Genomic DNA, 57,481 nt, shown 5'->3' with positions numbered 1-57,481 from the left:
CCTCGGTGCCGTTGGCCGACCCGGCGTCGCGCACCACGACCTCGCCCGGTGTGCAGGCGACAATGGCGTGGCGGCGGCTGACCGCGGTGTCGGCGAGCACCACGGTGTTCGACGCATCCCGGCCGATCGAGATCGTTCCGGTCTCCGGGAGGGCGATGATCAGCCCGCCGTCGGGGCCCGCGACCCCTTCGAGCACCCGCCGTGGCTCCGGCGCCCGCGCGAGCTGACGGGCGGGGCCGAGGCACACGGTGGCGCCGGCCCGTACACCGGCCGCGGCGAGCCGGTCACCGGCTGCCGGACGCCTGCCGTCGACGCTGAGCTCGCCGGGGTCGGCGAGTTGCAGCCGCTCGGCCAGAGCCGCACGCAGATCGTCGACAGTGGCCGTCGGTGTGCAGCGGACGTGCAGGTCGGCCCGCCGGTCGCCGGCGACCACGGTCAGGGGAATCCACATGCGGCTTCTCTGGTACTGGTAGGAACGGACGGTCCCGACGGTACGTGCCGTCCGGCGTGTTCACCGCCGTCGCGATCTCGTCCGGGGTCGGTCGTTCGGATCGACACCGGACCGCCGATTCCCGACCGGCAGGAACCCGACAGAACGCCTGCCCGGCAACGAGTCCGGCACATGCCACAGTGGACTCATGCGGATCAATCTCCTCGGACCCGTCGAAGTGGTCCGCGACGGCCTGCCCCGGCCGGTTCCCGGGCTGCGCCGCAAGGCCGTCCTCGCCGTGCTGGCGCTGCGCCGCGGTGAGGTCGTCGGGCTGGAGCGGCTGGTGGACAGCGTGTGGGCGGCCGGTGCACCGTCCACGGTCGCGAACTCGTTGCAACAACACGTCTCCCACCTGCGGCATCTACTCGGCGACCGGGCCGCGATCGTGGCGCGGCCACCCGGCTACCTACTGCCGGCCGAGACGACCGAGACCGACGTGGCCGTGGCCGAGCGGCTGATCCGCGACGCCGCCGGCACCGTCGACCCGGCGACGCGAGCCGGACGGCTGCGGGCCGCGCTGGCACTGTGGCGGGGTGCGTCGCTCGCCGACGTGGCCGGGCTGCCGTGGCTCGACGGCCAGGCCCGCCGACTCGACGACCTGCGCCTGCGGACCCGCCGCGACCTGGCCGCGGCCGAACAGGAGATCGGCCACGACGCCGCCCTGCTGCCCGAGTTGGCCGAGTTGGCCGCCGTGCACCCGTTCGACGAGCAGCTGCACGGCCGGCTGATCCTGGCCCTCTACCGGGCCGGGCGGCAGGCCGACGCCCTCGGCGCCTACCAGCGGCTACGTGAACGGCTGCGCAGCGAACTGGGCATCGACCCGAGCCCGCCGCTCCGCGGGCTGGAGACGGCGATCCTGCGCCAGGACGCCACGCTGGCCCCGCCCGCCGAACCGGCCCCGCCCGCCGAACCGGCCCCGCCCGCCGCACCGCCGCGCACCGGCCGGGTGCCCGCGCAACTGCCCGCGGCCGTGTCCGCGTTCACCGGCCGCGACCATGAGCTGGGCCTTCTCGACGCCGCCCGGGACGATGCCGGGGACGACGCGATGGTGATCGCGGCGGTCTCCGGAAGCGGCGGCGTCGGCAAGACGACCCTGACCGTCCACTGGGCGCAGCGGGCCGCCGCGCGTTTCCCCGACGGTCAGCTCTACGTGAACCTGCGCGGCTTCGGCCCGGACGCCACCGCGGCCGACCCGGAACAGGTGGTGCGCGGGTTCCTCGACGCGTTCGGTGTGCCGCCGTCGTCGGTACCGGCCGGGTTCACCGCGCAGGCCGCCCTCTATCGCAGCCTGGTGGCCGGTCGGCGAGTGCTGGTCGTGCTGGACAACGCCCACGACGCCGCCCAGGTCCGACCACTGCTGCCCGGCTCACCCGGCTGCCTGGTGCTGATCACCAGCCGCAGCCTGCTCTCCCCGCTGATCGCCGCCGAGGGGGCGCTGCCGATCCCGCTGGACGCGCTCAGCACCGACCAGGCGCGGCTGCTGCTGACCCGCCGGCTGGGCGCGGCCCGGGTCGACGCGGAACCGGTCGCCGTCACCGAGATCATCACCCGCTGCGCCGGCCTGCCGCTGCCGCTGGTGATCGTCGCGGCCCGGGCCGCCACCCGTCCCAGGCTGGCCCTGAGCTCCCTCGCCGCCGAACTACGCGAGCACCGCGGCGACCTGACCGCCTTTGCCGGCGGCGACGACAACACCGACGTACGCGCGGTGCTGTCCTGGTCCTACCGGCGGCTCAGCGAACCGGCGGCCCGCCTCTTCCGGCTACTCGGTCTGCATCCCGGCCCGGACGCGGGGTCGGCCCACGCCGCCGCGCTCACCGGTGCGACCCCGGCCGTGACCCGCCGGCTGCTGGCCGAACTCGCCGAGGCCAGCCTGATCACCGAGACCACCGGCGACCGGTTCACCATGCACGACCTGCTGCGCGCGTACGCCGGTGAACTCGTCCGGGAACAGCCCGAGACCGACGCCCACCAGCGCCTTCTCGACCACCTGCTGCACTCGGTGCAGGCGTGCGGGCGGGTGCAGTACGGCGACTGGCAGAAACTCGACCTGCCTCCGACCGGTCCGGACGTTCCGGTGCGGAGGTTCACCGATCCGGCCGCCGCCAACGCCTGGTATGCCGTCGAGCAGCGGGTCCTGTCGGCCGCGATCACGCAGGCCGCGGCGACCGGCTTCGAGGGCCACGCGTGGCGACTCGCCTGGAGCCAGAGCCTGATCATGGAGGCACACGCGCTGTGGCGGGAGGCCGCCACGGTCCAGCGGATCGGCCTGGACGCGGCCACCCGCACCGGCGACCGGATCGGGCAGGCACACGCCGAACACGGCCTGGGCATGGCCTACTCGTGGCTGGGCCGCGACGAGGAGGCGTTGACCCACCTGAACCGGTCCCGGGACGCGTTCGCGGCCCTCGGCGACCGCTCCCACCAGGCGCAGGTCTGCTTCGGTGTCGGCCTGGTGTACGACCGGCGGGGCGACGACGCGGCGGCCCGCGACGAGTCGGTTCTCGCCCTACGCCTGTATCGCGACAGCGGCGACCGCCGTGGCCAGGCCATCGCACTGGGCAACATCGGCTGGTCGACGGCCCGGCTCGGTGACCTCGGTCCGGCGCTCGCCCACTGCCGGGAGTCGCTGGCCATCCATCAGGAGCTCGGCGACGTGCAGGGCATCGCCGGCTCCTGGGACAGTCTCGGCCTGGTCCACCAGCGTTCGGGCCGGTTCGACGAGGCCGCGACCTGCTACCGGGCGGCTCTCGAAATGTGGGTCCGGCTGGAGAACGAATTCCAGCGAGCCGACACCCTGACCCGCCTCGGTGACGTGCACGCCGCCGCGGCCGAGGTCGACGACGCCCGCGACTGCTGGGCACAGTCGCTGGCCATCCTGGAGGACCTCGAACACGCCGACGCCGACGCGGTCCGTAGCCGTCTCGCCCCGCCCCGGGTGATCACCCCGGGGCGCTGACGGTCCACTCCCAGCGGTACGTGCCCGCGTGCACCAGATACCGCGCAAGGGTGTCGGGGCCGCACGAGGCGGTGCCGAGCCCACGGTGGGCGGCGTCCAGGTGGATCACGGCTTCGGCGCGGGGTGTCAGCTCGTCGTGGTGCGCCGCCCGGTCCAGGTCGGCGGCGGTGAAGCGGGTGACGCTGACCTGCCGGGGCTCGTCCATGATCAGTTCCACCGGCGGGGTGTCCGGGCCGGTCAGGCGCAGCCGCCGGACCCCGTGCCGGCCGCCGCTCTCCTGCGGGCGCAGATAGGGGGTGAACGCGTCGTCGATCCGGCAGGTGTAGTCACCCACCGGACCACCGGCGTGGCGATCGGGGTAGGTGTCGCGAGGCCCGTGACCGAACCAGGACATCTCGTCGTATCCGGCTTTGAGCTGCAAGACCGTGCCGACCCGGGGCACGTCGTCGAGCCCTTCCGGAAGGACCACCTCTTCGCCGATCAGGATCACCGGCCCGATCCGCCGAGCGGTCAGGTGGTGCCGGACCGGCCCGGCCGTGGTCTCGTAAACGGCGTCGACGAGCGTCCGGTCCGCTTCCCGTTGGATCCCGGTCACCCGGCGCACGGCATCGGCCAGACCGAGCCGGAGCCAGCGTGCGGCCTGCCCACCGATCCGATCGTTGTCGGTCGGGGCCCGCCACAGACTCAAGCGGGGCGCGACGGCGAACGTCGGATGGATCAGCAGTCCGTCGTCGTCCACCTCGGCCGGCGTGCCGCCGCCGGTCGCGCCGGCTCGTGCTGTCAGCGGCCGCTTCTCCGGCCGGAGCCGCACCTGCGGGCGGGCGATCTCGGTACCGGCCGGTGCCCACGGCTGCTCCTGTCCGACGCTCACGCGCAGGGTCAGCCACTGTTCGCCGTCCGGGGTACCGGGCGCGGACGGGACCGGGATCTGCGTCGCCTGTCCCGGGCCGAGGGCCGGCAGCGTCATCGGCAGCAGCCCGCCGTTCAGCTCCCAGGCCGCCTGCAGCCGGCCGAGATCGCGGAAGGCGCTGCGGTTGACGATCCGCACCATGCCGTCCCCGGCGTCGGACAGCCGGATCGGCGAGGCCAGTTCCCGGTGCTCGGCCATCGCCGGTTTCGGGGTCCGGTCCGGGAAGACCAGGCCGTCGGCGCAGAACGTGCCGTCGTTGGGGCTGTCGCCGAAGTCTCCGCCGTACGCCCACCGATAGCCGGGTTCGGCCGCCCCGTCGCGCCAGTGCTCGCCCGCGGACGGGCCGGCCGGTCGGCCGTCGGCGAGCCGCTGCAGGATCCCGTGGTCCCAGAACTCCCAGATGAACCCGCCCTGCAGACCGGGGGTGGATTCGATGGCGGCCCAGTGGTCGGCCAGGGTGCCGTTGCTGTTGCCCATCGCGTGCGAGTACTCGCACATGATCAGTGGCCGGTTCTGATCACCGGAGCGGGCGTGCTCGACGATCTGAGCCAGCGACGGGTACATCGGGCAGACGATGTCACTGCCGGCCAGGCCGCCGGTCCAGTCGTCCTTGATCGCCCCTTCGTACTGCAACGGTCGGGTCGGGTCGGCGCGGCGCAGCCATCCGGCCGCCGCGTCGTGGTTGGCCCCGTAGTCGCTCTCGTTGCCCAGCGACCAGATGATCACACTGGGGTGGTTGCGGTCCCGGGACACCATCCGCGCCACCCGGTCGACGAACGCGGGCAGGTAGCGGACGTCGTCGGCGATCTCGTGGGCGTGATCGTGCGCCTCGATGTTCGCCTCGTCGACGACGTACAGCCCCAACTCGTCGGCGAGGTCGAGCAGCACCGGGTCGTTCGGGTAGTGCGAGGTGCGGATCGCGTTGAACCCGTACCGCTTCATCAGGACCAGGTCGGCCCGCATCTGCGCGGCGGTGACGGTGCGCCCGGTGCGGGGGTCGAAGTCGTGCCGGTTGACGCCGCGGATCATCACCCGCACGCCGTTGACCAACAGGTCCCGCCCGACGATCGTGACATCCCGAAAACCGATCCGGATCCGGGTACGGTCCAGCTCGGCCCCGTCGAAGTCGTGCAGGACGACGTCCAGCGTCGACAGCGACGGCGTCTCGTCCGACCACGGCACCACCGCCGGCACGACGGTCGAGAACCGTGGCTCGGCCCACCAGTCGGACACCCGGTCCACGTCGATCTGCTGCTGCTCGTGAGCGGTGTCCAGCGGCACCGGCCGGCCGTCGAGGGTGACGCTCACCCGCCAGCCGACGGGCAGCGTCCGGCCGGTACTCAGCACCCGCACGTCGACCCGCAGACTCCCGTCCCGGGCGGCGACGGTCCGCAGGTCACCCAGATACGTGGTGCCGGTGCTGTAGAGGAACACCGAACGGGTCAGTCCGGCGTGCCACCACTGGTCCTGGTCCTCGATCGCGGACGCGTCCGACCACTTGACCACGGTCAGCCGGACCGTGTTGGGCTCGCCCGGCCGTACCGCCGCGGTGATGTCGAATTCGGCGGCCAGGTGTGCGTCCTTGCTCCAGCCCACGTCGACGCCGTTGACCCGGGCGAGCAGCACGCTCTCGGCCGCGCCGACGTGCAGCACGATCCGGCGGCCGGCCCATGCGGCGGGCACGTCGACGTCGCGTTCGTAGACGCCTGTCGGGTTGTGCCCGGGTGGCGGCAGTGGTGCCCCGGGCCAGGGCATCGTCACGTTGGTGTAGTGCGGCAGGTCGGCGCCACCGGCCGGCTGCACGGTCCACGCGCCGGGCACCCGGATCTCGGTCCAGTCCGCGCCGGCGGCCTGCTCCGGGTGGTCGAGCAGCTGGAACCGCCAGGTGCCGTCGAGCGACCGGCGCCGGTCCGGTCCGTCCAGGTCGTGGCGGATCGCGTGGGCGGTGACCCGCCGCCATCCGGTGATCTCCGGGGTGTCCCAGATGCGCTCAGCCACGGCGCAACCGGAAGGTCTGCACCTCGAACGCGCGCAGCCCGAGCACGATCTCGTCGCCGTCGCGGGTGACGGGTTCGTCGACGGGCCGTTCGAGCAGGTCGGTCCGGACCGCTGCGGCCAGCCCGAACCCGGTCCGCAGCCGGCCCGAGGCGCGGGCGCCGAGCGACTCGTACAGGCGCACCACCACGTCACCGGAGCCGTCGTCGGCCAGTTTCACCGCCTCCACCACGATCGCGTCACCGGTGGTCTCGACCAGCGGCGCGACCGCCGCCGCACCGCTGACGGCACGCAAGGGCAGGTTCAGCGCGTACGCCTCGGCGATGGCGGTGGTGATGTCGGCGCCCGGCACGATCGCGTACGTGAACGTGTGCCGGCCCTGGTCGGCGTCCGGGTCGGGGCTGCGCGGGGCACGGAGCAGGCTCAGCCGTACCGTCGTCGTGGTCCCGCCGTTGATCCTGGTCTCCCGGCGCGAATCGTGGCCGTAGGTGGAATCGGTCAGCAGCGCCACCCCGTAACCGGGTTCGCCGGTGTGGATCCACCGGTGCCCGCTGACCTCGAAGCGGGCCGCGTCCCAGCCGGTGTTGGTGTGGGTGGGCCGGTAGACGTGACCGAATTGGATCTCCGCCGCCACCCGGTCCGCGTGCACGTCGAACGGGAACGCCGCCTTCAGGAACTTCTCCCGCTCATGCCAGTCGGCGTCGGTGACGATGTCGACGCGCCGGCTGCCGGCGGTGAGCCGGATCGTCTGGGTGATGGTGGACTCGCCGTGGCTGCGGACCACCCGGACCGCGGCCAGCAGCGGACCGGCGTCGGTGAGCGTCACCTCGTCGGCCTTGTCCAGGTCGGTCCACTGCCGCGCGTAGTGGCGTTCGACGTCCCACGCGTCCCACTGGCTCGGCCGATCGGGGTGGATCTGTAGCAGGTTGCCGGGGCCGGCCAGGGCCTCCCGCCCGGTACCGCCGTCACGGACCGAGCGGATCAGTCCGGCCTCGTCGATCACGACCCGGACCAGGCCGTTATCCAGGACGAACCCGGCAGCGTCACGCTCGGCGGTCACCGGAGTGTCGGCGAACAGGCCCGCGGTGGGCGTGGCCGCGGCCGACGCCGCCACGTCGGCCGCGACCGCCCACCCGCCACCGGACAGCTGCTGTGCCTGCTCCGGCGCGGGCCCGTCGGCGATGACCGCGACCTCGCGGCGTGGCCGGGGGCTGGTGTTGAGCAGCAGACGGCCATGGTCACCGCCGATCGCCGCGGCCGCGGCGTGGATCAGCGCGTCGAGTTCACCGGCGACCCGGGCGTAGGTCGCCTCGGCCTCACGGTGCACCCAGGCGATCGAGCTGCCCGGCAGGATGTCGTGGAACTGGTGCAGCAGCACGGTCTTCCACAGCCGATCCAGGTCCTCGTACGGGTAGTCCGCCCCGGTCCGTACCGCCGCGGTCGCCGCCCACAACTCGGCCTCGCGCAGCAGGTGCTCGCTGCGCCGGTTGCCGGCTTTGGTCCGGGCCTGGCTGGTGTACGTCGCGCGGTGCAGTTCCAGGTACAGCTCGCCGGACCAGACCGGGGCGTCCGGATACTCGGCCTGCGCCTGAGCGAAGAACTCGTCGGGCGGCTCGATCACCACCCGGGGTGCGCCTTCGAGGTCGCGGAACCGGCGGGCGCGTTCCATCATCTCGCGGGTCGGGCCGCCACCGCCGTCACCGTGCCCGAACGGGGCGAGCGACCGGGTGGCCCGGCCCTTGTCGGTGAAGTTGCGGACCGCGTGGGCGAGCTCGTCCCCGGTCATCGCGGCGTTGTAGGTGTCGATCGGCGGGAAGTGCGTGAAGATCCGGGTCCCGTCGATGCCCTCCCACCAGAACGTGTGATGCGGCAGCGGGTTCGACTCGTTCCACGACAGCTTCTGGGTGAGGAACCACTCCATCCCGGCGAGCCGGGCCAGCTGCGGGTACGCACCGTTGTAGCCGAACGAGTCGGGCAGCCACACGCCTTTGGTCTCCACCCCGAACTCGTCGAGGAAGAACCGCTTGCCGTGCACGAGCTGCCGGGCCAGCGCCTCGCCGCCGGGCAGGTTGCCGTCGGCCTCCACCCACTGCCCGCCGACCGGAACCCACTGCCCGGCCGTGATCGCGTCGCGGATCCGCTGGTAGACGGCCGGATAGTGCTGTTTGACCCAGGCGTACTGCTGGGCCTGCGAGCAGGCGAAGATGAACTCCGGGTACTCCTGGGCCAGCGCTGTCACGTTGGCGAAGGTGCGTGACGTCTTGCGGATCGTCTCGCGCAGCGGCCACAGCCAGGCGCTGTCGATGTGCGCGTGCCCGACCGCGGACAGGGTGTGTGCGCTGGCGTGCGCCGGGCGGGCCAGCACCGGTTCCAGTGCGGCCCGCGCGGCCGGGGCGGCGACCGCGACCGGCTCGGCGTCCAGCAGGTCCAGGGCCTTCTCCAGCGCGCGCAGGATCTCGTGGCGGCGCGGGTCGGTGACGGCGAGTTCGAGCATCAGCTCGCGCAACACGCTCAGGTCCAGGCCCAGATGCCAGACCGCCTCGTCGAGGACGGCCAGGTCGGCGGCGGCGAACCGGTACAGCGGCCGGTCACCGGCGGTGAGCTTGTCGCCGAGCGGCGTCGGCTTGAACCCGTCGGCCAGGATGTCCGGGTTGGCCGCCGCCTCCAGCAGCAGATTCACCTGCGAAGACCCGGGCGGCGGTACGACGTACTGGTTCTGCGGGTTGATCGCCTTGATCGGTGTCCCGGCCGCGTCGTACACCAGTGCCTCGGCCTGATTGCCCGGCCAGTCACCGACGAAGCCGAGGTCGAAGACCGCCTCGACACGCCGGCCGGCCCAGCTCTGCGGGATCTCGCCCTCGGCCCGGAACCAGGTCGTCGACCACGGCCGACCCCACGGGCTGCCCAGTGCGAACGGCTGGTAGTCGGCGGTCAGCGCCTCGGCCACCGGGACCGGCTCGTCCGGCACGTGCCAGGCGGACAGCCGCAGCGGGATCCGCTCGCGGTACGCGGCCGGCAGCACCCGCTCCTGGAGCACCCGGTCGAGACGACGTTCGACCAGCTTCCGGTCGTCGTGCATGTACCCACTCCTAGCTCAGGTAGCCGAGTTGCGGCAGCTGGTTCTGGTATTCGTCGAGCAGGCGTCGGGCCACCGCGACCGAGTCGACCAGGGGGTGCACGGCGAAGGCCCGCAACGCCGCCTGCCGGCTGCCGGTGTTGGCCGCCTCGATGACCGCGCGCTCGACCGCCTTCACGCTGGCGACCAGTGCGGCCGCGTGATCCGGCAACGGGTCCACGACGGCGGCTCGGGCCCCGCCGGCCCCGACCGTGCAGGGCACCTCGATCACCGCGTCCTCGTCGAGGCCGGGCAGGGTGCCCTGGTTACGGACGTTCAGGATCAGGCTCGCCCGCTGGTCCAGGGCGATCGCCCGCATCAGTGCCAGCGCGATCTGTTCGTAGCCACCGGACTCCAGGTCGCTCTCGTCGCGGTCTCCGGCACCGGCCGCGTGCCGGTTCTCCGCCATGTAGGTGGTCTCCCGCTCCAGCAGGGTGGACTGCCAGGCGGACAGGGCGCCGGTGTCGCAGCCTGCCACCGTCCGGTAGAACCGGCTCTGCTGGTCGAGCAGGAACGATCCGCGGGTCTGCGCGGCGTCCCGGGTGGCGGCCACCCCCTCCCGGCCGAAGTAGTAGTAGTGCAGGTACTCGTTCGGGATGGCGCCGAGCGTGCGGATCCAGTCGGCGCCGAACAGCTTGCCCTCCTCCAGCGAGAGCAGCGCCGTGTCGTCGGCCAGCAGCCCGGGAAGCCGGTCGACGCCGTCCACCTCCACGCGCCGCAGCCAGCCGAGATGGTTGAGCCCGGCGTAGTCCAGCCGGACCGTCCGCGGGTCGGCGCCCAGCGCCCGCGCCACCCGCTTGCCGAGTCCGGACGGGGAGTCACAGATGCCGATCACCCGGTCGCCGAGGTGCCGGGACATGGCCTCGGTGACCATGCCGGCCGGGTTGGTGAAGTTGATGACCCACGCCTGCGGCGCGACCGCGGCGATCCGCTCGGCTATGTGCAGGGCGACCGGCAGGGTCCGCAGCCCGTACGCGACACCGCCGGCCCCGACAGTCTCCTGCCCGAGCACCCCCTCGGCGAGCGCGACCCGCTCGTCGATGACGCGGCCTTCGAGACCGTGCACCCGGATCGCGGAGAAGACGAAGTCGGCGTCGCGGATGGCGTCGTCGAGATCGGTGGTGGTGTCGACGACCGGGGCGTCGGGCACCCCCTCGGCCTGCTCGGCGAGCACCCGGCCGATCGCGGCCAGCCGCCCGGCGTCCAGGTCGTGCAGGGTGACCCGGGTGACCCGGCCGGGCTCGTGGTCGGCGAGCAGGGCCCGGTAGACCAGCGGAACCCGGAAACCACCACCGCCGAGGATCGTCAGTTTCATGTGGTGAGCACCTCCACGCCGGCCTCACGCAGGGCGGCACACGTCGTCGGGTCGGCGTCGTGGTTGGTGACCACGACGTTCAGATCGTCCGGACCGCAGATGCGCGCCACGCCGGAACCGGGGAACTTGGCCGCGTCGGCGACCAGCACCACCTGGTCACTGGCCGCGATCATGGCGCGTTTGATCGGGACCTGGATCACCGTCGTGTCCACGATCTGGCCGTCCGGCTTGATGCCGCTGGTGCCGAGGATGAGCCGGTCGGCGTGCACCTGGCGCAGGTTGTCCTCGGTGAGGAAGCCGACCACGCAGCGGTAGTCGCGGCGCACCACCCCGCCGAGCATGATCAGCTGCACGGTGGGGTCGTCGGCCAGCTCCTCCTGGACGGCGAGGCTGCTGGTGATGACCGTCAGCGAACGGCCGTGCAGCAGTTTCGCCACCTGGTGGGTGGTGGTGCCGACGTCCAGGAGCACGGTCTCGCCGTCCCTGATCAGCTCGGCGCAGCGCTGCGCGACGGCCTCCTTCTCCGCGGTGCGCACGGCGGCGACCTCGGCGAACGGATCGTCGGCGTCCTGCACCAGGGCGGCGCCGCCGTGCACCCGGCGCAGCAGGCCCTGATTGTCGAGCATCAGCAGGTCACGGCGGATCGTGGCCTGGCTGGCACCCAACCGGTCGGCGAGCGTGACCACCGACAGCGGGCCGTCGCGGAGGCCTCGCAAGATCAGATCGTGTCGTTGCTGCTGAAGCATGCCGTGAGCCTACACAGCAGATTCGATCATTTCCATGCTCACTTTTGATTGACTATTGATAAAAACGATCAGCTGCTCCACGATCGTGCTTACCTTTGCAGACATCAGCTCGAAACCTCGGGTCATCACCCCGGAAAGGAGCCGTCGTGGAAGCCTCCGGTCCCGCGTCCACTCCGGTCACCGATGTGTTCCTGTCCGGACTGCTGTTCGTGGACGTCGTCTTCAGCGGCCTGCCGAAAGCGCCGGCATCGGGCACCGAGACCTGGGCGACCGGCTTCGACACCGGACCCGGCGGCATCGCCAACCTCGCCGTCGCGGTCCGCCGCCTCGGGCTGCACACCACACTGGCCGCGGCATTCGGCGACGACTTCTACGGCGACTACTGCTGGGAGACCCTCAGCACCGGCGAGGACATCGACCTGTCCCGCTCACGCCGCTTCCCCGGCTGGCCGATGCCGGTGACCGCGGCCCTGGCCTACGACGGAGACCGCGCCCTGGTCACCCACGAGCAACCGGCACCGATCACCCTCAACGAGATGATCGGCGACCCGCCGGCCTGCCGCGCGGCGATGGTCCACCTCGGCCAGGACCCACCGCAGTGGCCGGCCCCGGTCGCCGCGGCCGGCGGGCTGGTCTTCGCCGACGTCGGCTGGGACCCGGCCGGCCGCTGGCCCGAAGAGCTGCTCGACCTGCTGCACCACTGCCACGCCTTCATGCCCAACGAGCACGAGGCGATGGCCTACACCCGAACCTCGACGCCGCAGGCGGCCCTGGCCCGGATCGCCGAACTCGTCCCCCTCGCCGTGGTCACCCGCGGCAGCCGGGGCGCCCTCGCGATCGACGCCACCACCGGCGAGGTCGCCGAAGTCCCCGGACTGCCCGTCGACGCCGTCGACACCACCGGCGCCGGCGACGTCTTCGGCGCGGCGATGATCGCCGCCACCCTCGCCGGACGGCCACTCGCCGACCGGCTCCGCTTCGCGAACCTCTGCGCCGCACTGTCCGTGCAGGGCCCGGGCGGCGCCAACTCGGCACCGGACCGGCCCCGGCTGCGGCACTGGTGGCAGACCGCCCCCCTTGATCTTCGACACGAGTACAGCTTCCTGGAATCCCTCTGACACTCCCCTCTGTTTGGAAGGAATCACCATGGCCCTTTCCCGACGCGACTTCCTCCGGTACGGCACCGCCGGTCTCGCCGCCGTGGCCGTCCCCGGACTCGCCGCCTGCACCTCCAGCACCGCCACCACCGGCTCGGCGGACACCGGGACCACCGCCCTCTGGTACTGGGGCGACGGCCTCAGCGACAAGGTGGTCGACGCCGCCAAGACCCAGTTCGCCTCGCAGACCACCCTGGAACCCACCAAGGTCGGCGGCGACTTCAAGCAGAAACTCACCACCACCCTGTCGTCCCGGCAGTTCGTCCCGGCCATCACCGGCATCAAGGGCGAGGACATGGCCAACTTCCGGGCCAACGCCGACCAGTTCGCCGACCTGAACGAGTACGGGTTCAAGGACCTGTCGTCGCAATACCTGGAGTGGAAGGTCAAGCAGGCCACCACCGCCGACGGCAAGGTCATCGGCTTCCCGATCGACATCGGCCCGACCGGCATGTTCTACCGTGAGGACGTCTTCGCCAAGGCCGGGCTGCCCACCGACCCGGCCGAGGTCAGCGCCAAGCTGAACAGCTGGGACGCCTTCTACGACGCGGCCGTCGCGGCCAAGGCCAAGGCCCCGGGCACCTTCCTGGTGATCAACGCGGGGGCCATCTTCAACCTGGTCATCGGACAGGGCACCAGGCGGTTCATCGACGAGAACAACACCTTCATCGGCGACCAGCCGCACGTGAAGGCCGCCTGGGACCTCGCGGTGAAGGCACACACCCTGGGCATCTCGGCCAAGATCGAGGACGGGTCCGCCGACTGGACCGCCGGGATCACCAAGGGCACCCTGCCGTCGATCATCGGCGCCGCGTGGGCGGGCATCGACATCCGCAACAACGCCGCCGACACCTCCGGCAAGTGGCGGGTCGCGGCCGCACCCGGCGGGCCGGGCAACTTCGGCGGCTCGTTCCTGGCCATCACCAAACAGGCCGCGAATCCGCAGCTCGCGTTCGACATCGTCAAGTGGATCCTCAGCCCGGACAACGCCGCCAAGAACTTCACCGACGCGTCGCTCTTCCCGGCCAGCCCGGCCACCTACACCTCGACCGCACTCACCGCCGGCGACGACTTCTTCGGCGGCCAGAAGACCATCGACGTCTTCGGCCCGGCCGCCCAGAAGATCCCGATCGCGTACGAGGCCGCCGCCGACGCCGCGGTCTCGGCCCCGTACTTCAACCAGCTCGGCAACGTCGAGCAGGGACAGAACGCCGACGAGGCGTGGGCCGCCGCGATCAAAGAGGCCAAGCAGATCGGCGAGCGACAGGGGGTGAAGTGACCGCACGCGCCCGGGCACTGCGGTCGGCCTGGCCGCAGTACCTGGCCATCTCACCGTTCTATCTGCTGTTCACGGTGTTCCTGCTCGGACCGACGCTGTTCTCGCTGTATCTGGCATTCCACCGCTGGGACGGCATCGGCGAGATGCAGTACGTCGGACTGGACCAGTTCCGGTTCCTGATCGAGGACCAGACGTTCTGGCTGTCGGTCCGCAACACCCTGATCATCTGGGTGCTGAGCACCGTACCGATGCTGTTGTTGGCCCTGGTGCTGGCGGCCCTGCTGAACAGCACCAAACGACTCGTCGGCTTCTACCGGGTGGCCCTGTTCATCCCGAACATCACCTCGGTCGTCGCGGTGGCCATCGTCTTCGGCGCGCTGTTCGCCACCAACTCCGGCCTGGTCAACATCACCCTGCAGGGCATCGGCCTGCCCGGCGTGCCGTGGCTGACCGATCCCTGGGCCATCAAGATCGTGATCGCGATGCTGATGACCTGGCAGTGGACCGGCTACAACGCGCTGATCTACCTCGCCGGCATGCAATCCATCCCGAGTGAGCTGTACGAGGCCGCGAAGATCGACGGCGCCGGGCCGGTCCGCGCGTTCTTCTCCGTCACCGTCCCGATGCTGCGTCCGATCATCCTGTTCACCGTGGTGGTCTCCACCATCACCGGCATGCAGAGCTTCACCGAACCGCAGGTGCTGTTCGGCAACAACTCGGCGGTCAACGCCAACTCCGGCGGCCCCGGACAGGCCGGCCTGACCATGGTCCTCTACTTCTATCGGACCGCGTTCGGGCAGAACGACTACGGATACGGCGCCGCCATCGCGTGGGCGGTGTTCCTCATCGTCATGGTGTTCACCATCCTGAACTGGCGCCTCGTCCAGCGCCGGGCCGACTGAGGGGGCGCTGTGCGCAAGATCCTGCTCCATGGCAGCCTGGGCGTGGCGGTACTGCTCTCGCTGTTCCCGTTCTACTGGACCGTGGTCATGGCCACGAACACCACCCAGGACGTGTTCCGCAACCCACCCAAGCTGACGATCGGTCCGCACCTGGCCGACAACGTACAGAAGGTGCTGCAGAGCGTCGACCTGATCGCGCCCATCGTGAACACCGTCCTGGTCGCCATCGCCACCACCGTCCTGGTGCTGTTCTTCGACTCGCTCGCGGCGTTCGCCTTCGCCAAGTACGACTTCCCCGGCCGCAAGGTGCTGTTCGGCCTGCTCCTGCTGATGTTCATGGTGCCCACCCAACTGGCCCTGATCCCGCAGTTCGTGATCATGGCCGAGCTCGGCTGGGTGGGCACCCTCAAGGCACTGGTCGTCCCGGCCGCGGCCAACGCCTTCGGCATCTTCTGGATGCGGCAGTACATCAGCAGCGCGGTGCCCGACGAGATGCTCGACGCCGCGAAACTCGACGGCGCCGGCTTCTTCCGGATCTACCGCAGCGTCATCCTGCCGGTGATCCGGCCCGGCCTGGCCTTCCTCGGCATCTTCACGTTCATCGCCGCCTGGAACGACTACGTCTGGCCCCTGATCGTCCTGCTCGACCCGAACAAGGTCACCCTCCAGGTGGCGCTCTCCCAGCTCAACGTCGGCCTCAAACAGGACTACTCGGTGCTGATGGCGGGCGCCCTGATCGGCGTACTCCCGCTGGTCGTGATGTTCGTGCTCTTCGCCCGCAACTTCATCGGCGACGCCGTCAAGGGCGCGGTCAAATAGCTCATCATCGCAGTTTGCGGCGGATCGTTAGCCTCGAAATTCAACCGGACGAGTGTGCACCACCTAGGACCGATTGAGGATCCGCAGATGGACACAGGTAAGCGGTCATGGTTTCGCAGGCGCCGTTCCGCAACACCCGCGCCGAGCCCAAGGGTTTTCGGCCCCGACAGCAATCCCGACGACGAGAGCCGCAGCGCGGTCGACGTGTGTTTCGTCTTCGACACCACCGGCTCCATGTCCGGCAAGATCAACGGCCTGATCACCTGCATGGTCGACTTCGTCGGCGAGCTCGCCGAGCTGCAGCTCAACTGGCAGATCACCACCGTGCCGTACGGTGACCTGACCGTCAGCGGCGACAAGGTCGTCGCGGACCTGCCGTTCGTGCGCAGCTACGACGACGCGGTCCGGCAGCTCCGTTCGATGCCCCGGTTCAGCGGTGGCAGCAACCGCGGCGAGTCCACCCTGGAAGCGGTGACCGCGGCGCTCGGCAAACCGTTCCGCCCCTACGCCGTACCGATCCTGGTCGTGCTGACCGACGAGCCGCCACTGACCGAGGATCTGACCGAGGCCGAGGTCGGGCAGCAGATCACGATCCGGGAGGCGATCTGCTTCGTCGCGTCGCCCGACCTGCCCGGCTACCGCCGGTGGGCCGAGGACAACGGCGGCCGCTGGTACCAGATCGACCAGCGCGTGGACACCACGCAGATCCTGGCCTACCTGCGTTCCCTGGTCCGCGAGCTACCCCAGGTGGCGCAGGAGGTGCACGAACTCGGCGGCGGCTCGGTCCGCCGCTACCTGCAGGTGAAAGCCGACCCCGGCGCAACCGACGACTGACGCATGCGTCACGGAGCATCCGCCGGCGGCCAGACCGGCTGCAGAACGTGCCAGTCCTGCGGATGCCGGCGGATGGCGTCGGTGAACACGTCGGCCAGTGCCTGCGTCATGGCCGCCGCCTGCACCCGCCGGCCCTCCACCGCCGGTGGCGCGACGATCTCCTCGTGCATGTGGACGAACAGGCCCCGGCCGCTGTACCAGAGACTCACCGGGATCAGGGCCGCACCGCTGGACAGCGCCAGCCGGGCCGGGCCGGGCGGCATCGTCGTGGCCCGGCCGTGCAACCGCACCGGCAGCCCACCTCCGGTGATGTCCCGGTCGGCGAGCAGGCAGACCACACCGCCCTCGGCCAGCCGCCGGCCCAGCGCGGGCACCGTGCGCCGCGGCTCGTCCACCGGCAGCACCTCGATGCCGACGGCGGCCCGGGCCGCGACGAACCGCTGGTACAGCGCCTCCGGACGTAACCGCTGGCCGACCGTGGTGATCGGATGCCCGAGTTCGGCGAGCGCGGCCCCGGCGAGATCCCAGTTCCCGCTGTGCGGCAGCGCCAGGATCGTGCCCCGGCCGGAACCGGGCGCCGGCAGCCGGTCCAGCCCTTCGAAGGTCACCGCCGGTCGGGCGCCGGACAGCTGGAAGAACTCCCGCCAGTACCGCAGGTAGGAGTGCACGCCCAGGCGCGCCAGCCGGCGGACCTCGGCGCTGTCCGGGTCGGCGCCGGTGACCTGGGCTAGGTTCGCGCGCAACTGCCGTACCCCCGAGGGCTGCCGTCGCCAGACGATCTCGGCGATCAGGTAGAACAGCGCCCGCGCCGGCCGGTCAGGCAGGCGGCTGACCGCCGCCCAGCCGATCCGGTACGGCCCCGCACCGTCCACGATCATCTGCTCCCCCGCCTGTCCGGTCCTGATCTGGGCAAGTGAAGGTTACGCTTACGACCCCCGCCGCAATCCACATAGGAGTGATCGTGCCGGACGATGACGCGCTCGACTCGACGGTCCCGCAGACCGCGCGGATCTGGAACTACCTGCTGGGTGGCACCGACAATTTCGCCGTCGACCGGGCGGTCGGTGAGCAGATCCTCGCCAGCCGGCCGGAACTGGCGGAAAACGCCCGCCTCAGCCGCGCCTACCTGATCCGGGCCGTGAAGTACCTGGCCGGCGAGGCCGGGATCCGGCAGTTCCTGGACATCGGCACCGGCCTGCCGGCGGCGAACAACACCCATCAGGTCGCGCAGTCGGTGGCGCCGTCCAGCCGGGTCGTGTACGTCGACAACGACCCGATGGTGCTGGCGCACGCGCGTACCCTGCTGGCCGGGACCTCCGAGGGCGCGATCACCTACATCGACGCCGACATGCACGACATGGACCTGGTGCTGCGTGAGGCGGGCCGCGCTCTCGACTTCAGCCGGCCGGTGGCGGTGCTGTTCATGGGCGTGCTCGGGCACGTCGAGGACGACGCCGTCGCGCAGGCCATCGTGCGTCGGGCGCTGGCCGCCGTCCCGTCCGGCAGCCATCTGGCCGTCTACGACGGCACCGACATCACCCCGGCCAACGTCGAGGCGGCCCGGATCTGGAACGAGTCGGCCGCCCAGCCCTACCATCTGCGCAGCCCGGCCCGGCTGGCACAGTTCTTCGACGGCCTGGAACTGGTCGAGCCCGGTGTCGTCCCGGTCACCCGCTGGCGGCCCGAGGACGACGCCCCGGAGATCGACCAGTTCTGCGCGGTGGGCCGCAAACCCTGATGCCGGCCCCGGTTCACAGGGTCCAGGCCCAGATGGTGCCGTCCCAATGACCGGAGACGACGGTCGGCCGACCGCCGAAGTAACCGAACGCGATGGCTTCGGCGGTCTTCTCCGGGCCGGTCAGACCACTGCCGTACGGCTGCCCGGCACCGAGATCCCAGAGGCGGACACCACTGTCGTCGCAGCCGGACACGGCGACGGTCCGCCCGGCCAGCTCACCGATCGCCATGGACTTGACGGCTTTCGGAAGGTCCATGAGCGTCTCCCCCGCGGGCCGCGCGGTGCTCAGATCCCATCTGCGCACCACGCCGTCCTCGCTGCCGGAGACGGCGACCGGCTTCCCTCCCACGGCGCCGACCGCCAGTGCCCCCACTTCCCTCTGGTGCGCACCGAGTCTGCCCACGAGGCGCTCGCCCTGCACGTCCCAGAGCGAGACGTCGCCGTCCTCGCAGCCGGTGACCGCGACGGTCCGCCCGTCGACGACGCCGACCGCGATGCTCCGGACCGGCGCGCCGAGCTTCGAGCCCATGACCTTTCCACTGAGTCTGGGGTTCGTGGGATCCCAGACCCGCACGGTCCGGTCGTGACAGGCGGACACGGCGACGGTCCGGCCCTCGACCGTGGTCAGCGCGACCCCGTTGATGCCGCCGGCGATCCCGTCGGTCGTGGGGGTGCTCCGCGGCGGATCGGCCGTCAGGTCCCAGATCCGCAGGGTGCCGTCGGTGCTCGCGGACACGGCCATCGTGCCGTGCAGGGCCAGGCCGTACACCTGCGACCGGTGCCCGGGAAGGGGATCGCTGCGGGCTTTCCCGGTGACCGGATCCCACAGTTGAATCCGGCCGTTCTCCCGCCCGACCACGGCCAACGGCTCGTCCCGCAGCATGCCGAGGGCGACCGACCAGACCGTCTCGCCCTTCGGGCTGAGCCGCCGGCCCCTCTCGTGGTACGAGGCGTCCGGCCCGAACATCACCGGCTCGGGTGACTCCGACGGCTCCGGCGTGCTCCGGCGGGTGACCTCGGGCTCGTACCGCCAGGCGGCAGCCGCGCCGGCAGCCCCGAGACCGATCACCGCGACCGTCCGCATCATCAGGCGCCGCGACAATCTCGGTCGCTGATGGTGATGGTGCACGTGGAATTCGGATCGGACATCGCCGTGGATGACCCCGGTGTTGGCGATCGCGCCCTGCTCGGCCCGGCCATCGCCGGATTCGGACACGGCCGACCCGGGTGGCGGCGTCTCGTCGACGGTCACGTCCGGGGCGTTCGGGAGACGCCCGTGTTGGCCACCGATCCCGGTCCCCTCGCGGTCGCATCTCCGGACCGATTCACCTGAGCGGTACGGCCGTCGCCGTACCCCTCGATCCCGGTGTTGGCCCGCCCGCCACCGGAGGCGTCCGCCGCACCGCTAGCGGCCACCCGATCCGCGGCCGCCGCCTGCCGTGCCGATGCGGGCGACCGCGACGCCGACCAGCCCGCGGCGAACGATCCCGCTGCGAGCACCGTGGTGCCGAAGAATCCGACGACCGTCACCCACCGGTCGGCGTTCGCCGGCCCTCGACCGGACAGGAACACCGCCCAGCCGCTCAGGGCCGCCACGAACAACACCGCCGCAGTGATCACCCATCGTCTACCGGACACCGCCGCATCATGGCCCGTCACCGCCGCCCGGGCAGCAGCCGGCCGCGACCTGCCGCAACCCGGCTTCACCTGCGGTTCCTACCCGCCTGCGGGGTAGACCGGACACCGTCTCGGGGCCGGGCTGTACCTCTATCGATGCCCTGGATTCCCTCTGCCGATACCACTCGACCCGGATTCCCGGGCCGGCCGTGCCGTACGGTCGGGTGCATGGTCCGAGCCACGCCGTTGACCTACCCTGGTGCCCTCGCCCTCCTCGGCCGCCACTCGCCGGTGATCGTCGAGGTGCTCGACCGGGTCGCCGGGGCGGGGATCCTGCTGGGTGCCGTCGTCCATCCTCCGGCGCTCGGTCTGGTCGACGGCAAGCAGGAGGCCGGCCGTCTGGTCAGGGATCTGTTGTCCCCCGCGCTGGAACGGGTCCGAGGCACACATGGGCGCGGCCGGCACGAACTGATCGCCGCCGCTCACACCACGATCGTGGTGGCCGCCCTCTTCGACGCGTTACGGCAGACGATCGGGCCGCTCTACGACGCGCTGGAGGTGACCGACGCCGAGAAGCTTCGGCTCGCGACCGCCCGCGGTGAGATGATCTCGCAGTCTGCCTGGGTCGATCAGCTCGCGGGTGCCGACCTACCCCTCCCGTCACCGGCCGCCGGTTTCGAGGAGAACCTGAACGACCGGCTCGCTCCGCAGGTGGCCGGGCTGACCGACGGTGCCCTCGCGTTCTTCGAAGGGCTCCGCGCCTGGCACACCGGGGCAGGTGACGTCGTGCCCCGGACCGTCGCCCGATGGCGTGAGCTCTACCGCGACCTCTACCTACGGCTGAGCTCGGACGTGCCGGAGTTCTTCGTCTGGGCCTCGTACGGCGAGCACGCCGCCACCCGCGACGAGCTGCGCCGGGTCAACCGACGACTGTCCGAGGTGCTCGATCGTACGTCCGAGGCGATGGGCCAACTGCACGACATCCTCGTCGCCGGCGCCACCATCGACCGGCCCCGGCGCGGCACCATCCGGGCCGCTCTGGCCCGGACCGCTTCCGCCGTACTCGACCAGCCGCTCCTGCGTTCGTCGAAGCCACCGGGTGGTGTGTCACTGCCGTCGGTCGCCGAGGGCTTCGTGACGCCGAGTTTCCGGTACGCGGTGGTGCACGGCCCGTCGGCGTCGGCCATGTCCCAGGAGCCGTGGTGGACCGACCGCCCGATCCGGGACGGGCTCGATGTCTTCCTTGCCGCATGCCTCGCCCACCCCGACTCGGCCCGGCTGCCGCTGGTCGTGCTGGGCCATCCGGGGGCCGGGAAGTCCCTGCTCAGCGAGATTCTGGCGGCTCGGCTGCCGAGCGAGCGGTTCGCCGTGGTCCCGGTGCAGCTGCGGCGGGTCAACGCCGACGACCGCTTGCTGGTTCAGGCCGAGACCGCGCTGCACGATGTCCTCCACGAGCAGATCTCCTGGGGTGCGCTGGCCCAGGAGTGCGCCGACGTGACCCGGGTGGTGATCCTCGACGGCTTCGACGAGCTCATCCAGGCGACCGGGACCACGCAGTCGAGTTATCTCACCGAGATCGCGCGATTCCAGGCCGAGGAACTGGCGCTGGGCCGATCGGTCGCGGTCATCGTGACTTCGCGGACGATCGTGCTGGACCGCGCACGGGTGCCGGACGGCTCGCTGGTGATCAAACTGGAGGAGTTCTCCGACCAGCAGATCGGGCAGTGGCTGACTGCGTGGAACCGTGCGAACGCCCGAACACCACGGTTCCGCAAACTCACCACCACCGAGATCCTGCGGCACGGTGGCCTGGCGCGGCAGCCTCTGCTACTCACGCTGTTGAGCATTTACCACGCGGACCCCTCGGCGGCTCGAATCGACGCCGACGGCATCTCCACGGCGACGCTCTATCGGATGCTCCTCGACAACTTCATCCACCGACAGGTCGCCGACAAACCCGGACGGCCGCCCGGCGAGGAGCAGCTCCCGCCACTCCTCGGCGAGGCCCGGTGGCGGCTGAGCATCGCCGCGTTCGCCATGTTCAACCGGCGCCGCCAGTACGTCGGCGACCAGGACCTGGAGCGGGACCTCGAGGTGTTCCTGGGCCGGAGACGCGACCTGGCACAGGGCTTCGACCGGCCGGCCGAACAGGCCCGGCAGACCGTGGCCGGCTTCTTCTTCGTACACGTCGCCCGGGCCGACGAGCACACCGAACACGCTCGTCGCACCTACGAGTTCCTGCACGCCACCTTCAGCGAATACCTCATCGCGGAGCGGGCTCTCATCCTGCTCGACGGGTACGCCCAGCGGCGCGAGCTGTACCGGTCGGACCCGTCCGCTCATGAGGCGCCGGACGACAGCATGCTGCGGGCGCTGCTCTCCTACCAGCCGCTGAGCCTCCGCCGGCCGATCGTGGAGTTCGCCCGTGGCCTCGTCACGCACCACCCGGTGTCCCGTCTCCCGGCGATGCGCGGGGCCACCCGGGCGCTGCTTGCACAGGCCCGTACCAGGGCCTTCGGCTGCCTCGTTTACGAACCGGTACCGCCGGACGTGGTCGACGGGGCCGCCGCCTACACCGCGAACCTGACGATCCTCGGAGTGCTGCTGGCCGACGACATGGTCGTGCTGGAGTCGCTCGCTCCACCGGATGCCGACGTCCGCCGGTGGTGGCGCTCGACCGTACGGCTGTGGCAGGCCGGGTTGGACGAGGAAGCGTGGGAGAGCTTGGAGAACACCTGCGGATCGGGCGGCTGACCCTCTCCACCAGCGTCCGCGACCGCAAGCAGATCAACGTCAGCGGCCTGGAACTGGCGCTCGGATCACTCCCATAACCACGGGCGCGGCCACCGGCCGCTCTCGTAGTCGCCGGCGACCCGCTGAAGCAACTGTCCGGTCCGATCCGCGTCGAGCACCTCGGCCCAGGCCGAGTCGAAGAGTCTCCGGTAGACCTCCACGTGGGACGGGTCGTCGAACCGGATCTCGTCGGTCATCATCTCGGCGTAGACCAGGTCGAGATCCACGATCAGGTAGTTGTGCGGGCAGTGACACCGGCGCTCGAACGGAAGTATCCCGATCCGCACCTGTGGTCGTCTGGCCAGCTCCGCCAGACGCCGAACCTGTCCCGCCATCGTCTCGAAGTCACCGACCGCGCGGTACAGGACGGACTCGTCAAGGATGACCATCAGTTCAGGTGGATCGGATCCGTCGAGGACGTTCTGCTGGCGTCGCAGCCGAATTTCCACCCGAAGGTCCGATTCGAACTTCTCGGGATCCTCCGGTGAGAAGTGGTCACCAACACTGCTGACCACCGACGTGGCATAGGCGGGCGTCTGGAGCAGACCCGGAACCACGCTCACCGCGTACTCCCGCAACTGCTCCGCATCGGACTCCATGCCGACGAGATCGACATAGGTCGACGACATGACCGTCCGATAGTCGTACCACCAGCCGCGGGCACGCGAGGCCTCGTTCCGGCGCACCACCTCCCGAATCGCCGTCTCGCCCATCCCGAGAAGCCGGGCGAGGGCGCGCAGGTCGACGGAGGTGATGCCGACGTCGCCGCTCTCGATCCGAGTGACTTTGGACAGCGACCACGACATCCGCTCGGCGACCTCCTGCTGGGTGATCCCGGATGCTTCACGGGCACGTCGCAGGTCGGCGCGCAGCATACGCGCGGCACGGATGGGACCCGGATCGCGCTTCACCACGTATCGAAGCTACTCGGCTCGAACGGCTCCCGGAAGGTCACCCGTCGCCGGTCATGGCGGCTGACCAGCATGCCGGTAGGTTTACGGGCACGGCTCGGCCAGCGATTCGGCGATCTCGGCGGCCAACCGGACCTCGGCCTCCAGCGGGCGGTCCGGGTCGATCGGCGGGATCGCCTCGGCGAGCGCCACCACCACCCGAGCGCACGCGGACGCGGTGGGGATACGCGCTCCGACGTGGACGGCCTGGCGCAGACCGAGGGCCAGCGAGCCGGTGATCAGCGCGAGCAGCCGGGACTGATCCAAGGCACGGAGCGCGGACTGCGTACCCAACGGAATGATGTCTTGATTGTGAAGGTTTGTCGGCAGGGATTGGATGCTCGCCGGCATCGCGTCGCGGCGGATCTCCGCGATCAGAGCGGTCGACGCCAGCTGAACCCCCTGCAGACCGTGCTGCCGGCCGGGCCCGGCGGCCAGCATCGGCGGGAGTCCGCCGTTGCGGACCGGGTCGACGAGCAGGTCCAGCTGGCGTTCGGCCAGGTTGCCGAGCTGCGCCAGGACCATGGTGAGGACGTCCGACGCGAAGGCGGCCGGCTGCCCGAAGAAGTTGCCGCCGTGCACCACCTTGTCGGCGGCCGGGAAGAACAGCGGGTTGTCGCTGACACCGGCCAGGTCGGCGGTGACCACACCGTCGACGTAGCGCAGCGCGTCCTCGGCCGCGCCGAGCAGCTGGGGTGTACAGCGGATCGAGTACGGCTCCTGCAACGGCCGCGTCCCGGACGGCGTCGTCCCGTCGAGTGTCACGCGCATCCGGGCCGCCACCGTGATCGCCCCGGCGTGGCCGTACGCGTCGAACAACCCCGCGTCGAGGAACTGCGGGTCACAGCCGAGCAGGTCGGCCAGCACACACGTGAGCAACTGGATCACCCGGTGCGAGGCGCGGATCCGATCGAGGGCGAGCGCGGCCGCGGCGGTGGTCAGTGAGGTGCCGTTGACCAGGGCGAGCGCGTCCCGGCCGTCCAGCGGCAGTGGTTCGAGCCCGGCCTGTTGGAGGGCTTGCGCGGCGGGGAGCCGCCGGCCGTGCAGGTAGGCGTCGCCCCGCCCGCGCAGGGCCTGCGCCGTGGCTCCCAGCGGAATGAGATCGCCGCTCGCGCCGACCGACCCCAGGCGTGGCATCGCCGGCGCGAACGTGGTGCCCAGCGCGGCCGCGAGCGCGTCGACGACGTGCGGCGACACGCCCGAGTCGCCCCGGGCCAGCGAGTGCGCACGGACCAGCATGGTGGCCCGGGCCAGATCGGGGTCGAGATCCGGCCCCTGACCGGCACCCAGATGGGCGAGCGTGTTGTCGGCCTGATCGCGCTGGTCGGCGCGGCCCGCGTAGCCCACCAGCGCCCCGAACCCGGTGGTCGCGCCGTAGACCGCCCGGTCGTCGCCGAGCACCTTGGCCAGGAAGACACGCCCGGCCGTCACCCGCTCGCGGACCGCCGGGCCGACCCGGACGGAGATCGGCTCGCGGGCGGCGCGCAGGTCCGCGATGCGTAACGGGGCCGCCAGATCCACCTCGATCGTCATGACCGCCGACGCTAATCACGACTTCTCAGAACCCTCTGAAATCGGGTCGGTAGCTTGCGGCGCATGACGCACGACTACCTCATCATCGGAGCCGGGCCGGCCGGCCTGCAGCTCGCCTCCCTGATGGAGCGCGACGGTCATGACTATCTGGTCCTGGAGGCCGGTGCCGCGCCGGGCACCTTCTTCACCCGCTATCCGCGGCATCGGACGCTGATCTCCATCAACAAGGTGTTCACCGGTTCCGACGATCCGGAGTTCAACCTGCGGTCGGACTGGAATTCGCTGCTCACCGACGACCCGGCGCTGGTTTTCAAGAACTACAGCCGCAGATATTTCCCGGATGCCGACGATCTGGTGCGCTATCTGGCCGATTTCGCGCACGGTCTCAACATCGTCTTCGGTACGCACGTCGACCGCATCTCCCACGCGGACGAGGTGTTCACCGTCGTGGCCGGCGACCGCTCGTGGCAGGCCCGCCGCATCGTCGTCGCCACCGGGGTGTCGCAGCTCTACGTGCCGCCGATCGAGGGCGCCGAACTGTGCGAACGTTACGACACGGTCAGCGTGAATCCGGCCGATTTCGAGAACCAGCGGGTGCTCATCATCGGCAAGGGGAACTCGGCCTTCGAGACCGCCGACGCCCTGGTCGAGACGGCGTCGACGATTCACGTGGCCGGGCCGCACTCGATTCGGCTGGCCTGGCAGACCCATTACGTCGGGCATCTGCGGGCGGTCAACAACAACTTCCTCGACACGTACCAGCTGAAGTCGCAGAACGCGGTGTTGGACGGCACCGTCGAACGGATCACCAGGCGCGACGACGGCGGTTTCCGGATCCTCTTCCGTTATGCCCGGACCGTCGAACGCCTGCGCGAGATCGACTACGACCGGATCATCCTGGCCACCGGTTTCCGGTTCGACGCGTCCATCTTCGACGATTCGGCCCGGCCCCGGCTCGTCATCAACGACCGGTTCCCGGCGCAGACCCCGGCATTCGAATCGGTCAACGTACCCGGCCTCTACTTCGCCGGCACGCTCTCCCAGCAGCGCGATTTCAAGAAGTCCACAAACGGCTTCATTCACGGTTTCCGGTACGGCGTACGCGCCCTCCACCGGATTCTGCGCAGCCGTCACCACGACATCCCGTGGCCGTCCACGCCCGTCGACGCCACCCCGGAGGCGATCACCGACGCGATCATCAGCCGCATCAACGTCACGTCCGCGTTGTGGCAGCAGTTCGCCGTACTGGCCGACGTGGTGACCGTGGCCGACGGTCGGGCCCACTACTACCAGGAGATCCCGGTCGCCCATCTCCAACCGGAGCCGCTCGCGTTCGTGGTCACTCTCGAATACGGGCCCGACCACGACCAGGTCGACCCGTTCGACATCGCCGTCCCGCGGATCGCCGAGAACGACGCCGCCACCGCCCACCTGGCCGGCTACCTGCATCCGGTGGTCCGGGCCCGCCGTGACGGCGAGGTGGTGGCCGTGCACCATCTGGCCGAGAACCTGGAGAACCACTGGGACATCCCGTCCGTGCATCAGGAGCCGCTGGCCCGGTTCATCAAGGGCCTGCTCTGACATGTGGCCCGCGCCGATCCTGGAACTGCTCGCCACCGGCGGCGACCGCCCGGTCTTCGAGGACGGCGACCGGGTGGTGACCGCGTCGCAGATGGACACGCTGGTTCGGCGGATCGCAGCGGGCCTGCGGCACCACGGTTTCGGACCGGGCCGCGGGGTCGCGCTGCGGCTCGGGATCAACGCCGAGGCCTTCGCGGCGACGATCGCGGCCTTCGCGGTCGGCGCACGGGTCTCCGGCATCCCGTCCGGGCTCGCCCCGGGCCGGGTGGATCATCTGCTGGAACGCGACGACGCCACCCTGATCGACGACACGACGGTGGCCGATCTGCTGACGTTCCCGCCGGCCGCGATCACCGCGGCCGGCCGGCCCACGGACGTCGCGCGGATCATCTACACGAGCGGGAGCACGGGCGACCCCAAGGGCTGCGCCCAGACGTACGCGGCGATGTCCGCCGCCTGGGCGCCGCACCCCGACCGCTGGCCGCCGGTGATCGCCGAGCTGGCCACCCGACTCGACCGCTACCTGGTCTTCGGTTCGCTGAGCAGCCAGGTCATGCTCGAGTACGGCATTCTCGCGCTCACCGCGGGCGGCACCCTGGTAGCCGCCCACCCGCCGTCGTTCCCGGACGCGTTCGTCCGGCACCGGGCCACCGCCAGCGTGATCACGGTCGGCAGACTGCACCAGCTGGTCCGCGCCCAGCGCGCCGCTCCGGTCGATCTGAGCAGCCTGAAGGCCCTGATGGTCTCCGGATCGCCGCTGGCCCCGGGACGGTTGCGGGAGGCGCTCGACGTCCTCGGCCCGGTCGTCTTCCATGGTTACGGCCAGACCGAGACCGGCATGATCTCGATGGCGTCGCCCGGCGAGCGGTTCGAGACGGTCGGCCGGCCTCCGGCGGTCACCGACGTCAAGATCAAGGACGGCGAGTTGTACGTGCGGACGCCCGCCCAGGCCGGTTGCTACTGGCAGGACCCCCGGGAGAGTGCCGAGGTCTTCGTGGACGGCTGGGTCCGTACCCGCGACCTGGCCGATCTCGACGACGACGGCTATCTGCACCTGCGTGGCCGCGCCCGCGACGTGATCATCGTCCAGGCCGTCCTGGTCTACGCCGGCCCGATCGAACGTGTGCTCGCCACCGACCGGGCCGTGGCCGAGGCGTATGTGATCGGCCGCCCCGACGACGAGACGGGCGAGGCCGTTCACGCTTTCGTGGTACCGGCCGCCGGGGCGGTCCCGGATCCGGCGCGGCTCCGTGACCTGGTCGGGGCGAACCTGGGCACGTCCTGCATCCCTCGGACGGTGACGGTGATCGACCGGGTCCCGCTGGCGCCGAGCGGCAAGCCCGACAAGGCCGCACTGGGCTCCTCCGCATGATCGGAAGCGCGCCAGGCGACCCGTACCGGCCAAATTCGGGGATCCGGTCAGCCCGGCGGCGGATGGCGTGCTATGTTCGTTGCGTTGCAGTTTTGATTTCCGTAGACGTTATCGACGCCTGATGGGTGATCTAAGCCCACCTAGGCGTTTTTTCGTTTCGGTGTCGTTTCGACGCAGGTGATCAATGCGGCGGCGTTAGAGTCCGTAGATCGCGGTCTCGAAGAGAGCCTGCGAGGGAGTAGACATGACTACAGGCACCGTGAAGTGGTTCAACGCCGACAAGGGTTTCGGCTTCATCACCCCCGACGACGGCGGCGCCGACGTCTTCGCTCACTTCTCGGCCATCGCGACGAGCGGCTACCGCAGCCTCGACGAGAACCAGAAGGTCGAGTTCGACATCACCCAGGGCCAGAAGGGCCCGCAGGCGGAGAACATCCGCCCGCTCTGACACACACACGGCAAACGGCGGTCCGGCTTCTCCAGCGGGCCGCCGTTCGCCGTTCTCGCAACCATCCCTGGACGAGCACCCGGACACGGACGCGGCGAGCCGATCAACGGCCGGACCCCCGACGACAGTCGCGCGACGCGGTGACCACCCTGCCCCGGGCGCCCGGTCACTCGACATGCCCGTCGACGTCGGGGATGTCCGGGCAGCCGTCGCCGCGCAGGTAGACGGCATCGCCGGCGACGGCGGCGGAACCACTGGTGCCCAGCAGAACGCCGTCGACGTACACCTCGACGTCGGCTCCGGCCGGGACCGGCGCGTGAAAGACCGTGCCGACCGGGACCGAGCCGCTCGCCACCATCACGCCCGCCTGACGGAACTCGATCCTGATCTGCTGCCCAGCCGGGCGCGCGGCGGTCGCAGCCACACAGACGGCAAGGCGTGCGTGCGGATCCGGCTGCTCCGGCACACCGCAGCCACCCGCGCCGGCCATCGTCACGCCGGCGATCAGGAGGGCGATGAGAAAGCCCCGGGTACGCACAGCCGCACTCAACCATCCGCCGATCATGGTTTGGCCTTCCTGCTTCTCGAAGACCAACTCCTCAGGAGGAGCGAGTCGGGCGTCGGTAGGGTCATCGACATGATCGAGGATCTCACCCGACTGGTCGTCGGCGATCGCCACCGAGGGTGGGAGTTCGTGCGCTGAGCGCGGCGTCGGGCCGTCTCATCGTCGACGGCGACGGTATCGACCCCGCCCTGGTTCAGGTGGGCGAGGATCGGATCGGCCTCGCGAATCGTGCCGATGAGAGTGTGCGGCGCCCAGACGCGGGGGCGACGCTCAGGATTTGCTGCGGTCGTTCGCTCGCGCGATGACCACGACCCCGGCGGCCACACCCAGGGCCGCACCCAGCGAGACACCGAGACCGATGTTGTCGAGCAGGATCCCGGCGACGACGCCGAAGGCAGCGCCAAAGGCGGCCCAGACCCCGATATTCGACCAGATCCCGAGCCTTGCGGAACCCTGAGGCTTGTCGTTGCTCGTCATCGGATCTCTCCCAGGACGTCGAGCGGAAAGGCGGACGATCCGGCGGCCCACCGTGGCGAATGCGCCACCGTCACCCTCCACAAATTATCACCCGGCATCAATCGGCGAATCCTCGTCGAGGAGCCGCCTCCGCCTTGACCTGCCACCGAGCAGGTGGGTTCGGCTCGGCCCAGAGCCTGGTCGGCGGGTCGCCTGGGGAGGTGGCTCAGCACTGCCAGAAAAACGCGGCAGTCCCGCAAGAGCTGCACCGGAAACCGTATCCACAACCTCCGGTGGCTTCAGCGGGGCTGCGAGACTTCGAATCTGACCGATCGGTCACCTCACCGTTCATGGGGGTGTGCGACGTCGGCGTCGGCGGTCCGGGTGGTCTGGTGGGCGTCACGCCAGGCGATCCAGGCGGTCCGCAAGCGCGGGGACGGGATGTCTTCGCCCCGGCGGCGGGCGCGGAGCTGATCGACCAGCCAGGGCGGCGCGGCGGCCTGTTCGATCGCTCGGGTCTTCGTGAGCAGGTCGCCGGTGCGTAGTGCGTGCCGTCCCCGCGCCATGGAGGTCAGGCCCAGATCGGCGATGATCGGGTCGAGCCAGATCCAGGGGCGGCGGGCCGCCCACGTCCAGTACCCGGTGAGTTCGGCGCGAGCCGCCTCCCGGATGTCGTTACCGGTCATGGGCGGGAACAGTGCTTGCGGGGCTCGACCGAACACGGCGTATCCGTAACGCACGAGTTCAGCACGGGTCACGGCCGAGACGGCGCGGTCGACCAACTGTCCGTGGGTCCATGTCGGATGCGGGGTTTGGACGTTCTCACGTTGGTCGCAGTCGATGTAGGCGCAGCCGAGCTTCAGGCCGACGCCGATGGACCGGTCCACCCGCTGGTGCAGTGACGACAGCGCGGCTCGACGATCACGATCGACCGGGCCGATGGTCACCGCGACAAGATCGAGGTCGCTGACTCCGGGGATGTAGTCGCCGGTCGCGACCGACCCGGCGACCAGCAGGTCGCTGACCCAGCCGAGCCCGTCCAACTCAGTGCCGAATTGCTGGAGGACAGGCGGCTCGGCGCTCATCGTGTGGAGTATAGGGCGGCCGAACTCCCTTTGTTGATCAGAGGCTGATGGCGGCACGCAAGAATGGGGGCATGAGCGACGCCGAGCTGGTTGGTTATCTACGCCGCTGCAACCAGGCAGACAATCATCGCTATGCCGATGTCGCGGGCCGCTTCGGTAGCGAAGCACTGCTGGAAAGCCATCTTCCGATGCTCGATCTGATCGACGATCTGGCGCAGGAGTGGCAGACCATGGACGTTGCCGACGAGCGCTACGCCGGTCTCACCTACGCGCTGCGCGTCATGGTGCGGGCCTACACCAGCGCCCCTTTCTGACCGCACACCGATCTGCGAGCCTGAAAGCCGCCTGGCCGCCGAGCCGCTGCCCGGTCACTGATGTCGGTCTTCGGCTCGGCGATTCCGGCGTCCCGCCGGTATGCCGGCCGTCGGCATTGAAAAATCTCTGAGTTCTGGTTCGTACGGTCGGCGGCATGTCGCTTGACTACGTGATCATCGGGGCCGGGCCGGCCGGGCTCCAACTGGCCGCTCTGCTGGAGGCCGACGGCAAGCGGGACTATCTGGTTCTGGAGGGCGCGGACAAACCCGGCGCCTTCTTCGAGCGGTATCCACGGCACCGGACGCTGATCTCGATCAACAAGCCGCACACCGGCACCGACGATCCGGAGCTGAACCTGCGGCTGGACTGGAATTCGCTGCTCAGCGACGATCCGGAATTGCTGTTCACCCGCTACACGGGACGCTACTTCCCGGACGCCGACACGATGGTCCGCTATCTGGGCGACTTCGCCGCGCGGATGAGGCTCAAGGTCCGGTACGACGCGCGGGTCACCCGGGTCAGCAGGGACGGCGACGTGTTCACCGTCCGGGCCGGTGACACCGCCTACACCGCGAAACGGGTCGTGGTGGCGACCGGCGTCTCGCAGACCCATCGTCCGGACATTCCCGGGTTCGAGCTGGCCGAGGGCTACGACACGATGTCCACCGACCCGCAGGACTATCTGGACCAACGGGTGCTCATTCTCGGCAAGGGCAATTCCGCGTTCGAGACCGCCGACAACCTGATGGAGACGACCACGGTGATCCACGTGGCCGGTCCCCGTTCGGTGCGGCTGGCCTGGCGCACCCATTTCGTCGGGCATCTGCGCGCGGTCAACAACAACTTCCTCGACACCTATCAGCTGAAATCCGCGAACGCGATCCTCGACGGCACGGTCCGCCGCATCGAGCGCGACGGCGACGGTTTCAAGGTGACGTTCAGCTTCGCGCGGGTGAACGAGGTCGTCAAGGAACTGCACTACGACCGGGTTCTGGCCTGCACCGGGTTCCGTTTCGACGCGTCCATCTTCGACGAATCATGCCGCCCACAGCTGGCGATCGACGACCGTTTCCCGGCACAGACCGAGGCGTGGGAGTCGGTGAACGTGCCGGGCCTGTTCTTCGCCGGCACGATCAGCCAGGTCCGGGATTTCAAGAAATCCACGAGCGGTTTCATTCACGGTTTCCGGTACGCCGTACGAGCGCTCCACAAGATCCTGGAAGGCACGCCGTGGCCGGCCGAGAAGCTGGACGGCACGCCGGAGGCGGTGACCGACGCCGTGATCGCGCGGGTGAACCGGACGTCGGCGCTGTGGCAGCAGTTCGGCTTCCTCGCCGACGTGGTGACGGTCGGCGAGGACGGCGCGCGCTATCACGACGAGGTGCCGGTCGACTGGTTCGTGCGGCACGGCCTGGCCACGGCCGACCACGACTACCGGGACGCGTTCGTGGTGACCCTGGAGTACGGCCCGGACCACGACCAGGTCGACCCGTTCGACATCACCGTGGCCCGCATCGCACAGGACACGCCGGGTCAGGCGCACGACGCCGCCTACCTGCACCCGGTCGTCCGGCACTACCGCGACGGCGTCCTGGCCGCCACGCATCACCTGGCGGAGAACCTGGAGAACCGGTGGGACCGCCCGGAGGTGCACGTCCGACCGCTGGCCGCGTTCCTGGCCCGAGCCCTGCGATGAACCCGGTGTACGCCGACTTCTTCGCCGGTGGGGCCGGTGCGGAACGCACGCTGCGGGACAACCTGGCGGCGTACGACAGGCTGCGGATCGTCCCCCGGGTGCTACGTGCGACCGGCGACCGTGATCTGCGGACCACCCTGTTCGGCACCGAACTGGCCGCCCCGATCCTGGTCGCGCCGACGGCGTTCCATCTCCTGGCGCACCCGGGCGGGGAGGCGGCGACCGCGCGCGGGGTGGCCGCGGCCGGAACCGTGATGGTGGTGAGCATGGCCGCGACCCAGCCGGTGGAGCGGATCGCCGAGGCCGGTGGCCCGTGGTGGTTCCAGCTCTATCCGCAGCCGGACCCGGCGTTCACCGCGGGTCTGGTGAAGCGGGTCGAGGCGGCCGGCTGCCGGGCGCTGGTGGTCACCGTGGACTCGCCGGTGTTCGGCCGCCGCGAGCGGGACCTGCGTAACGGTTTCACCGACCTGCCGGACGGGCTGGCCTGCGAGAACATGCGCGATGACACGGGTCGGGTGCGCGACATCGAGATGGATCCGGCGCTGGGTTGGGACCGGATCGGGTGGCTGCGCGGCATCACCGGGCTGCCGATCCTGGTCAAGGGGATCCTGCATCCGGCGGACGCCCGGCTCGCGGTCGGGCACGGCGTGGACGGGGTGATCGTCTCCAATCACGGCGGACGGCAGCTGGACGGGGCGATCGCCACGATCGACGCGCTGCCGGCGGTGGCCGAGGCGGTCGGCGGGCGGGTCCCGGTGCTGGTCGACGGCGGGATCCGGCGGGGTACCGACGTGCTGATCGCGCTCGCGCGGGGTGCGGCCGCGGTGCTGGTCGGACGGCCGGTGCTCGACGCCCTGTCGACAGCCGGCGCGGACGGCGTACGAGATCAATTGCGGACGCTGGCCGCGGATCTGGACCACGTGATGGCGCTGGCCGGAGCGAAGCGACCGGCCGACCTGAGCCCGGACATGGTGGCGGTGGCCGGATGAACGCGGTGATCCGGCTGCGGGAGTGGATCTTCCGGCGGGTCAACGGGACCGAGGGGATTCCGGTTCCCGGGCCGCTGATCGGCGCGGAACATTTCGAGCGGGTCTACAACGATCCGGCCGCCGACGGCCGCAGCCGGGGCGCGGGCCTGTCCGATCTGTTCTGGTACTGGCTGGCGCCGGGCCCGCAGATGCATCAGGAGCATCTGGAACCCGGTGATCGATATCAGACAGTAGCCCGGACCACGCGGAGGGTCCTCGCGGTTGCGCACGCACGCTCGGACGAGCTGGCGACCGCGGCGACCCGCCGGGTCCTGGACACGCTCCCGCGGGATCGGGTGTCGTTCGTCCGGGTGCGGGACCTGTTCATGCCGGTCTGGGCCGAGGTCTTCCACGAGTTGGTCTTCGCCGAACGCTGCCCGGTCGAGGTGCGTGAGCTCATCGTCGCCAACGCGGACGACGTGGTGACCGCGCTGAAGGGGCTGGGCCTGCGGCACATGCGCCGCCGTGATCGGCTGACCCGGTATCTGCTCGGCCGGATCGAGGCCGGGACCTGCCCGGTGACGCTGCCGGCGCCGTTCACCGATCAGGAGACGGCCTGGTATCTGCAGGGCGCGTTCTTCAACACCGCGGTGGTGCAGATGTCCGAGGCGATGGCGCACATCCTGCTCTGCGCCGCCGGCTACCGGACCGACCTGTCCGACGACTCCCTCGACCGGCTCATCGACGAGACGCTGCGGGTGCATCCGCTGTTCGGCATCGCCCACCGGATCACCTCGGCGCCGATCGTCGTCGGCGACGTCACGCTGCCCACCGGTTCCGTGCTGCTCTTCAACTACCTGGCGTTCCAGCGGACCGGCCCGGCCGCCGACGACACCTTCGACCCGGAGCGCTGGAAGACCCTCACCAGACGACAGGCCCATTTCATTCCGTACGGGGTGACGGCGAACCGGGCCTGTCCGGCGCGCGGTGCGGCTCCCGTGATGCTGCGGGCCGCGACCCGGGAGGTGCTGTGCCGGTTCACCCCGGCGTCGTCGGTGCGGCACACCCGTTCGTTGCCCAGCCGTGGCCCCGCCTATCTGACGCCGATCGGGCGGTCGGGCCCGGCGCCCGGCCGTCTGCTCGCGCTGCGCCGCGCCGATGCCGTCGCCGACGCCGGCCGCTCGGTGAAACAGCTGGTGCTCGGCACCTGGATGGTGCTCGACGCCCGCCGCCAGAGACTCTGCGCCACCTATTTCGAGGAGGCCCGCCCGTGACCCCGACCGAGCTGGCGCCGCGATTCTTCATCGCGGTCGCCGTCATCCTGCTCTTCTGCCGTCTGGTGTCGTGGCTGCTCGGCAAGGCCGGCCAGCCACCCGTGGTCAGCGAGATGCTGGCCGGGGTGCTGCTCGGCCCGTCGTTGCTCGGCCTGTTGTTCCCGCAGGTCCAGGCGGCGCTGTTCCCGGCGCCGCTGCTGCCGGTGCTGTACGTGGTCGGGCAGGTCGGCCTGGTGTTCTTCATGTTCCAGGCCGGGTACGCGTTCAAGTCGCATCGGGTCACCCGGCTGGCCGGCACGGCGGGCGCGGTCTCCCTCGCCGGGGTCACCGCGCCGCTGCTGCTGGGTGTGCTGCTGGTGGTCGTCACCGCGGACACGGTGCCGCTGCGGCCGGACGGCGTGTCGATCGGGGTGTCGGCGGCGTTCGTCGGCGTGGCTCTGGCCATCACCGCGTTCCCGATGCTGGCCCGCATCATCACCGAACGGGGGCACGCCGGCACCCGGCACGGCTCGCTCGCGCTGGCCAGCGGCGCGATCGACGACCTGGTCGCCTGGATCATGCTGGCCGTGGTGCTGGCGTTCGCCTCCGGCGAGGCCGGACCGGCGTTCGTCACCGCGGGCGGTGCGGTGCTGTTCGGGCTGGCGCTCTGGCTCGCGGGCCCGCGGGTGACCGGGCCGCTGATCCGCAGTGACCGCCTCGACGACCGGGCCCGGATGCTCGGTGTGGTGGCGCTGCTGTTCCTGGTCGCCTTCTACACCGACGAGATCGGCCTGTACGCGGTGTTCGGGGCGTTCGCGCTCGGCGTGGTGATGCCGCAGCACGCGCGGACCGATCAGGTGATCGCGGTGACCAACCCGGTCGCGTCGGCGGTGTTCCTGCCGCTGTTCTTCACGTTCTCCGGGCTGCGCACCGAGTTCGCGCTGCTGGGTGACCCGCGCGTGCTGCTGTTCGCGGCGGCCTGCGTGACCCTGGCGATCGTCGGCAAGTTCGGCGCGTGCTGGGCCGCCGCCCGGCTGCGCGGCGAGCCGAACCCGGTCGCGCTCAAGGTCGGCGCGCTGATGAACGCCCGCGGGCTGATGCAGCTGATCGCGCTGAACGTGGGGTTGGAGGCCGGGATCGTGAACTCGTCGCTGTTCACCGTGCTGGTGCTGGTCGCGCTGATCACGACGATCATGACGACGCCGGTGCTGACCTGGCTGGAGCGGCGCGAGAAGCGGGTTCCGGCTCCGGTCGACGAGCCGGCGCTGGCCGTACCTTAAGAATTTGATTGAAAAATCAACACTTTCCACCGCACCGTCCAGACATATGAGATCTTCGATGTCATGCGCCGGCTACTGGTCGTCGAGGACGATGCCGAACTACGCGAGCTGGTCGCCGAGACGCTGGTCGACGAGGGCTACCACGTCGACCAGGCCCCGGATGGACAGCGCGGGCTCCACCTGGGCCTGACCCGCCCCTATGACGTGCTGGTGATCGACAGGCGGCTGCCGGCACTGGACGGACTGGACCTGATCACCCGGCTGCGCGCGCGGGCCGTCGCGGCCCGCGCGCTGATGCTGACCGCACTCGGGACCGTCGACGACCGGATCGCCGGGCTGGACGCCGGCGCCGACGACTACCTCGCCAAACCGTTCGACCTGGACGAGCTGAGCGCCCGGATCCGGGCGCTGTGCCGGCGCACCTCGGACGCCACCGACGTGCTGCGCATCGGCGACGGGATGCTCGACCTGGGCGCCCGCGACGCGGTGCTCCCGGACGGGACCCGGGTGTCGCTCTCGGCCCGCGAGTTCGAGCTGCTGCGGGTCCTCGCCGCCCGGCCCGGCGCGGTGCACCCACGCGGGTCACTGCGCAGCCGGGTCTTCGACGAGGCCGCGGCCGCGTCACTGGTCGACACCTACGTCTACTACCTGCGGCGCAAGCTCGGCCGCACGGTGGTGCACACCGTGCACGGGCTCGGATACCGGCTGGGCCGGCTGTGATCCCGACCGTCGAGCTGCGGGCCGTCCGGCGCGCCCGGTGGCAGATCGGCCTGCTGGTCGGGCTCGCGATCGCCGTGCTGCTCGCGATGGCCGGCGCGATCGCGTACGAGGTGATGCGCCACAGCCAGGAGGAACAGATCGGGCGGGAGCTCGACTGGGCGGTCCGCAACGGGATCGTCACCGGCCCGCCGGCGTGCAGCTGGATCTTCTTCTACGCCCCGGACGGCCGGCTGACCCACGCCGACCGCGCCGCCCCCGGCGGGCTGCCGCTGCGCGACGACGTCGACGAGGTGGCCGCCACCGGCGTCACCCGCGACCGGCAGGTCGACCGGGACGGCACCACGTACTGGATCCGCACCCAGGCCCGCAGCGACGCGATCGTCCAGGCCGTCTTCGACGCCCGCTTCCAGATCGCCGACCGCCGGCACCTGCTCACCGCGTTCCTGCTGGCCGCGGCGGCCGGCCTGCTCGCCGCGGTCCTGGCCGCGATGCTGGTCGGCCACCGCGCGGTCGCCCCGCTGGCCGAGGCGCTGAGCCGGCAGCGCCGGTTCGTCGCCGACGCCAGCCACGAGCTGCGCACCCCGATCGCCCAGGTCCACACCCGCGCCCAGCTGCTGGCCCGCCGGGCCGGGCACGACAGCGCGGACCGCCACGACCTCGACCGGCTCGTCGGCACCACCCGGCGGCTCGGCGAGATCGTCGACGAACTGCTGCTCTCCGCGCGCCTGGGCGCCGACGCCCCACCACCCGGCGCGCCCGTCGACCTGGCCCGGCTCACCACCGAGGAGACCGAGCGGGCGCTCAACGGAACGACCTCGGTCACCCTGACCACACCGCCGCAGCCGGTACCCGTCGTCGGGGTGGAGTCGGCCCTGCGCCGGGTAGTCAGCGAATTGCTGGCCAACGCGCTCACCCATACCCCGCACGGCCGGATCGTCGTCACCGTCCAGACCTCACCGGGAACAGCCGAACTGGTGGTCACCGACACCGGCGACGGCTTCGACCCGGCCGACGCCGAGCTGATCTTCGACCGGTTTCACCGCGGACCGGGCGGCGGCGAGCGGCAGTTCGGTCTGGGTCTGGCGCTCCTTCGCGAAGTGGTGACCAGCCACGGCGGCACCGTCGCCGCCGACGGTCACCCCGGCCGGGGCGCCACGTTCACCGTCCGGTTGCCACTCGCCGCGCGGACACGCACCACCGCCGGCTGATCGCGGACACGTCCACCGGCGCCGGGTCACGGCTCGGCCGTTCGGCCGATCTCAGCCGCCGTCCTCGATCGCCGATCATGGATCCCGTGACGCCGACCCCGGCCAGGCACCCCACCCCCGCGCCGCCGGGCTATCCGGCGGATTACGAACGCGACCTACGGCTGCCCGACGGCCGTACGGTGTTCGTGCGCCCGATCGTCCCAGCCGATCGCGGCCCGCTCGCGCACGCGATCCGCACCGCCGACCCGGACACCGTGCACCGCCGGTTCCTCGGTTCACCACCACGGATCACCCCGCAGCTGCTGACTCACCTGTGTACCGTCGACTACCGGCGGCGATTCGCCCTGGTGGCCATCGACCCGGCGACGGGAGCGGGCATCGCGATCGCGCGCTACGAAGCGGGCCGGGAGAACACCGCCGAGGTGGCGGTCGCGGTGACTCCGGCATGGCGTCGTGCCGGACTGGCCACCGCTCTCGTCGAGGTACTCGCCGAGGCCGCCCTGGACCGCGGTATCGAGGCGTTCAGTGCGTACTATCTCGCCGACAACCGGCCGGTCACCGCCCTGCTGGACCTGGTCGGGTCCCGCGAGCAGACCTCTATCCACGAGGGATTCGCCGAGGCCGCGGTCACTCTGGACCGGGCCGACGTGACCGCCGCCGTCGAGCATCTCACTGCGGGCAGACCGCCGGACGGCGACGACCGGCGCGGGTGACCCCGGAGCGAGACGTCCGTCAGGCGTACGGAATGAGCAGGTCGGCGAGCACGTCGGGCCGTTCCAGGGCGATGAAGTGGCCGGCCTGCGGAACCTGGGTGAACTCGGCTCGGGGCAACTGCCGCCGGTTGGCGTGCCGGTCCGACGGCCGGGACCAGTCCTTCTCGCCGTAGATCAGATGGACCGGGGCGGACACGTGCGGGTAGCGGGCACGGGCGGCGGCCAGGCTGGGCAGGTTGCGGTAGACCGCGCGGGCGACCGTCGAGTAGCCGGGAAGACGGCCGACGCTGAGCAGCTCGTCGAGGTAGTCCTCGCGCAGCGCGGCCGGGTCGCCGAGGCCACCGGTCAGGATGGTCCGCATGACGGGCTTGGGCTCCAGGCGGGCGAGTAGCGGACCCACACCGGGCGCGATGACACCGGTCACGATCGTCCGGGCCAGCAGGCTGGAGTTGGCGATGCCGCCGCGGTAGTCGTAGGGGTTGACCGCGACGACGCGCCGGACTCGGCCGGGCAGATCGGCGGCGGTGCCGAGGGCGAGCGTGGCACCCATCGACTCGCCGAGCAGGGTGACATCCTGCAGGTCGAGCCGGGTGAGCAGCCGTGTGACGGCCGCACGCATGGCGGGTTCCTCGTACGAGGCGCCCGGCACGATCTCGGAGTACCCCATGCCGGGCAGGTCCAGCGCGTACACGGTGTAGTGGTCGAGCACCAACGGGATCAGGTGGCGGAAGTGCTCGGCTTGAGTACGCACGGTGTGCAGCAGGACCAGGGGTGTGCCGCCACCCCCGGTGAGGTAGCGCAGCCGGCCCGCTCCCTGATCGCCCGTTCCGCTCGGTTCGAGGAAGCGACTGCCGGTTCCGGGGATGCCGATGCTGGACTCGGTATGGCCGATGGTCGGCATGGTCGTCTCCTCGAAGGCCCCACAACCCGTGGGTTGTGTTTTCCAACTGACTGCTGGCCAGGCTAGACGCGTGAGTTGGAAATGACAACACACAGGGTTAGAGTCGCAGCATGTCCCTGCCCGAATCACGGACCGGCGTCCGCATGTCCGATCTGCCGCTGGGGGTCCGCCCCTGCTCGATCGCCGCCGCGCTCGACGTTCTCGGCGAGCGGTGGACGCTGCTGGCGCTACGCGAGATCGGCTACGGAGTGCACCGCTTCGCGCGCATCGCCGGATACACCGGCGCGTCCCGCGACCTGCTCGCCGACCGCCTGCGCAAGCTGGAGGCGGCGGGAGTCGTCGAGCGCCGGCAGTACAGCGAGCATCCGCCGCGCCACGAGTACCACCTCACCGAGGCCGGCCGCGAGCTGTTCCCGGTTCTGCTCACCCTGTCCCAGTGGGGCGACAAGTGGGCGAACGACAATCCCGTCCTCACCCGGCGACACACCTGCGGTCAGAAGGTCGAGATCGACCTGGTCTGCCGCCACTGCGGTGAGCCGGTCACCCGGGACAGCGTCCACGCCGAGATCACCGGGGCCTGACCGGCGGCTCGCGGCGGCACCACGCCTCAGGCGGTGTACTGCTCCCGGCTGATCGCATAGACGTCGACCGTGCGGCCGTTGCCCGGCGTGGTGGTCCGCCGGTCGAAGGTCAGGCCGAGTTTCTCCATCACCCGGGCCGAGCGGACGTTCTCCACCTGCCGGATGCTGACCAGCCACTCCAGGCCCCGATCGACCAGCCCGAACCGCAGCGCCGCCCGGGCACCCTCGGTGGCCAGACCGGCGCCCCAGAACGACCGGCCCAGCCGCCAGCCGATCTCCACCGTCGGCATCACCTCGGGCAGGAAGTACGGCACCGCCAGGCCGACCCAGCCGGTCAACTCGCCGGTCGCCACCAGCTCCGCCGCGAACAGGCCGAAGCCGTGCTCGGCCCAGTGCTGCCGCATCCGGTCCAGATGGGCCGCCGTCTCCGCCCGATCCTGTACCGAACCGTCGCGGATGTAGCGCATCACCTCGGGGTCGGCATACATCGGCGCCAGGGCGTCGAGGTCGTCGTCGCGCCACTGTCGCAACCGGAGCCGTTCGGTGCGGATCTCCATCATTCCCCGATTGTCGCCGGGGCACCGAACCAGCGGGACAGGTGGGTGAGCAGCTCGGCCGGGTCGTCGCCGGCCCACGCGACGTGACCGTCCGGGCGCAGCAGCACGCCGGGGACGTCGAGCGCTTCGCCGAGGTGGGCGTCGACGACGTGGTCGACACGGTCCGACCACGGCGACACGTCGAAGTCACCGGATCGGTCGAGGAGCAGGCCGCGGCCGGTGCGCGTCAGCTCGTACAACCGGCCGAACTTGAAGGTGATGTCGCGAAGCCGGCGGCCGAGCAGTCGATGGCCGGGGCCGAAGTCGTAGCGGACGTTCAAGGCCGTGATCTTCTCGATCAGGTGGCGGTTGACCTCGTCGAAGTCCATCAGCTCGGCGAGCAGCCTACGAAGCGCCCGCGGGCCGGGCTCGGTGGAGAGCAGCTCCATCTGGGCGCGGGTGTTGGTCAGCACGTCGGCGGCGACCGGGTGCCGTTCGGCGTGGTAGGTGTCGAGCAGGCCGTCCGGCGCCCAACCGCGAACCGCTGCGACCAGCTTCCAGCCGAGGTTGAACGCATCCTGAAGGCCCAGGTTGAGGCCCTGCCCACCGGTCGGCGGGTGGATGTGCGCGGCGTCGCCGGCCAGCAGCACCCGGCCGTCGCGGTAGCGTTCGGCCAATCGGGAGGCGTCCCCGAAACGCGACAGCCAACGCGGCGAATGCGCCCCGAAGTCGGTACCCGCGACCGCCCGCAGCCGGTCGCGCACCTCGTCGAGGGTGGGCGCGACGGTACGGTCCTCGTTGACTCCGGCGGCGGGCACCACCACCCGGTAGACACCGCCGCCGAGGGGGCCGAGACCGAAACGTTTCTGGGTACGGCGTACCTCGGTGACCACCTCGGCCACCGTCTCCGGCGACGCGGTCACCTCCAGCTCGCCGAGCAGCGTCTCGGTCCGCGACGGCTCGCCGGGGAAACCGATGCCGAGAAGTCTGCGCACGGTGCTGCGGCCACCGTCGCAGCCGACCAGGTAGCGGGTCCGCAGCCGGGTGCCGTCGGCGAGTTCGACGGTCACCTCGTCGTCGGCCTGGCCGAGGCCGACGAGTTCGGCGCCGCGACGGATCTCGGCGCCCACCTCGGCGGCGTGCTCGCCCAGCAGCCGGTCGGTGACGGTCTGCGGGATGGCCAGCACGTAACCGTGCGCGGTGTCGAGGTCCTTCGGCGCGGGTTTCTCCATCCCGGCGAAGAACCCGGCCAGCGGGACCCGACGGCCCTCGGCGAGGAACCGGTCGAGCAGGCCCCGCTGGTCCATGATCTCGATGCTGCGCACGTGCAGGCCCATCGAACGGACGTACGGCGGTGGCCGCGGATCGCGTTCGAGCACCACGACGTGCACGTCGTGCAGCCTCAGCTCGGCCGCGAGCATCAGGCCGGTGGGCCCGCCGCCGGCGATGACGACGTCGATCATCACTCCCCCGATCGCCTTTACCTCACAGGTAATCGTCATATCAGCTCGGCGGCGGCACGCTCAGTCCCATGACCGCTTACGCCGTTGCCCATCTGCGGACCCTGTCGAATCACGACGACGTGCTGACCTACATCGAGAAGATCCAGAAGACCATGCAGCCGTACGGGGGACGCTTCCTCGTGCACGGCTCGGCCGTCGAGGTGGTGGAGGGCGAATGGCCCGGCGCCCTGGTCGTGGTGTCGTTCCCGGACATGGACGCCGCCCACGACTGGTACGCGTCGCCGGCGTACCGGGAGATCCTGCCGTTGCGCACCGACCACATCACCGGTGACGTGGTCCTCGCCGAAGGTGTGGGCCCGGACTACGACGCCCGGAAGACCGCCGCCGCGATGCGAGCATGATTTCAGGAAACTTTACTTATAGACTGTCGTCGATCTACAGATCACCCGTCCCCGCGTGGAGAGGCTTTCTGTATGAACGACAACAGGCGTCTGGGTGCCGCCCTCGGCATCGCCGTCGCGTTGATCATCACCGCTACTCCCACCCCCGCCACCGCGGCACCCCAGAGGTTCGAGTTCCCGGCCGAGGCCCGCCGGCAGATCCCGCTGGTCCAGGCCGCGAGCACGATCCGCCACACCGTCGATCCGGCCGCGAACACCGGCTACGCCGGCCTGGAGATCCAGGACGACCGGGTCGTCCTCTGGTGGAAGGGCGCCGTACCGACCCCGGTCCGCCGGGCGGTGTCGACCGCCCGACGGACCGCGCCCGTCCAGATCAGCGGCGCCACCCACTCCCTGCACGAGCTACGCACGGCCGGCGCCAAGCTGCGCACCGCCGCGACCACACGGATCAAGTACGCCGTGGACGGCAGCCGGGTGGTCGTCGACATGGCCGGCACCACCGGCCTCGCCGCGACGCAGATCGCATCGGTCGGGGTGCCGGTCGAGGTGATCGACCAGGGCGCGAAGGTTCTGACCAGCCGCCGCGACGACTGGCCGCAGTGGAAGAGCGGCGCCGACCAGATCAACGGCAACTCCCGCTGTACCACCGGCTTCCCGGTCCGCAACGCCGACGCCGAGTTCATCCTGACCGCCGGCCACTGCGGCAGCAACGGCAACACGATCCGCGACGGCGTCGGCGAGTTCATCGGCACGTTCACCGGCGACCGCGACGATCACGACATCGCGCTGATCCACACCCCGAGCGGGTCCGACAACCTGATGTACGTCGGTGGCCTGGACAGCAACGTGGTCACCACCGTCGAGGGCTGGGACTGGGTGTTCCCCGGCGAGTACCTCTGCCAGTCCGGCGGCTCCTCAGCCCGCGACACCGGCGGCCCGGTCTGCGGCCTGCGGGTGGAGAAGTTCAACACCGACTCGGGCGACGCCGTCGAGGCCCGCCAGGTCGACGGCCGCCCGGCGGTCCGCGGCGGCGACAGCGGCGGCCCGGTCTACGGGCCGTCGGCCAGCGGCAACGTCATCGCCAAGGGCATCAACAACTACACCTACGTCGGCAACAACACGATCCTGGGCTTCCAGGACTTCGGCACCGCGACCCGCGACTACGGCATCTGGATCACCGACTGACACGGGTGACGCCGGGCGGCTCCGGCCGCCCGGTCAGCTCACCAGCCCGTTGCGGTAGGCGTAGACCACCGCCTGCACCCGATCCCGCAGATCGAGTTTGGTCAGGATCCGCGAGACGTACGTCTTGACCGTCTCGTGGCTGATCACCAGCGTCGCCGCGATCTCGGTGTTGGACAGGCCGTTCGCGATCAGCCGCAGCACCTCCAGCTCCCGCCCGCTCAACGGCGTGCCACCCGCGCCGGGCGGGGCCGGTAGGATCCGGGACGCGTACCGGCCGACCAACTGCCGGGTCACCTCCGGCGCCAGCAGCGCCGACCCGGCCGCCACCGTGCGGATGCCGTGTAGGAGGTGCGCCGGCGGGGCGTCCTTGAGCAGGAACCCGCTGGCCCCCGCCCGCAGCGACTCGTAGACGTACTCGTCGAGGTTGAACGTCGTCACGACCAGCACCTTGACCGGATGCCGCACTCCGGCTCCGGCCAGCCGGGCGGTCGCCTCGATGCCGTCCAGGCCGGGCATCCGCACGTCCATCACCACCACGTCCGGTGCCAGCTCACGCGCCAGGTCGACCGCGCGGTGGCCGTCACCGCACTCCCCGGCCACCGTCATGTCCGCCTGGGCGTCGATGATGGTGGCGAACCCGGTCCGGATCAGCGGCTGGTCGTCACAGACCAGCACCCGGATCACGACGTCGCCCCGGTCGGGATCCGCGCCGTGACCAGGAACCCGCCCTCCGCGCGCGGGCCGGCACTGAAAACGCCGCCGAGCGTGTCGACCCGCTCGCGCAGCCCGGCCAGGCCACGCCCGCCACCGCCGGCCCGCTCGGTACCGGCACCCGACCCGTCCGTACTGATCCGCATGTCGATCTCCCCGGCCCGATACCGGACCGTGACGCTGGTCCGGGCACCGTGGTCGTACTTCAAAGCGTTCGTCAACGCCTCCTGAGCCACCCGGTAGACGGTGGCCGCCGCACCCTCCGGGGTGTCCGGCGGACTGCCCTGCTCGACCAGTTCGACCGGCTGCCCGGCCCGGCGGGTCCGCTCGACCAGCGCCCGCAGCTCACCACCGTGACCGGGATCGAGCAGGTCCAGCACGTGCCGCAGATCGGTGACCGCCTGCCGGCCGGTGTCCGCGATCGCCGCCAACGCGCCGTCGAGCCGCTCCGGCGCGCCGGTCAGATAGCGGGCCGCCTCGGCCTGGACCACCATGGCGGTCACGTGATGGGTCACCACGTCGTGCAGCTCACGGGCGATCCGGGTGCGCTCACCGGCCCGGGTCGCCTGCTCCAGCTGCCGCCGGTGATCCAGTTCGGCGATCCGGCTGCGGCGCAACGTCGCCCCGACCACCCACATCGAACCGAGGACCAGGTAGAACAGCGCGACCACGTCCGGCCCGAGCCGCCCGATCCGGGCCAGCACGGCGGCCAGGGCCAGGAAGGCGGCGGTCGCGGTGACCACGATGGTCCGCCGGTACCGGTCCGAGTGCAGGCCCGCGCTGATCAGAGCGACCGGCAGCGCGGTGCCACCCAACGTGTTGTACCCGGACAGCTGATCGGCGGCGAACCCGGCGAACACCAGGGCGAGACAGATCGTCGGCCGGACCCGGCGCAGCGCCAGCGGCAGGCACTCGACGACGATGACCAGCACACCCCAGCCGTCGAACGGCCGGGCCGGAACCGCGTCGGCGAGCCGGGTGCCGTGCCGGTGCCAGTCCGGGACCAGCGCCAGACCGGTCAGCAGCAGGGCGAAGAGAAGATCCCGGACCCGCGCGATCACCCGGCGAGTTTAGACGGCTGGGCATCGGCTTCGACGGCGGCCGCGCGACGGATCGGCACGAGACGTCCACGCCGGTGGGCGAGCCACAGGAACACCACCGTGACCACCACCCCGGCGACCAGGGTGAAGACGCTCGCCTCCGGGCCGAACAGCCCACCGCTGATCAGCGCGTCACCGCTGGACTCCGACTCCAGGATCCCCTCCCGGACACCGTTGCCGGAGACCTCCGACCCGAAGATCGCCGACTGGGCGTAGTTCCAGCCGAAATGCAGGCCGATCGGCAGCCACAGATTGCGGGCGGCGATGAACGCGGAGGTCAGCATCCCGCCACCGGCGATCGCCACGCACAGGGCGCCCCACCAGGTGGCGTTCGGGTTCAGCAGGTGCACCCCACCGAACACCAGCGCCGACACCGCGAACGCGAGCCAGGTGCCGGTGACCCGCTCCAGATGCCGGAACAGCACACCCCGGTACAGCAGTTCCTCACTGGTCACGGCGGCGGCCATGAATCCGGCCAGGCCGACCGCGTTGATCGGATCCGCGGTGGTCCCGACGATCCGGTAGCCACCGTTGAGCGCGATCACACCGATCACCAGCGAGAAGACCGCAACCCCCAGGATCAACCCACGGATCAACCCCGAGGCGGCGGTACGGCCAGAGGTCTCGACCACCCGACGCTTCTCGGTCGCGCGCACCACCGCGGAGTAGACGAGCGTCGAGACCACCGCGGCACCGACCCCCACCACCAGCGACGGCCAGGCCCGGCCGTCCACCAGGGCGACCGCCTGACCGGCCAGCAACGACACCGCCACCACCGCGACGAGCTGGACGAGAAACCACATGACGCACCCTCCGTAGGCCTCCGCAACTGCGCAGAGAACCTACGGATTCGTACGTCCGAAGAATGTCCCCGTACCGCGGACACTTGCGTGTAGCTCGCCCGAGCTACAGCGGGTCGCGGCGTTCGAGGACCGAGGTGCTGCCCTTGCGGGCGAACGCGGACCACAGATTGAAGCCGATGACGGCGAGGCCGAACACGACCCACAGCACCATGAACCCGCCGTTGCCGCTGCCGCTCATCCGGACCACGCCGAAGACGAGGACCGCCACGCCGAACACGGCGCCGGCCACGGCCACCGGCCTGCTGACCCGGATGTTGACGGCGCCGGGTGTCCGGCCCGGTTCCGAGGTCATGCCGATCAGCCGGGCCACGCCGGTCGGACGATCGTCGTTCTCGTCGACGTCGACCGGCGTACCCCGGCCCGGTCCTGCTCCGAAACCGGACCACAGGACCATGCCGATCATGCCGAGGCCGATGGCGACCCACAGCACGAAGAACCAGTGGAATTCGCCGCCGCGGATCATCTGAACCACACCGAAGATCACCAGGGCCGCGCAGCACACCGCGAAGAACACCGCGTACGGCCGGCTGGGGCGCAGTCCATATCGGGTCATGCCGATGGACTTACCCACCATCGGCCCCGACTACCGCCGCCGCCGATGGGTCAGCAGTTCTTGAGGTGCTTCTGGACGTCCGCGGGAACGAGCCCGTCGCAGTAGCCGGAGGTACCGCCGCTGACCGCCGTCCATGCGCCGCCGGTGTACTGGTAGACCACCCGGGCGTTGTCGGCCTCCTTGGGGTGGGTCAGGCCGAGCGCGTATCCCTGGTAGCAGGTGATGTCGGTCAGCGTCTTGGTCGGCGCCAGGTCCTCCCCGATCTTGCTGGAGCTCAGCGCCTTGAGCAGCGTCGCCTCCGACGGTGTACACCCGTCGGCGGCGGCCGGCTTCGAGGTCGAGGACGTGGCCGGGGGTGTGGTGGCGGCGCTGGTCGTCGCGGCCGCGGCGGGGGTGGTGGTCGTCGGGGTCGCCGCGGGAGTGGTGTTCGTCGGGGCCGAGCTGGTGCTGGTCGTGGTGCTGGAGCAACCGGTGAGGGCGGCGGCGGCCACGACGGTCACGATGATGGGCGTACGAACGTTCACGATCTTCTTCTCCCCGAGGAACCTGTTCCGTTTCCGGCGACGCGCCGGACGACCATCAGCATCGTGCCTCGGTGCGCCCGGCGAATCCCGGAAACATGCCAGGCGGACGAATCGTCCCCACGGTGACCGCGCCTCGGCCGCCACCAACGATGATCACGCTGCGTCACCATCTGGCACACGTCTCGCGTTGTCGACCGTCCCGAAGGCACTTAGTGTCGTCGATAGACGCTTCGCCTCCCCCTCCCCGGTACGAAAGCGTGGTCCCCCTCATGCGCCGTCGTGTGTGCACCTTCGCGCTGGTCGGTCTCCTGCTGCTGGGCTTGACGCCGACGGCTCCCGCCCACGCCGCCACCCTGACGCCGACCCTGGCGAGCCGGATGGCCGCGGTGCTGACCGCCGAGACGATCAACTACTATCCGTCGAACGCGGGCTGGACCTTCATGTGGACCGGGTTCGACCCGGTGCGCATCGACACCGACCTGGCGCGGGCCGCGACGCTCGGCGCGACCGACGTCCGGGCCGTCATCTTCCCGCAGACCTTCGGCTATCCCACCCCCACCACGGCGTACGCCCAGAAGCTGAGCCAGTTCGTCGGCATCGCCGACACGCACGGCCTGAGCGTGAAACTCACCCTGTTCGACTGGTGGGCCGGCTACTCCGACGTGGCCGGAAGCACCGCCTGGGCGCAGGCGATCGTGGGGCCGTACGCCGACGACCCGCGGGTGATCGCCGTCGAGGTGAAGAACGAGTTCCCGCCGGGCAACTCCGCCGCGGTCGCCTGGGTAGGCCAGGTCATTCCGGCGATCCGCGGTGTCGCTCCGACCATGCCGCTCACCCTCTCGGTCGACGGCGCCACCGGCGCGACCGGCATGGCGAGCCTCAAGTCGCAGCTGGCCGCCACCCCGCTGGACTACTACGACTTCCACTTCTACGGCGCCTCGGAGCGGTCGCTCGCCGAGATCCGGCGGGCCCAGAACGCGGTCGCCCCCAGCCCGATAGTGATCGGCGAGACCGGTGTCAGCACCCACACCGGCACCGAGGGCGAGCAGGCCGCCTACCTGGCCCGCGTCTACCGCGGCGCCGCCGAGGCCGGGGTCGGTTCGGTCGCGCCGTGGACGCTCAACGACTTCGCCTCCGGGGCGATCCCGCCCAACTCGGCGGTGTCGACCATGCCCGCCCAGTACAAGTTCGGGCTCTACCGCACCGATGCGAGCCCGAAGATCGCCACCACCGTGGTCGGCGGCGCGTGGACGACGGGCGTGATCCCGAGCGGCATCCTGAACCTGGGCTTCGAGGCCGCCGCGATCGACTCCCCGTGGCGCAACTACCTGCCGGCCGCCGGCACCGCGGTGATCACCACCGAACAGGCGCGTACCGGCACCAGGTCGGCCCGGTTCGCCGGCACCACCCGCAGCGGCAGCAACCTGCCGTCGTTGCTGACCTCGCCGATCACGCCGGTGCAGGGCGGCGCGGCATGGCACGCCGAGGCGTACGCCCGAGGCGTCAACGCGACCGGCATCACCGAGATCGCGCTCAGCTGGTTCGACATCAACGGCGCCTGGATCAGTCAGAACACCTCCAACCGGCTGCCGACCGGAACGTCCGCCTGGACGAGACTGTCGGTGGACGCGACCGCCCCGGCCACCGCGACGAGCGTCCAGCTGCACCTGAAGTGCGGTGACAACACCGGCACCGTCTACTACGACGACGTGGCGATCAGCTGAGGCGTCCCGCGTCGGCTCGACAGGACCACGATCAGGGGCCAGCAGGCCTGTGCTCCGGCGGCGAGGCGTTCGGCGAGACCCACCGGGCCGCCCGTGCTCAGGGTCACCGCGAACCACCCGATCAGGCCGACGAGCACCAGCGCCGCGGCGAAGGAGGCGGCCGGGCGCAGCATCGCCGGGGCGGGGCCGCGCCGCCGGGCCGGCGCGGGCCACATGGCCAGGGCCACGAAGGCCGCCGTGGCCGCCGCGGCGTGTTCCGGCGACGTACCGGCGGCGGGCAGCGGGAACGCCGCGACCAGGACCGTCGCCACTCCCCCGACGCCGAGCACGATCCGGCCGGCCGGCGCCGCCGGGGACAGCCCGAGCGCGGTGACCACGTGGGCGACACCGACGCACACCAGCGCCGCGGTCATCAACCACCGGTCGGTGGCGCCGCGGGCGGCCAGCGCACTGATCGTCTGCACGGTGCTGTCGAAGTCACCGGGCTGCCGGCTCGCGGCCAGGGTCCAGCCGCCGATCAACGCCGTGGGCGCCGCTGTCGAGGACAGCAGCGCCCACCAGGGTACGGACGATCTCACCGACGCATTGTGCTACCCGACCTGGTCGGTGACCGCGGTGCGGGTGCTCCGCAGGCTCCAGACGATGGAGACGGTGATGGTGACGACGATGACGCCCAGGGTCACCGGGATGGGCAGTTTGCCGACCGGCGTCTCGGACAGGATCAGCTTGACGCCGGCGAAGGCGAGCAGAACCGCAAGACCATAGTGCAGGTATACGAAGCGGCGCAGCAGCCCGGCCAGGCAGAAGTAGAGACTGCGCAGGCCGAGGATGGCGAAGGCGTTGGCCGTCCAGACGATGAACGTGCTGGTGGTGATGGCCAGGACGGCGGCGACCGAGTCGACCGCGAAGATCAGGTCGGTGACCTCGATGGCGATCAGCACGACGAGCAGCAGGGTGCCCACGCGCCTACCGTCGACGCGGGTGACGAACTTGTCGCCGTGGTAGGCCGGGTCGGTGGGGATGATCCGGCGGACCAGGCGGACCACCGGATTGCGGTCCGGCGCGGGCTCGTCACCGTGCCGGAACGCCATCTTGTAGCCGGTGTAGATGAGGAACGCGCCGAACACGTACGCGGTCCAGAAGAAGGTCTCCAGCAGTTCGGCGCCGACGAAGATGAACACGAAGCGGAAGACCAGCGCGCCGACGACACCCCAGAACAGGACCTTGTGCTGCAACGCGGCCGGGACCGCGAAGTAGCTGAAGACCAGGGCGAAGACGAAGACGTTGTCGATCGACAGTGCCTTCTCGATCAGATAGCCGGCGTAGTAGGTGCCGGCCACCTCCCCGCCCTGCCAGGCCCAGAGCACCACACCGAACAGCAGTCCGGCCGCGATCCAGATGCCGGACCAGACGGCGGCCTCGCGGAAGCCGATGACGTGATTGTCGCGGTGCAGGAAGAGGTCGATCGCGAGCATCGCGGCGACGGCCAGGAACAGCACCGCCCAGATCCACCAGGAAACGGTCACCGGAAACCTCTCGTCCAGGCGGGCCCGACAGGACGGGCCGGCTCTGCTGGACGAAGGTCTCCCCGGGCCACCGTGGTGGCCGCGCCGCCGGAGCCCGGTCAGGTCGGGCACGTATTGACGACAGCGCGTGGAACGTCGGGTACTCCCCCTCGAACTAAGATCCATTATTCACGAAATGTGGTTCGCATGTCAACCAGGCGCTGCGAACCATGTGGCTTGCCCTACGTACATTGTCGTGGTGCCTTCGATCGGATGGACGTTCCTGACCAACCACGCGCATGTCCTGCTGGCCGTCGCCCGGGAGCCGACAGCGCGGCTGCGCGACGTCGCCGACGCCATCGGGATCACCGAACGCGCAGCTCAGGCGATCATCGCCGACCTCGAGGCGGCCGGCTACCTGGAGCGGGAACGAGTCGGGCGGCGCAACCGCTACACGATCAACCCGGTCGGCCGGTTCCGGCACCCGGCCGAGGCCGGCCACTCCATCGGAGAGCTGCTGGACCTCTTCGCCGCCTCGCCGGATTCCAGCTCGTCGCCGCTGGAGAGCGTCAAAGATCTTTAGGTTCGTCGGGTCGGGGTGCGTGGCGATCGGCTGAGGCGCCCCGGATCGGTCGGTCAGATCTGGTGGAAGCGCCGGAACAGATAGCGGCCGGACGGCAGATCCGCGGTCACCAGGTCCCAGCCGTCGTTGCTCAGCCCGGCCAGCCAGCTCATCACCTCGGCGTGACTGCGGGCCTCCCATTGCACCGGCTCGGCCAACATGCTGGTCGACCACTCCGCCGTCCACACGTGCGCATCGACGATGGTCGTCCGCGTTCTCAGCCCCTGACGCCGGCGCTGCTCGACCGGCAGGCTGATGTGGCTGAGGATGCTGAGTTGCCCGTACTCCCACGTCGGCATGGTCAAGTGTAGATCCGGGCCGTCGGCGGTCACGAGCTCGCGACTACCACGGGCCCGGAACCGGGAAGCGTGAACCAGAATCGACTTCCACCGCCCGGGTTCTGATCGACGCCGATCCGGCCGCCGTGCCGTTCGATGATGCGCCGGCAGATCGCCAGGCCGAGACCGGTGCCCTGGTACGCCCCGCTGTTGGCGCAGCGGTGGAACGCGTCGAACACCCGCGGCCGGTCGGCTTCGGGAATGCCGATACCCCGGTCGGCGATCTCGACGCGGATCATGCCGGTCGAGCACGGCCGGGCGGAGATCTCGATCTGCGCCACGGCATCCTTCGGCGTGTACTTGACCGCGTTACCGATCAGGTTGTCGAGCACGTGGCGCAACATTGAGGAGTCGGCGAGCACGGTAGGCAGCGGTCCCTTGACGGACACTTCGGCGTCGAGGTCGGTGACCCGGTCGGCGACCTCCTCCGCGAACGACAGCGGCTTCAGTCGAACCGGCCGCTGGTCGGCGGTCGCAAACGCCATCAGGTCCTCGGCGAGGCCGTTGACCCGACGTAGCGCACGCTCGGCAGCCTGGAGACAACGGGCGGCATCCCCGTCCATCTGCCCGGCGTGGTCCTCCCGCAGCATCTCCAGATTCGCGGTGGCGGCCGCCAACGGAGACTTGAGGTCGTGAGCGGCCATCGCCATGAGCGCCCGCAGTTCCGACTCGATGGCGCTCGGGGGCTCCTCGACCGACCCGGTCAGCGTCGGGAACGCCACCGCACCGCCCCCGCCGGCTCCGAGGTGTGCGCTCGTCCGGGTCCTACGGAGCCCCGGCAGGCCCGTCGCCGATTCCTCAGCGAATGAGAATACGGGGCTGGGCATCGTGATTGACGGCATGTCGACTCCTCGGCGCTCCTATGACCATCGGACAGTCATATGGTGCGAGGTGCCGATGTGCGCCGACGTCAGTCTGTGACGGTGTTTGTCGCCTACTCCGTGAGGGCCGCACGGCGGTTCTCCGCCGGGTCGGGGTACCTCTCTGGTCGTACATCCACCAGCGATGCCGCCGGATCGACACGCCATTCGGGCGATTTCGACACTATTCTTAGGATATGTTCTCTGGGCGGCACCCACGCCACCAGCCGCGTCGGCGCAATACCGGGGTCGGTCAGACCTTCGAAGCACCCTTTGCCGCAGCCATGGCCGAGGCCGGCCAATCGATGTCGACCCGCGGCCGACCGCGGCTTCGCCGCGCTGCCGACTCGTTTCTCATATTTCTGCTTCTCCTCTATTGGTACATGGATTTCTATGAGTACGTAGACGAAGTGGACGGGACCTCAGGCGCCACGGCGGCTGCGATTTTTTCGCTCGCCGCGCGACACCGACACCCCGTCATCGTATTCATGATCGAATTCACCTATGCCTACCTGGTCAAGATTCCTCCTGAGCTGATGTTCGTCGAAGACCCAGATGGGTTGGCCGAGTTCTGCCTCGTCTTGACCCTTTATGAGGTTGCCCGGCGGTGCAGTTCCAAGGTCTCGATGTTCGCGCTCACCGCCTGCCCGATCGCGTCCTCAATTCTGGGTCGCCTGACATTCAACATTTACTATGACAATTCCTGGTACACATTCATCGACTACCTGGAGAGATACTCGACGGCGGTGATCCCATTTGGTGTCGTGTGGATCTTCGGTTACTCGCGGCGCCAGTCGGTACAGGCACGCGAAGCGGAATCCGCCGCGGCCGCCGTTCGGCGGGCCGAGCGCCAACAGACCGGCCGCGAACTGCACGACGTCGTCTCGCACACGGTGGCCGCCATGCTGTTACAGGCCGCCGGTGCCCGGGCCGTCCTCCCCGATCAACCCGAACGCGCGCGAGTCGCACTCGACCGCGTCCAGGACGCCGGGGTCCAGACGATGGCCGAGTTGCGGCGCATGCTCGGCGTGCTGCGACTCAATACCGACACCGACTCGAAGAACCACACGTTCGTCCGGAAGTACTTCAGCGGGCCACTCCCCCGCGCGATCGATGTTCCGCTGATCAGCGTCGCGTTCTATGTCGACTTCCGTTGGTGGATCTCGGAGATAAACGACCCGATCACGCGGTGGGTCTTCGTGGTGCTCGACGCCGCCGTCGTTCTGACGCTCGTGGCACGGTGGCGGTGGCCGGTAGAGGTCTTTCTCATTCAGATCCTGTATGCCGTCACCTTCGTTCACATGGTGCTCGACTCGGTATACCTCGTCGGCGTTCTGATCGCGCTGTATTCGCTCGCTGCCGGGGGAAGCCGGACCGCCTCCATACCGGCCGCCGTCGTCTGTGCCGGCTACTTCATGGTGCACACCTCCGATCAGGAGATAGCAGACTTTCCCGTCGACCCGATCGTCTTGGTTCCGTCGTCAGGGGGCGCGGCAGCGATCTGGGTCCTGGGATTCTGGATGCGGCAGGCGAATCAGGCACGGGCCGCCCGCGAGCAACATGAACAGGCCCGCCGCGATGAGCGTCTGCGAGCCGCCCGCGACCTGCATGACATCGTGTCGCACACGGTCACCGTGATGTTGATGCAGGCGGCCGGTGCCCGTGCGGTTCTGACCAGGGACCCCGAGCGCGCACGGCAGACTCTCGACACGGTGCAGGAGGCCGGCGTCCGGGCGATGGGCGAGCTCCGCCAAATGCTGGAGGTGATGCGACTCGATGCCGACGATGCCGACGGCGCCGGCGGCGACAGTCTGCATCAGCCGGGTCTGGACCAGCTTGAGGTACTCGTCGACGGCATGCGCGACACCGGCCTCACCATCTCCGTGCGCGTCGACGGAACACCGGCACGGCTCGACCGGAGTGTCGATGTAACCGCATACCGGGTGGTCCAGGAAGCGCTCACCAACACCACCAAGCACGGCACTCCCGGCTGTGCGGTCGCCGTTGTGCTCGACTGGCGCTCGGACGGTTTGCGGATCACCATCACCGATCATGGCGGCGAAAAGCGACGCCGACGGCGCATCGTCATTCCCTCGACCGGGAACGGGCTGATCGGCCTACGCGAGCGGGTCACCGCGATCGGTGGGGAACTCAGCGCAGAGCCGGGCGCCGACGGCTTCGTGGTCACCGCGACGCTGCCGATCACCACTGCGGCGGAGAATCACGCGGCGTGAGGGAAGGACTTACCGGAATTCCCCGCTCCGCGATGACTCTCGGATACGAGAATTCGAGCGTGCACAAGCCAGAACTGGAACGGCCGTGAGCATCCGGGTCGTGCTGGCCGACGACCAGCCTATGATCCGGGCCGGCATCGCCATGCTGCTGTCCGTCGAATCCGACATCGAGGTCGTCGGCCAGGCCGGTGACGGCCTCGAGGCGGTCCGGTTGGCGGGTGAACTACACCCGGACATCGTGGTCATGGACATGCGGATGCCGAACCTGGACGGCATCGAGGCGACCCGGCGTCTCACCGCCGACGATTTCCCAGTCGAACACGGTCAAACGGTCAAGGTCCTCGTCCTCACCACGCTCAGTGAGGACACGAAGGTTCACGCAGCGCTGCGGGCCGGTGCCTCCGGTTATCTTCCGAAGGACGGTGCGCCCACTGACCTCACCAACGCGATCCGGGAGGTGCACGCCGGTAACGCATACCTCCATCCGAGTGTCACCCGCGGTGTCATCGCCGGCCTCACCGACCGTAAGGAGCCGGTCCTGTCGACGCCCGGTGTTCTCGATCGGCTGACTCCGCGAGAACGGGAGATCCTGCAGCTGATGGCCCTCGGCCTGCCGAACCGGGAGATCGCCGCCCAACTGTGCCTGTCCGAGGCCACCGTCAAGACGCACGTCAGCCGCGTCATCATGAAACTCGAGGTCGAGGACCGTACCCAGGCCGTGGTCCTGGCCTATCGCAGCGGGCTGGCCGACGCCGGCACGTGAGTCGGCGGGCACCCGTCAGGCGCCGCACGGTACGTCGAGCCAGTCGGTGACGGGGATGGCGGTTCGGACCTGTTCGAGTCGGCCGAGGATCGTGTCGAGGTCGTCGGGTGACTGCAGGTATTCCAGCACCGCGCGGTAGAAGGCGTTCGTCATCGCGCTCGGCATCAGGTCGGAGGCGTCGAAGCACAACGCCGCCTCGCCGGTGAGGGTCTGTGCGATCCGGCGGCTCACCGGGGTGTCGTAGATCGCCTGGTCGACGCCGCGGGGAAAAGGCAACCTGACCGCCGTCACCGGAGTCGTCGACGGCGCCTCCACAGCCAGATCGGCCTCGACTGGAGAAACTGCTTTCGCATTGGCGGAATCTTGGCCGAAGCCTTGCCGTCATCGCACTCTCCCTTTTCTGTCGGGCGCTGATAGTGGAATGCATCAACCCCCGATCGACAGGAGACGACAATGACCCGGAGAGTACGTATCCGAGTCCTCGGCGCCGGTGCCGCGGCGGTGCTGGCGGTCACCGCCGCGCCGTGGGCGGTGTCGAGCGCGACCGCCTCCCCGGCAACCGTGTCAGCCGTCCGGACGAAGGCTTCCGAGCAACAGATCCGGGCGCTGTTCACGCGGTGGAACCGGTCGCTGACGACGCTGGACCCGCAGCGGGTGGCCGACCGGTACGCCCCCGACGGCGTGCTGGTGCCGACCGTGTCGAACCAGGTCCGCACTAACCGTGCGGAGATCGTCGACTATTTCCAGCATTTCCTGGAGAACCGGCCCCAGGCGGTCATCACCGAATCGCACGTGAAGGTACTCGACCCGACCACGGCCATCGACACCGGCACCTACCGATTCACGCTGCGCTCCGACTCCGGAACGCGGGTCGTGGACGCCCGCTACACCTTCGTCTACGAACGCATCAACGGGAAATGGCTGATCGTCAACCACCATTCCTCGGCGATGCCGGAATGAGTCATCCGGCGGCCCGGAAGTCGATGACCACACGAAGGCCACCACCGGCCGCCGCGTCCAGCCGGATCCGGCCGCCGTCGTCCTCGACCAGCTGACGCACGATGGCCAGCCCCAGCCCGGATCCACCGGGCCGGGTGTCGCCGCGCCAGAACCTGTCGAAGGCCCGTTCCCGTAGTTCGGGCGAGATGCCCGGCCCCTCGTCGGCGACGGTGACCGTCACCCGGTCACCGTCGCCGACGGCGGTGACCCGGATGCTCCCGCCGGCCGGGGACACCTCCAGCGCGTTGGCGAACAGGTTGTCCAGGATCTGTTCCAGGTGCCCGCGGGTGATCAGCGCGTCCGGGCCGTGCGCGGCACCGGTCAGTTCCAGGGCGACGCCCTTCTCGTCGGCGGCCGCCCGCCACACGTCGAAGCGTCCGGCGGCGACCTCACGCACCGCGGTCCGTTCGGGCGCCGACACGTCACCCTCGGCACGGGCCAGGGCCAGCAGTCCGTTCACCAGTCGGCTCATCCGGACCACCTCGGCCGACGCCTGATCGACGTCGTCGCGCAGCTCGGGATCACGCGCCGCGTCGGCGATGTTGTCCAGCGACAGCCGCAGCGCGGTCAGCGGGGTGCGCAGCTGGTGCGAGGCGTTGGCGATGAACGTCCGCTGGGAGCGGACCAGACTGTCGATGGTCTCGGCGGCCGTGTTGAGGGTTCGGGCCAGCGTGCGTACCTCGGGCGGGCCGGTCTCCTCGACCCGGACCGACAGGTCACCGTCGCGCAGCCGCCCGGCCATCCGGTCGAGAGCACGCAGCGGGCTGGTCACCCGGCGGGCGAAAGCCAGGCCGAGTAGAGCTGCCGCC

The 57,481-nt window shown here is 70.2% G+C and carries 54 protein-coding genes (2 of these 54 cut by a window edge); 27 read left to right on the top strand and 27 right to left on the bottom strand.

What is annotated here, in order from left to right; translation table 11 throughout:
* Positions 1-451: the beginning of an FtsK/SpoIIIE domain-containing protein gene (locus tag Q0Z83_RS11980; RefSeq protein WP_317793942.1), read on the bottom strand. Its footprint begins 3,956 nt before the window's first position; only the first 451 of its 4,407 coding nucleotides appear in the window; its start codon is at positions 449-451; its stop codon lies beyond the left edge, outside the window.
* Positions 452-638: 187 nt separating this feature from the next.
* Here Q0Z83_RS11980 and Q0Z83_RS11975 point away from each other — a divergent pair, with 187 nt between their 5' ends.
* Complete coding sequence (locus Q0Z83_RS11975) at positions 639-3,446, top strand: AfsR/SARP family transcriptional regulator (protein WP_317793941.1); 2,808 nt, start codon at positions 639-641, stop codon at positions 3,444-3,446.
* Here Q0Z83_RS11975 and Q0Z83_RS11970 read toward each other — a convergent pair.
* Genes Q0Z83_RS11970 through Q0Z83_RS11955 form a run of 4 tightly spaced genes read right to left on the bottom strand, consistent with a single transcriptional unit; the run spans position 3,430 to position 11,527 of the window.
* Entirely contained in the window at positions 3,430-6,354 is a 2,925-nt protein-coding gene (locus Q0Z83_RS11970) for a glycoside hydrolase family 2 TIM barrel-domain containing protein (RefSeq protein ID WP_317793940.1), read from the bottom strand. The genes Q0Z83_RS11975 and Q0Z83_RS11970 overlap by 17 nt on opposite strands.
* Positions 6,347-9,430 (bottom strand): alpha-mannosidase, encoded by a 3,084-nt coding sequence (locus Q0Z83_RS11965; RefSeq protein WP_317793939.1) that lies wholly within the window; start codon positions 9,428-9,430, stop codon positions 6,347-6,349. The genes Q0Z83_RS11970 and Q0Z83_RS11965 overlap by 8 nt, the downstream gene beginning before the upstream one ends.
* Before the next feature lie 10 nt (positions 9,431-9,440).
* The gene (locus Q0Z83_RS11960; protein WP_317793938.1) at positions 9,441-10,781 is read right to left on the bottom strand and encodes a 6-phospho-beta-glucosidase; all 1,341 of its coding nucleotides are present in this window, start codon (positions 10,779-10,781) and stop codon (positions 9,441-9,443) included.
* Positions 10,778-11,527, bottom strand: a complete 750-nt coding sequence (locus Q0Z83_RS11955) for a DeoR/GlpR family DNA-binding transcription regulator (protein ID WP_317793937.1) — start codon at positions 11,525-11,527, stop codon at positions 10,778-10,780. The genes Q0Z83_RS11960 and Q0Z83_RS11955 overlap by 4 nt, the downstream gene beginning before the upstream one ends.
* A gap of 146 nt (positions 11,528-11,673) precedes the next feature.
* On the opposite strand from Q0Z83_RS11955, the gene Q0Z83_RS11950 reads away from it, so the two are divergent.
* From Q0Z83_RS11950 to Q0Z83_RS11930, 5 genes are all read left to right on the top strand, one after another.
* Positions 11,674-12,645, top strand: coding sequence for a carbohydrate kinase family protein (locus Q0Z83_RS11950; RefSeq protein WP_317793936.1), 972 nt, complete (start codon positions 11,674-11,676; stop codon positions 12,643-12,645).
* Between the two features lie 28 nt (positions 12,646-12,673).
* Complete coding sequence (locus tag Q0Z83_RS11945) at positions 12,674-13,963, top strand: ABC transporter substrate-binding protein (protein WP_317793935.1); 1,290 nt, start codon at positions 12,674-12,676, stop codon at positions 13,961-13,963.
* Entirely contained in the window at positions 13,960-14,865 is a 906-nt protein-coding gene (locus Q0Z83_RS11940) for a carbohydrate ABC transporter permease (protein ID WP_317793934.1), read from the top strand. The genes Q0Z83_RS11945 and Q0Z83_RS11940 overlap by 4 nt, the downstream gene beginning before the upstream one ends.
* Before the next feature lie 9 nt (positions 14,866-14,874).
* Entirely contained in the window at positions 14,875-15,684 is an 810-nt protein-coding gene (locus Q0Z83_RS11935) for a carbohydrate ABC transporter permease (RefSeq protein ID WP_317793933.1), read from the top strand.
* Between the two features lie 204 nt (positions 15,685-15,888).
* Positions 15,889-16,518: a vWA domain-containing protein gene (locus Q0Z83_RS11930; RefSeq protein ID WP_317793932.1), complete on the top strand. Its 630-nt coding sequence runs from the start codon at positions 15,889-15,891 to the stop codon at positions 16,516-16,518.
* A gap of 8 nt (positions 16,519-16,526) precedes the next feature.
* Here Q0Z83_RS11930 and Q0Z83_RS11925 read toward each other — a convergent pair whose 3' ends face one another.
* Positions 16,527-17,396: a phosphatidylinositol mannoside acyltransferase gene (locus tag Q0Z83_RS11925; RefSeq protein ID WP_317793931.1), complete on the bottom strand. Its 870-nt coding sequence runs from the start codon at positions 17,394-17,396 to the stop codon at positions 16,527-16,529.
* Between the two features lie 83 nt (positions 17,397-17,479).
* Between Q0Z83_RS11925 and Q0Z83_RS11920 the strand changes: the two genes are divergently transcribed.
* Positions 17,480-18,256: an SAM-dependent methyltransferase gene (locus tag Q0Z83_RS11920; protein ID WP_317793930.1), complete on the top strand. Its 777-nt coding sequence runs from the start codon at positions 17,480-17,482 to the stop codon at positions 18,254-18,256.
* Between the two features lie 13 nt (positions 18,257-18,269).
* On the opposite strand, the gene Q0Z83_RS11915 is transcribed toward Q0Z83_RS11920, so the two are convergent.
* Both Q0Z83_RS11915 and Q0Z83_RS11910 read right to left on the bottom strand, forming a co-directional pair.
* The gene (locus Q0Z83_RS11915; protein ID WP_317793929.1) at positions 18,270-19,508 is read right to left on the bottom strand and encodes a WD40 repeat domain-containing protein; all 1,239 of its coding nucleotides are present in this window, start codon (positions 19,506-19,508) and stop codon (positions 18,270-18,272) included.
* Complete coding sequence (locus tag Q0Z83_RS11910; protein ID WP_317793928.1) at positions 19,505-19,894, bottom strand: hypothetical protein; 390 nt, start codon at positions 19,892-19,894, stop codon at positions 19,505-19,507. Before Q0Z83_RS11910 ends, Q0Z83_RS11915 begins: the two co-directional genes overlap by 4 nt.
* Positions 19,895-20,101: 207 nt before the next feature.
* Here Q0Z83_RS11910 and Q0Z83_RS11905 point away from each other — a divergent pair, with 207 nt between their 5' ends.
* Positions 20,102-22,627: an NACHT domain-containing protein gene (locus Q0Z83_RS11905; RefSeq protein WP_317793927.1), complete on the top strand. Its 2,526-nt coding sequence runs from the start codon at positions 20,102-20,104 to the stop codon at positions 22,625-22,627.
* 65 nt (positions 22,628-22,692) lie between these two features.
* Here Q0Z83_RS11905 and Q0Z83_RS11900 read toward each other — a convergent pair whose 3' ends face one another.
* The gene (locus Q0Z83_RS11900; RefSeq protein ID WP_317793926.1) at positions 22,693-23,580 is read right to left on the bottom strand and encodes a helix-turn-helix domain-containing protein; all 888 of its coding nucleotides are present in this window, start codon (positions 23,578-23,580) and stop codon (positions 22,693-22,695) included.
* An 81-nt stretch (positions 23,581-23,661) separates the two neighbouring features.
* Entirely contained in the window at positions 23,662-25,149 is a 1,488-nt protein-coding gene (locus Q0Z83_RS11895) for an aromatic amino acid ammonia-lyase (RefSeq protein ID WP_317793925.1), read from the bottom strand.
* Between the two features lie 63 nt (positions 25,150-25,212).
* Here Q0Z83_RS11895 and Q0Z83_RS11890 point away from each other — a divergent pair, with 63 nt between their 5' ends.
* From Q0Z83_RS11890 to cspE, 3 genes are all read left to right on the top strand, one after another.
* A complete protein-coding gene (locus tag Q0Z83_RS11890; protein WP_317793924.1) occupies positions 25,213-26,730 on the top strand; it encodes an NAD(P)-binding domain-containing protein in 1,518 nt (505 codons plus the stop codon).
* A 1-nt stretch (position 26,731) separates the two neighbouring features.
* On the top strand, positions 26,732-28,102 hold the full coding sequence (locus Q0Z83_RS11885; RefSeq protein WP_317793923.1) for a class I adenylate-forming enzyme family protein: 1,371 nt from the start codon (positions 26,732-26,734) through the stop codon (positions 28,100-28,102).
* A 244-nt stretch (positions 28,103-28,346) separates the two neighbouring features.
* Positions 28,347-28,550: a transcription antiterminator/RNA stability regulator CspE gene (gene cspE / locus Q0Z83_RS11880; RefSeq protein ID WP_184995226.1), complete on the top strand. Its 204-nt coding sequence runs from the start codon at positions 28,347-28,349 to the stop codon at positions 28,548-28,550.
* Between the two features lie 166 nt (positions 28,551-28,716).
* On the opposite strand, the gene Q0Z83_RS11875 is transcribed toward cspE, so the two are convergent.
* The 3 genes from Q0Z83_RS11875 to Q0Z83_RS11865 form a co-directional block, all read right to left on the bottom strand.
* The gene (locus Q0Z83_RS11875; RefSeq protein WP_317793922.1) at positions 28,717-29,229 is read right to left on the bottom strand and encodes a hypothetical protein; all 513 of its coding nucleotides are present in this window, start codon (positions 29,227-29,229) and stop codon (positions 28,717-28,719) included.
* Between the two features lie 156 nt (positions 29,230-29,385).
* Positions 29,386-29,592 (bottom strand): hypothetical protein, encoded by a 207-nt coding sequence (locus Q0Z83_RS11870; protein ID WP_317793921.1) that lies wholly within the window; start codon positions 29,590-29,592, stop codon positions 29,386-29,388.
* Positions 29,593-29,912: 320 nt separating this feature from the next.
* On the bottom strand, positions 29,913-30,656 hold the full coding sequence (locus Q0Z83_RS11865; RefSeq protein WP_317793920.1) for a nucleotidyltransferase domain-containing protein: 744 nt from the start codon (positions 30,654-30,656) through the stop codon (positions 29,913-29,915).
* 71 nt (positions 30,657-30,727) lie between these two features.
* On the opposite strand from Q0Z83_RS11865, the gene Q0Z83_RS11860 reads away from it, so the two are divergent.
* From Q0Z83_RS11860 to Q0Z83_RS11825, 8 genes are all read left to right on the top strand, one after another.
* Entirely contained in the window at positions 30,728-30,970 is a 243-nt protein-coding gene (locus tag Q0Z83_RS11860) for a hypothetical protein (RefSeq protein WP_317793919.1), read from the top strand.
* A gap of 155 nt (positions 30,971-31,125) precedes the next feature.
* A complete protein-coding gene (locus Q0Z83_RS11855) occupies positions 31,126-32,667 on the top strand; it encodes an NAD(P)-binding domain-containing protein (protein ID WP_317793918.1) in 1,542 nt (513 codons plus the stop codon).
* Entirely contained in the window at positions 32,664-33,656 is a 993-nt protein-coding gene (locus tag Q0Z83_RS11850) for an alpha-hydroxy acid oxidase (protein WP_317793917.1), read from the top strand. Before Q0Z83_RS11855 ends, Q0Z83_RS11850 begins: the two co-directional genes overlap by 4 nt.
* Positions 33,653-34,909 carry a cytochrome P450 gene (locus Q0Z83_RS11845; protein WP_317793916.1) on the top strand — a complete coding sequence of 419 codons (1,257 nt, stop codon included), beginning with the start codon at positions 33,653-33,655 and terminating at the stop codon, positions 34,907-34,909. The genes Q0Z83_RS11850 and Q0Z83_RS11845 overlap by 4 nt, the downstream gene beginning before the upstream one ends.
* Complete coding sequence (locus tag Q0Z83_RS11840) at positions 34,906-36,168, top strand: cation:proton antiporter (protein WP_317793915.1); 1,263 nt, start codon at positions 34,906-34,908, stop codon at positions 36,166-36,168. The genes Q0Z83_RS11845 and Q0Z83_RS11840 overlap by 4 nt, the downstream gene beginning before the upstream one ends.
* 63 nt (positions 36,169-36,231) lie before the next feature.
* Entirely contained in the window at positions 36,232-36,888 is a 657-nt protein-coding gene (locus tag Q0Z83_RS11835; RefSeq protein ID WP_317793914.1) for a response regulator transcription factor, read from the top strand.
* On the top strand, positions 36,885-38,096 hold the full coding sequence (locus Q0Z83_RS11830; protein WP_317793913.1) for a sensor histidine kinase: 1,212 nt from the start codon (positions 36,885-36,887) through the stop codon (positions 38,094-38,096). Before Q0Z83_RS11835 ends, Q0Z83_RS11830 begins: the two co-directional genes overlap by 4 nt.
* A gap of 86 nt (positions 38,097-38,182) precedes the next feature.
* Complete coding sequence (locus Q0Z83_RS11825) at positions 38,183-38,809, top strand: GNAT family N-acetyltransferase (RefSeq protein ID WP_317793912.1); 627 nt, start codon at positions 38,183-38,185, stop codon at positions 38,807-38,809.
* Between the two features lie 19 nt (positions 38,810-38,828).
* Here Q0Z83_RS11825 and Q0Z83_RS11820 read toward each other — a convergent pair whose 3' ends face one another.
* Positions 38,829-39,710, bottom strand: coding sequence for an alpha/beta fold hydrolase (locus Q0Z83_RS11820; RefSeq protein WP_317793911.1), 882 nt, complete (start codon positions 39,708-39,710; stop codon positions 38,829-38,831).
* A gap of 110 nt (positions 39,711-39,820) precedes the next feature.
* Here Q0Z83_RS11820 and Q0Z83_RS11815 point away from each other — a divergent pair, with 110 nt between their 5' ends.
* Positions 39,821-40,291 carry a winged helix-turn-helix transcriptional regulator gene (locus tag Q0Z83_RS11815; RefSeq protein ID WP_317793910.1) on the top strand — a complete coding sequence of 157 codons (471 nt, stop codon included), beginning with the start codon at positions 39,821-39,823 and terminating at the stop codon, positions 40,289-40,291.
* A gap of 26 nt (positions 40,292-40,317) precedes the next feature.
* On the opposite strand, the gene Q0Z83_RS11810 is transcribed toward Q0Z83_RS11815, so the two are convergent.
* Together Q0Z83_RS11810 and rox are read right to left on the bottom strand one after the other, a co-directional pair.
* The gene (locus Q0Z83_RS11810; RefSeq protein ID WP_317793909.1) at positions 40,318-40,851 is read right to left on the bottom strand and encodes a GNAT family N-acetyltransferase; all 534 of its coding nucleotides are present in this window, start codon (positions 40,849-40,851) and stop codon (positions 40,318-40,320) included.
* Positions 40,848-42,290 (bottom strand): rifampin monooxygenase, encoded by a 1,443-nt coding sequence (rox, locus tag Q0Z83_RS11805; protein WP_317793908.1) that lies wholly within the window; start codon positions 42,288-42,290, stop codon positions 40,848-40,850. The genes Q0Z83_RS11810 and rox overlap by 4 nt, the downstream gene beginning before the upstream one ends.
* Positions 42,291-42,358: 68 nt before the next feature.
* Between rox and Q0Z83_RS11800 the strand changes: the two genes are divergently transcribed.
* Both Q0Z83_RS11800 and Q0Z83_RS11795 read left to right on the top strand, forming a co-directional pair.
* The gene (locus Q0Z83_RS11800) at positions 42,359-42,691 is read left to right on the top strand and encodes a DUF1330 domain-containing protein (protein ID WP_317793907.1); all 333 of its coding nucleotides are present in this window, start codon (positions 42,359-42,361) and stop codon (positions 42,689-42,691) included.
* 72 nt (positions 42,692-42,763) lie between these two features.
* Complete coding sequence (locus tag Q0Z83_RS11795) at positions 42,764-43,876, top strand: chymotrypsin family serine protease (RefSeq protein WP_317793906.1); 1,113 nt, start codon at positions 42,764-42,766, stop codon at positions 43,874-43,876.
* Positions 43,877-43,909: 33 nt separating this feature from the next.
* On the opposite strand, the gene Q0Z83_RS11790 is transcribed toward Q0Z83_RS11795, so the two are convergent.
* From Q0Z83_RS11790 to Q0Z83_RS11770, 5 genes are all read right to left on the bottom strand, one after another.
* Positions 43,910-44,560: a response regulator gene (locus tag Q0Z83_RS11790; RefSeq protein WP_317793905.1), complete on the bottom strand. Its 651-nt coding sequence runs from the start codon at positions 44,558-44,560 to the stop codon at positions 43,910-43,912.
* Complete coding sequence (locus Q0Z83_RS11785; protein WP_317793904.1) at positions 44,557-45,648, bottom strand: sensor histidine kinase; 1,092 nt, start codon at positions 45,646-45,648, stop codon at positions 44,557-44,559. Before Q0Z83_RS11785 ends, Q0Z83_RS11790 begins: the two co-directional genes overlap by 4 nt.
* Positions 45,645-46,490, bottom strand: a complete 846-nt coding sequence (locus tag Q0Z83_RS11780; protein ID WP_317793903.1) for a CPBP family intramembrane glutamic endopeptidase — start codon at positions 46,488-46,490, stop codon at positions 45,645-45,647. The genes Q0Z83_RS11785 and Q0Z83_RS11780 overlap by 4 nt, the downstream gene beginning before the upstream one ends.
* A 103-nt stretch (positions 46,491-46,593) precedes the next feature.
* Entirely contained in the window at positions 46,594-47,103 is a 510-nt protein-coding gene (locus Q0Z83_RS11775; RefSeq protein ID WP_317793902.1) for a hypothetical protein, read from the bottom strand.
* Between the two features lie 50 nt (positions 47,104-47,153).
* Entirely contained in the window at positions 47,154-47,627 is a 474-nt protein-coding gene (locus Q0Z83_RS11770; protein WP_317793901.1) for a hypothetical protein, read from the bottom strand.
* A gap of 269 nt (positions 47,628-47,896) precedes the next feature.
* Between Q0Z83_RS11770 and Q0Z83_RS11765 the strand changes: the two genes are divergently transcribed.
* Positions 47,897-49,351, top strand: coding sequence for a cellulase family glycosylhydrolase (locus Q0Z83_RS11765; RefSeq protein WP_317793900.1), 1,455 nt, complete (start codon positions 47,897-47,899; stop codon positions 49,349-49,351).
* Here Q0Z83_RS11765 and Q0Z83_RS11760 read toward each other — a convergent pair.
* Together Q0Z83_RS11760 and Q0Z83_RS11755 are read right to left on the bottom strand one after the other, a co-directional pair.
* Positions 49,327-49,929, bottom strand: coding sequence for a DUF998 domain-containing protein (locus Q0Z83_RS11760; RefSeq protein WP_317793899.1), 603 nt, complete (start codon positions 49,927-49,929; stop codon positions 49,327-49,329). The two genes, Q0Z83_RS11765 and Q0Z83_RS11760, sit on opposite strands and share 25 nt — an antisense overlap.
* A gap of 12 nt (positions 49,930-49,941) precedes the next feature.
* Positions 49,942-50,877 (bottom strand): TerC family protein, encoded by a 936-nt coding sequence (locus Q0Z83_RS11755; protein WP_317793898.1) that lies wholly within the window; start codon positions 50,875-50,877, stop codon positions 49,942-49,944.
* A gap of 238 nt (positions 50,878-51,115) precedes the next feature.
* On the opposite strand from Q0Z83_RS11755, the gene Q0Z83_RS11750 reads away from it, so the two are divergent.
* On the top strand, positions 51,116-51,439 hold the full coding sequence (locus Q0Z83_RS11750) for a helix-turn-helix transcriptional regulator (protein WP_317793897.1): 324 nt from the start codon (positions 51,116-51,118) through the stop codon (positions 51,437-51,439).
* A 53-nt stretch (positions 51,440-51,492) separates the two neighbouring features.
* Here the strand turns inward: Q0Z83_RS11750 and Q0Z83_RS11745 are convergent, their stop codons facing one another.
* Positions 51,493-51,777 carry a hypothetical protein gene (locus tag Q0Z83_RS11745; protein WP_317793896.1) on the bottom strand — a complete coding sequence of 95 codons (285 nt, stop codon included), beginning with the start codon at positions 51,775-51,777 and terminating at the stop codon, positions 51,493-51,495.
* 29 nt (positions 51,778-51,806) lie between these two features.
* A complete protein-coding gene (locus Q0Z83_RS11740) occupies positions 51,807-52,538 on the bottom strand; it encodes a sensor histidine kinase (RefSeq protein ID WP_317793895.1) in 732 nt (243 codons plus the stop codon).
* A gap of 335 nt (positions 52,539-52,873) precedes the next feature.
* On the opposite strand from Q0Z83_RS11740, the gene Q0Z83_RS11735 reads away from it, so the two are divergent.
* Positions 52,874-54,910, top strand: coding sequence for an ATP-binding protein (locus Q0Z83_RS11735; RefSeq protein WP_317793894.1), 2,037 nt, complete (start codon positions 52,874-52,876; stop codon positions 54,908-54,910).
* Positions 54,911-54,995: 85 nt separating this feature from the next.
* Positions 54,996-55,673, top strand: coding sequence for a response regulator (locus Q0Z83_RS11730; protein WP_317793893.1), 678 nt, complete (start codon positions 54,996-54,998; stop codon positions 55,671-55,673).
* Positions 55,674-55,688: 15 nt separating this feature from the next.
* On the opposite strand, the gene Q0Z83_RS11725 is transcribed toward Q0Z83_RS11730, so the two are convergent.
* Positions 55,689-55,949, bottom strand: coding sequence for a hypothetical protein (locus Q0Z83_RS11725; RefSeq protein ID WP_317793892.1), 261 nt, complete (start codon positions 55,947-55,949; stop codon positions 55,689-55,691).
* 177 nt (positions 55,950-56,126) lie between these two features.
* Between Q0Z83_RS11725 and Q0Z83_RS11720 the strand changes: the two genes are divergently transcribed.
* The gene (locus Q0Z83_RS11720) at positions 56,127-56,633 is read left to right on the top strand and encodes an SgcJ/EcaC family oxidoreductase (RefSeq protein WP_317793891.1); all 507 of its coding nucleotides are present in this window, start codon (positions 56,127-56,129) and stop codon (positions 56,631-56,633) included.
* A gap of 1 nt (position 56,634) precedes the next feature.
* Here the strand turns inward: Q0Z83_RS11720 and Q0Z83_RS11715 are convergent, their stop codons facing one another.
* Positions 56,635-57,481: the 3' portion of a sensor histidine kinase gene (locus Q0Z83_RS11715; RefSeq protein WP_317793890.1), read on the bottom strand. Its footprint extends 512 nt past the window's final position; the window shows 847 of its 1,359 coding nt (coding positions 513-1,359); the start codon falls outside the window, past its right edge; the stop codon is at positions 56,635-56,637.

It is taken from the genome of Actinoplanes sichuanensis (assembly GCF_033097365.1).
Taxonomy (GTDB): Bacteria; Actinomycetota; Actinomycetes; order Mycobacteriales; family Micromonosporaceae; genus Actinoplanes; species Actinoplanes sichuanensis.
Note: the sequence above shows the minus strand (reverse complement) of the source record. Positions and strands in the feature narration are given on the sequence as shown.

Coding starts and splice junctions, on each gene's coding strand:
- Q0Z83_RS11975 (WP_317793941.1), top strand. CDS start 639: ATGCGGATCAATCTCCTCGGACCCGTCGAAGTGGTCCGCGACGGCCTG.
- Q0Z83_RS11965 (WP_317793939.1), bottom strand. CDS start 9,430: ATGCACGACGACCGGAAGCTGGTCGAACGTCGTCTCGACCGGGTGCTC.
- Q0Z83_RS11960 (WP_317793938.1), bottom strand. CDS start 10,781: ATGAAACTGACGATCCTCGGCGGTGGTGGTTTCCGGGTTCCGCTGGTC.
- Q0Z83_RS11955 (WP_317793937.1), bottom strand. CDS start 11,527: ATGCTTCAGCAGCAACGACACGATCTGATCTTGCGAGGCCTCCGCGAC.
- Q0Z83_RS11945 (WP_317793935.1), top strand. CDS start 12,674: ATGGCCCTTTCCCGACGCGACTTCCTCCGGTACGGCACCGCCGGTCTC.
- Q0Z83_RS11925 (WP_317793931.1), bottom strand. CDS start 17,396: ATGATCGTGGACGGTGCGGGGCCGTACCGGATCGGCTGGGCGGCGGTC.
- Q0Z83_RS11905 (WP_317793927.1), top strand. CDS start 20,102: ATGGTCCGAGCCACGCCGTTGACCTACCCTGGTGCCCTCGCCCTCCTC.
- Q0Z83_RS11895 (WP_317793925.1), bottom strand. CDS start 25,149: ATGACGATCGAGGTGGATCTGGCGGCCCCGTTACGCATCGCGGACCTG.
- Q0Z83_RS11890 (WP_317793924.1), top strand. CDS start 25,213: ATGACGCACGACTACCTCATCATCGGAGCCGGGCCGGCCGGCCTGCAG.
- Q0Z83_RS11885 (WP_317793923.1), top strand. CDS start 26,732: ATGTGGCCCGCGCCGATCCTGGAACTGCTCGCCACCGGCGGCGACCGC.
- cspE (WP_184995226.1), top strand. CDS start 28,347: ATGACTACAGGCACCGTGAAGTGGTTCAACGCCGACAAGGGTTTCGGC.
- Q0Z83_RS11870 (WP_317793921.1), bottom strand. CDS start 29,592: ATGACGAGCAACGACAAGCCTCAGGGTTCCGCAAGGCTCGGGATCTGG.
- Q0Z83_RS11865 (WP_317793920.1), bottom strand. CDS start 30,656: ATGAGCGCCGAGCCGCCTGTCCTCCAGCAATTCGGCACTGAGTTGGAC.
- Q0Z83_RS11860 (WP_317793919.1), top strand. CDS start 30,728: ATGAGCGACGCCGAGCTGGTTGGTTATCTACGCCGCTGCAACCAGGCA.
- Q0Z83_RS11855 (WP_317793918.1), top strand. CDS start 31,126: ATGTCGCTTGACTACGTGATCATCGGGGCCGGGCCGGCCGGGCTCCAA.
- Q0Z83_RS11850 (WP_317793917.1), top strand. CDS start 32,664: ATGAACCCGGTGTACGCCGACTTCTTCGCCGGTGGGGCCGGTGCGGAA.
- Q0Z83_RS11845 (WP_317793916.1), top strand. CDS start 33,653: ATGAACGCGGTGATCCGGCTGCGGGAGTGGATCTTCCGGCGGGTCAAC.
- Q0Z83_RS11835 (WP_317793914.1), top strand. CDS start 36,232: ATGCGCCGGCTACTGGTCGTCGAGGACGATGCCGAACTACGCGAGCTG.
- Q0Z83_RS11820 (WP_317793911.1), bottom strand. CDS start 39,710: ATGCCGACCATCGGCCATACCGAGTCCAGCATCGGCATCCCCGGAACC.
- Q0Z83_RS11815 (WP_317793910.1), top strand. CDS start 39,821: ATGTCCCTGCCCGAATCACGGACCGGCGTCCGCATGTCCGATCTGCCG.
- Q0Z83_RS11810 (WP_317793909.1), bottom strand. CDS start 40,851: ATGATGGAGATCCGCACCGAACGGCTCCGGTTGCGACAGTGGCGCGAC.
- rox (WP_317793908.1), bottom strand. CDS start 42,290: ATGATCGACGTCGTCATCGCCGGCGGCGGGCCCACCGGCCTGATGCTC.
- Q0Z83_RS11800 (WP_317793907.1), top strand. CDS start 42,359: ATGACCGCTTACGCCGTTGCCCATCTGCGGACCCTGTCGAATCACGAC.
- Q0Z83_RS11795 (WP_317793906.1), top strand. CDS start 42,764: ATGAACGACAACAGGCGTCTGGGTGCCGCCCTCGGCATCGCCGTCGCG.
- Q0Z83_RS11780 (WP_317793903.1), bottom strand. CDS start 46,490: ATGTGGTTTCTCGTCCAGCTCGTCGCGGTGGTGGCGGTGTCGTTGCTG.
- Q0Z83_RS11775 (WP_317793902.1), bottom strand. CDS start 47,103: ATGACCCGATATGGACTGCGCCCCAGCCGGCCGTACGCGGTGTTCTTC.
- Q0Z83_RS11765 (WP_317793900.1), top strand. CDS start 47,897: ATGCGCCGTCGTGTGTGCACCTTCGCGCTGGTCGGTCTCCTGCTGCTG.
- Q0Z83_RS11745 (WP_317793896.1), bottom strand. CDS start 51,777: ATGCCGACGTGGGAGTACGGGCAACTCAGCATCCTCAGCCACATCAGC.
- Q0Z83_RS11735 (WP_317793894.1), top strand. CDS start 52,874: ATGTTCTCTGGGCGGCACCCACGCCACCAGCCGCGTCGGCGCAATACC.
- Q0Z83_RS11720 (WP_317793891.1), top strand. CDS start 56,127: ATGACCCGGAGAGTACGTATCCGAGTCCTCGGCGCCGGTGCCGCGGCG.